Origin of the sequence: Bacillus sp. AY3-1 (genome assembly GCF_008368785.1) — a bacterium.
Taxonomy (GTDB): Bacteria; Bacillota; Bacilli; order Bacillales; family Bacillaceae_G; genus Bacillus_A; species Bacillus_A wiedmannii.
This window is the reverse complement of the sequence record NZ_QORZ01000016.1, coordinates 115344-172216: the sequence shown is the minus strand read 5'-3', so window position 1 is coordinate 172216 and position 56873 is coordinate 115344. Positions and strand designations below refer to the sequence as shown.

General features: G+C 33.8%; 66 protein-coding genes, 7 pseudogenes and 2 riboswitches (1 of these 75 only partly in view). Of the genes and pseudogenes, 9 read left to right on the top strand and 64 right to left on the bottom strand.

The window, feature by feature from the left end:
• Positions 1 to 49 precede the first annotated feature (49 nt).
• Together DN389_RS12070 and DN389_RS12065 are read right to left on the bottom strand one after the other, a co-directional pair.
• Complete coding sequence (locus DN389_RS12070; protein ID WP_098190655.1) at positions 50 to 325, bottom strand: hypothetical protein; 276 nt, start codon at positions 323 to 325, stop codon at positions 50 to 52.
• A gap of 238 nt (positions 326 to 563) precedes the next feature.
• Positions 564 to 2327 (bottom strand): VaFE repeat-containing surface-anchored protein, encoded by a 1764-nt coding sequence (locus DN389_RS12065; protein WP_149237177.1) that lies wholly within the window; start codon positions 2325 to 2327, stop codon positions 564 to 566.
• Between the two features lie 469 nt (positions 2328 to 2796).
• Between DN389_RS12065 and DN389_RS12060 the strand changes: the two genes are divergently transcribed.
• Complete coding sequence (locus DN389_RS12060; RefSeq protein WP_097915039.1) at positions 2797 to 3948, top strand: PD-(D/E)XK nuclease family protein; 1152 nt, start codon at positions 2797 to 2799, stop codon at positions 3946 to 3948.
• A gap of 176 nt (positions 3949 to 4124) precedes the next feature.
• Here the strand turns inward: DN389_RS12060 and DN389_RS12055 are convergent, their stop codons facing one another.
• From DN389_RS12055 to DN389_RS11990, 15 genes and pseudogenes are all read right to left on the bottom strand, one after another.
• Positions 4125 to 4664 carry a T6SS immunity protein Tdi1 domain-containing protein gene (locus DN389_RS12055; RefSeq protein ID WP_098190658.1) on the bottom strand — a complete coding sequence of 180 codons (540 nt, stop codon included), beginning with the start codon at positions 4662 to 4664 and terminating at the stop codon, positions 4125 to 4127.
• Between the two features lie 12 nt (positions 4665 to 4676).
• A complete protein-coding gene (locus DN389_RS12050) occupies positions 4677 to 5144 on the bottom strand; it encodes an Imm30 family immunity protein (RefSeq protein ID WP_098190659.1) in 468 nt (155 codons plus the stop codon).
• 87 nt (positions 5145 to 5231) lie between these two features.
• Positions 5232 to 5753, bottom strand: coding sequence for a hypothetical protein (locus DN389_RS12045; RefSeq protein ID WP_098190660.1), 522 nt, complete (start codon positions 5751 to 5753; stop codon positions 5232 to 5234).
• Positions 5754 to 5809: 56 nt separating this feature from the next.
• Positions 5810 to 6265: an immunity protein YezG family protein gene (locus DN389_RS12040; protein ID WP_098190661.1), complete on the bottom strand. Its 456-nt coding sequence runs from the start codon at positions 6263 to 6265 to the stop codon at positions 5810 to 5812.
• Between the two features lie 28 nt (positions 6266 to 6293).
• Positions 6294 to 6761 carry a DUF2004 domain-containing protein gene (locus DN389_RS12035; RefSeq protein ID WP_144574967.1) on the bottom strand — a complete coding sequence of 156 codons (468 nt, stop codon included), beginning with the start codon at positions 6759 to 6761 and terminating at the stop codon, positions 6294 to 6296.
• 72 nt (positions 6762 to 6833) lie between these two features.
• On the bottom strand, positions 6834 to 7487 hold the full coding sequence (locus tag DN389_RS12030; protein WP_098190663.1) for an SMI1/KNR4 family protein: 654 nt from the start codon (positions 7485 to 7487) through the stop codon (positions 6834 to 6836).
• 113 nt (positions 7488 to 7600) lie between these two features.
• Positions 7601 to 7711 (bottom strand): annotated as a pseudogene (locus DN389_RS29160) (cytoplasmic protein); the annotation flags it as partial.
• Between the two features lie 215 nt (positions 7712 to 7926).
• The gene (locus DN389_RS12025; protein ID WP_098190664.1) at positions 7927 to 8463 is read right to left on the bottom strand and encodes a SecY-interacting protein Syd; all 537 of its coding nucleotides are present in this window, start codon (positions 8461 to 8463) and stop codon (positions 7927 to 7929) included.
• Between the two features lie 26 nt (positions 8464 to 8489).
• A complete protein-coding gene (locus tag DN389_RS12020) occupies positions 8490 to 8807 on the bottom strand; it encodes a DUF6572 domain-containing protein (protein WP_098802422.1) in 318 nt (105 codons plus the stop codon).
• A 415-nt stretch (positions 8808 to 9222) separates the two neighbouring features.
• Positions 9223 to 9740: pseudogene (locus DN389_RS12015) on the bottom strand (SecY-interacting protein Syd).
• A 454-nt stretch (positions 9741 to 10194) separates the two neighbouring features.
• Positions 10195 to 10335: a hypothetical protein gene (locus tag DN389_RS28415; protein ID WP_170956729.1), complete on the bottom strand. Its 141-nt coding sequence runs from the start codon at positions 10333 to 10335 to the stop codon at positions 10195 to 10197.
• 13 nt (positions 10336 to 10348) lie between these two features.
• Positions 10349 to 11356 (bottom strand): DUF7018 domain-containing (lipo)protein, encoded by a 1008-nt coding sequence (locus tag DN389_RS12005; protein WP_098098115.1) that lies wholly within the window; start codon positions 11354 to 11356, stop codon positions 10349 to 10351.
• Positions 11357 to 11926: 570 nt separating this feature from the next.
• On the bottom strand, positions 11927 to 12139 hold the full coding sequence (locus tag DN389_RS12000) for a polymorphic toxin type 15 domain-containing protein (RefSeq protein ID WP_098802421.1): 213 nt from the start codon (positions 12137 to 12139) through the stop codon (positions 11927 to 11929).
• A gap of 118 nt (positions 12140 to 12257) precedes the next feature.
• Entirely contained in the window at positions 12258 to 12989 is a 732-nt protein-coding gene (locus DN389_RS11995; RefSeq protein ID WP_149237176.1) for a PoNe immunity protein domain-containing protein, read from the bottom strand.
• Between the two features lie 270 nt (positions 12990 to 13259).
• The gene (locus tag DN389_RS11990; RefSeq protein ID WP_149237175.1) at positions 13260 to 13751 is read right to left on the bottom strand and encodes an SMI1/KNR4 family protein; all 492 of its coding nucleotides are present in this window, start codon (positions 13749 to 13751) and stop codon (positions 13260 to 13262) included.
• Between the two features lie 356 nt (positions 13752 to 14107).
• Between DN389_RS11990 and DN389_RS11985 the strand changes: the two genes are divergently transcribed.
• Positions 14108 to 14314 carry a hypothetical protein gene (locus tag DN389_RS11985; protein ID WP_149237174.1) on the top strand — a complete coding sequence of 69 codons (207 nt, stop codon included), beginning with the start codon at positions 14108 to 14110 and terminating at the stop codon, positions 14312 to 14314.
• Positions 14315 to 14438: 124 nt separating this feature from the next.
• Here the strand turns inward: DN389_RS11985 and DN389_RS11980 are convergent, their stop codons facing one another.
• The 20 genes and pseudogenes from DN389_RS11980 to phaZ form a co-directional block, all read right to left on the bottom strand.
• Positions 14439 to 14783: a DUF2185 domain-containing protein gene (locus tag DN389_RS11980; protein WP_149237173.1), complete on the bottom strand. Its 345-nt coding sequence runs from the start codon at positions 14781 to 14783 to the stop codon at positions 14439 to 14441.
• A gap of 317 nt (positions 14784 to 15100) precedes the next feature.
• Positions 15101 to 15556, bottom strand: coding sequence for an SMI1/KNR4 family protein (locus tag DN389_RS11970; protein WP_080349639.1), 456 nt, complete (start codon positions 15554 to 15556; stop codon positions 15101 to 15103).
• A gap of 465 nt (positions 15557 to 16021) precedes the next feature.
• On the bottom strand, positions 16022 to 16426 hold the full coding sequence (locus DN389_RS11965; RefSeq protein WP_097994342.1) for an immunity 22 family protein: 405 nt from the start codon (positions 16424 to 16426) through the stop codon (positions 16022 to 16024).
• Between the two features lie 295 nt (positions 16427 to 16721).
• A pseudogene (locus tag DN389_RS11955) lies at positions 16722 to 16922 on the bottom strand (PoNe immunity protein domain-containing protein); the annotation flags it as partial.
• 130 nt (positions 16923 to 17052) lie between these two features.
• Positions 17053 to 17454, bottom strand: coding sequence for an Imm48 family immunity protein (gene imm48, locus DN389_RS11950; RefSeq protein WP_098296146.1), 402 nt, complete (start codon positions 17452 to 17454; stop codon positions 17053 to 17055).
• Between the two features lie 16 nt (positions 17455 to 17470).
• Positions 17471 to 17947 (bottom strand): hypothetical protein, encoded by a 477-nt coding sequence (locus DN389_RS11945; RefSeq protein WP_016134982.1) that lies wholly within the window; start codon positions 17945 to 17947, stop codon positions 17471 to 17473.
• Positions 17948 to 17960: 13 nt separating this feature from the next.
• The gene (locus tag DN389_RS28645) at positions 17961 to 18638 is read right to left on the bottom strand and encodes a type IV secretion protein Rhs (protein WP_149237172.1); all 678 of its coding nucleotides are present in this window, start codon (positions 18636 to 18638) and stop codon (positions 17961 to 17963) included.
• Positions 18639 to 18710: 72 nt separating this feature from the next.
• Entirely contained in the window at positions 18711 to 18902 is a 192-nt protein-coding gene (locus DN389_RS28755; RefSeq protein WP_079998551.1) for a hypothetical protein, read from the bottom strand.
• A gap of 137 nt (positions 18903 to 19039) precedes the next feature.
• A complete protein-coding gene (locus DN389_RS11930) occupies positions 19040 to 19549 on the bottom strand; it encodes an ankyrin repeat domain-containing protein (protein WP_098190669.1) in 510 nt (169 codons plus the stop codon).
• A gap of 22 nt (positions 19550 to 19571) precedes the next feature.
• On the bottom strand, positions 19572 to 20285 hold the full coding sequence (locus tag DN389_RS28750) for an AHH domain-containing protein (protein WP_149237171.1): 714 nt from the start codon (positions 20283 to 20285) through the stop codon (positions 19572 to 19574).
• Between the two features lie 238 nt (positions 20286 to 20523).
• On the bottom strand, positions 20524 to 21228 hold the full coding sequence (locus DN389_RS11920) for an SMI1/KNR4 family protein (protein ID WP_098096483.1): 705 nt from the start codon (positions 21226 to 21228) through the stop codon (positions 20524 to 20526).
• A 3-nt stretch (positions 21229 to 21231) separates the two neighbouring features.
• Positions 21232 to 22941, bottom strand: coding sequence for a hypothetical protein (locus DN389_RS11915; protein WP_098190671.1), 1710 nt, complete (start codon positions 22939 to 22941; stop codon positions 21232 to 21234).
• Between the two features lie 32 nt (positions 22942 to 22973).
• Positions 22974 to 23300: a hypothetical protein gene (locus DN389_RS11910; protein ID WP_060487704.1), complete on the bottom strand. Its 327-nt coding sequence runs from the start codon at positions 23298 to 23300 to the stop codon at positions 22974 to 22976.
• Positions 23300 to 24019 carry a DUF5081 family protein gene (locus tag DN389_RS11905; RefSeq protein ID WP_060487705.1) on the bottom strand — a complete coding sequence of 240 codons (720 nt, stop codon included), beginning with the start codon at positions 24017 to 24019 and terminating at the stop codon, positions 23300 to 23302. The genes DN389_RS11910 and DN389_RS11905 overlap by 1 nt, the downstream gene beginning before the upstream one ends.
• A gap of 22 nt (positions 24020 to 24041) precedes the next feature.
• A complete protein-coding gene (locus DN389_RS11900; protein ID WP_000014540.1) occupies positions 24042 to 24347 on the bottom strand; it encodes a WXG100 family type VII secretion target in 306 nt (101 codons plus the stop codon).
• 26 nt (positions 24348 to 24373) lie between these two features.
• Positions 24374 to 24796, bottom strand: coding sequence for a hypothetical protein (locus tag DN389_RS11895; RefSeq protein WP_048544630.1), 423 nt, complete (start codon positions 24794 to 24796; stop codon positions 24374 to 24376).
• 307 nt (positions 24797 to 25103) lie between these two features.
• Positions 25104 to 25304 carry an NETI motif-containing protein gene (locus DN389_RS11890; protein WP_000166302.1) on the bottom strand — a complete coding sequence of 67 codons (201 nt, stop codon included), beginning with the start codon at positions 25302 to 25304 and terminating at the stop codon, positions 25104 to 25106.
• A complete protein-coding gene (locus tag DN389_RS11885; RefSeq protein WP_149237170.1) occupies positions 25288 to 26484 on the bottom strand; it encodes an MFS transporter in 1197 nt (398 codons plus the stop codon). The genes DN389_RS11890 and DN389_RS11885 overlap by 17 nt, the downstream gene beginning before the upstream one ends.
• A gap of 113 nt (positions 26485 to 26597) precedes the next feature.
• Positions 26598 to 26831, bottom strand: coding sequence for a hypothetical protein (locus DN389_RS11880; RefSeq protein WP_097858610.1), 234 nt, complete (start codon positions 26829 to 26831; stop codon positions 26598 to 26600).
• A gap of 66 nt (positions 26832 to 26897) precedes the next feature.
• Positions 26898 to 27809 (bottom strand): intracellular short-chain-length polyhydroxyalkanoate depolymerase, encoded by a 912-nt coding sequence (gene phaZ / locus DN389_RS11875; RefSeq protein WP_142343606.1) that lies wholly within the window; start codon positions 27807 to 27809, stop codon positions 26898 to 26900.
• Between the two features lie 174 nt (positions 27810 to 27983).
• Between phaZ and DN389_RS11870 the strand changes: the two genes are divergently transcribed.
• The 3 genes from DN389_RS11870 to DN389_RS11860 all read left to right on the top strand — a co-directional run bounded on the left by DN389_RS11870 (position 27984) and on the right by DN389_RS11860 (position 30976).
• Entirely contained in the window at positions 27984 to 28400 is a 417-nt protein-coding gene (locus DN389_RS11870; protein ID WP_142343605.1) for a MarR family winged helix-turn-helix transcriptional regulator, read from the top strand.
• Positions 28401 to 28415: 15 nt separating this feature from the next.
• Entirely contained in the window at positions 28416 to 29615 is a 1200-nt protein-coding gene (locus tag DN389_RS11865) for an MFS transporter (protein WP_046957969.1), read from the top strand.
• A 101-nt stretch (positions 29616 to 29716) separates the two neighbouring features.
• The gene (locus DN389_RS11860; RefSeq protein WP_098190675.1) at positions 29717 to 30976 is read left to right on the top strand and encodes a serine hydrolase domain-containing protein; all 1260 of its coding nucleotides are present in this window, start codon (positions 29717 to 29719) and stop codon (positions 30974 to 30976) included.
• A 54-nt stretch (positions 30977 to 31030) separates the two neighbouring features.
• On the opposite strand, the gene DN389_RS11855 is transcribed toward DN389_RS11860, so the two are convergent.
• Genes DN389_RS11855 through DN389_RS11845 form a run of 3 tightly spaced genes read right to left on the bottom strand, consistent with a single transcriptional unit; the run spans position 31031 to position 32957 of the window.
• Positions 31031 to 31819 (bottom strand): ABC transporter permease subunit, encoded by a 789-nt coding sequence (locus tag DN389_RS11855; RefSeq protein ID WP_149237169.1) that lies wholly within the window; start codon positions 31817 to 31819, stop codon positions 31031 to 31033.
• On the bottom strand, positions 31816 to 32721 hold the full coding sequence (locus DN389_RS11850) for an ABC transporter ATP-binding protein (RefSeq protein ID WP_088081957.1): 906 nt from the start codon (positions 32719 to 32721) through the stop codon (positions 31816 to 31818). The genes DN389_RS11855 and DN389_RS11850 overlap by 4 nt, the downstream gene beginning before the upstream one ends.
• Positions 32718 to 32957, bottom strand: a complete 240-nt coding sequence (locus DN389_RS11845; protein WP_060487713.1) for a PLD nuclease N-terminal domain-containing protein — start codon at positions 32955 to 32957, stop codon at positions 32718 to 32720. Before DN389_RS11845 ends, DN389_RS11850 begins: the two co-directional genes overlap by 4 nt.
• A 122-nt stretch (positions 32958 to 33079) precedes the next feature.
• Between DN389_RS11845 and DN389_RS11840 the strand changes: the two genes are divergently transcribed.
• Entirely contained in the window at positions 33080 to 33625 is a 546-nt protein-coding gene (locus DN389_RS11840) for a transcriptional regulator (RefSeq protein ID WP_088081956.1), read from the top strand.
• Between the two features lie 154 nt (positions 33626 to 33779).
• Here the strand turns inward: DN389_RS11840 and DN389_RS11835 are convergent, their stop codons facing one another.
• The 6 genes and pseudogenes from DN389_RS11835 to DN389_RS28745 all read right to left on the bottom strand — a co-directional run.
• Entirely contained in the window at positions 33780 to 34208 is a 429-nt protein-coding gene (locus DN389_RS11835; RefSeq protein WP_098190677.1) for a YvaD family protein, read from the bottom strand.
• Complete coding sequence (locus DN389_RS11830; protein ID WP_088081954.1) at positions 34205 to 34567, bottom strand: DMT family transporter; 363 nt, start codon at positions 34565 to 34567, stop codon at positions 34205 to 34207. Before DN389_RS11830 ends, DN389_RS11835 begins: the two co-directional genes overlap by 4 nt.
• A 14-nt stretch (positions 34568 to 34581) precedes the next feature.
• A complete protein-coding gene (locus tag DN389_RS11825) occupies positions 34582 to 35139 on the bottom strand; it encodes a TetR/AcrR family transcriptional regulator (RefSeq protein WP_098190678.1) in 558 nt (185 codons plus the stop codon).
• 437 nt (positions 35140 to 35576) lie between these two features.
• Positions 35577 to 36332 (bottom strand): annotated as a pseudogene (locus DN389_RS11820) (DUF7225 domain-containing protein).
• An 891-nt stretch (positions 36333 to 37223) separates the two neighbouring features.
• Positions 37224 to 38591 (bottom strand): short-chain fatty acid transporter, encoded by a 1368-nt coding sequence (locus DN389_RS11815; protein WP_088081951.1) that lies wholly within the window; start codon positions 38589 to 38591, stop codon positions 37224 to 37226.
• A 105-nt stretch (positions 38592 to 38696) separates the two neighbouring features.
• Positions 38697 to 38816: pseudogene (locus DN389_RS28745) on the bottom strand (acyltransferase family protein); the annotation flags it as partial.
• Between the two features lie 249 nt (positions 38817 to 39065).
• On the opposite strand from DN389_RS28745, the pseudogene DN389_RS11800 reads away from it, so the two are divergent.
• Positions 39066 to 39341 (top strand): annotated as a pseudogene (locus tag DN389_RS11800) (TIGR00366 family protein); the annotation flags it as partial.
• A gap of 40 nt (positions 39342 to 39381) precedes the next feature.
• Here the strand turns inward: DN389_RS11800 and DN389_RS11795 are convergent.
• The 4 genes from DN389_RS11795 to DN389_RS11780 form a co-directional block, all read right to left on the bottom strand.
• Positions 39382 to 39735, bottom strand: coding sequence for a group-specific protein (locus DN389_RS11795; RefSeq protein WP_060487717.1), 354 nt, complete (start codon positions 39733 to 39735; stop codon positions 39382 to 39384).
• Positions 39732 to 40307 (bottom strand): NAD(P)H-dependent oxidoreductase, encoded by a 576-nt coding sequence (locus DN389_RS11790; protein ID WP_060487718.1) that lies wholly within the window; start codon positions 40305 to 40307, stop codon positions 39732 to 39734. Before DN389_RS11790 ends, DN389_RS11795 begins: the two co-directional genes overlap by 4 nt.
• 23 nt (positions 40308 to 40330) lie before the next feature.
• A complete protein-coding gene (locus DN389_RS11785; RefSeq protein WP_149237168.1) occupies positions 40331 to 40768 on the bottom strand; it encodes an SWIM zinc finger family protein in 438 nt (145 codons plus the stop codon).
• A gap of 205 nt (positions 40769 to 40973) precedes the next feature.
• Positions 40974 to 41291, bottom strand: a complete 318-nt coding sequence (locus tag DN389_RS11780; RefSeq protein WP_149237167.1) for a hypothetical protein — start codon at positions 41289 to 41291, stop codon at positions 40974 to 40976.
• Between the two features lie 40 nt (positions 41292 to 41331).
• Positions 41332 to 41430: riboswitch (SAM riboswitch) on the bottom strand.
• A gap of 122 nt (positions 41431 to 41552) precedes the next feature.
• Here DN389_RS11780 and DN389_RS11775 point away from each other — a divergent pair.
• Positions 41553 to 41744 (top strand): hypothetical protein, encoded by a 192-nt coding sequence (locus DN389_RS11775; RefSeq protein WP_000545003.1) that lies wholly within the window; start codon positions 41553 to 41555, stop codon positions 41742 to 41744.
• 32 nt (positions 41745 to 41776) lie between these two features.
• Here the strand turns inward: DN389_RS11775 and DN389_RS11770 are convergent, their stop codons facing one another.
• The 7 genes from DN389_RS11770 to rraA form a co-directional block, all read right to left on the bottom strand.
• The gene (locus tag DN389_RS11770) at positions 41777 to 42499 is read right to left on the bottom strand and encodes a YwiC-like family protein (RefSeq protein ID WP_149237166.1); all 723 of its coding nucleotides are present in this window, start codon (positions 42497 to 42499) and stop codon (positions 41777 to 41779) included.
• A 184-nt stretch (positions 42500 to 42683) separates the two neighbouring features.
• Positions 42684 to 43385 (bottom strand): ECF transporter S component, encoded by a 702-nt coding sequence (locus DN389_RS11765; RefSeq protein WP_060487721.1) that lies wholly within the window; start codon positions 43383 to 43385, stop codon positions 42684 to 42686.
• Entirely contained in the window at positions 43358 to 45019 is a 1662-nt protein-coding gene (locus tag DN389_RS11760; protein ID WP_098190682.1) for an ABC transporter ATP-binding protein, read from the bottom strand. Before DN389_RS11760 ends, DN389_RS11765 begins: the two co-directional genes overlap by 28 nt.
• Complete coding sequence (locus DN389_RS11755; protein ID WP_098190683.1) at positions 44992 to 45870, bottom strand: energy-coupling factor transporter transmembrane component T; 879 nt, start codon at positions 45868 to 45870, stop codon at positions 44992 to 44994. Before DN389_RS11755 ends, DN389_RS11760 begins: the two co-directional genes overlap by 28 nt.
• Before the next feature lie 22 nt (positions 45871 to 45892).
• Entirely contained in the window at positions 45893 to 46726 is an 834-nt protein-coding gene (locus DN389_RS11750; RefSeq protein WP_149237165.1) for a DUF4430 domain-containing protein, read from the bottom strand.
• Positions 46727 to 46782: 56 nt separating this feature from the next.
• Positions 46783 to 48507 (bottom strand): DUF4430 domain-containing protein, encoded by a 1725-nt coding sequence (locus DN389_RS11745; RefSeq protein ID WP_149237164.1) that lies wholly within the window; start codon positions 48505 to 48507, stop codon positions 46783 to 46785.
• Positions 48508 to 48845: 338 nt separating this feature from the next.
• Complete coding sequence (gene rraA, locus DN389_RS11740) at positions 48846 to 49325, bottom strand: ribonuclease E activity regulator RraA (RefSeq protein WP_088081942.1); 480 nt, start codon at positions 49323 to 49325, stop codon at positions 48846 to 48848.
• Positions 49326 to 49525: 200 nt separating this feature from the next.
• Between rraA and DN389_RS11735 the strand changes: the two genes are divergently transcribed.
• Entirely contained in the window at positions 49526 to 50956 is a 1431-nt protein-coding gene (locus DN389_RS11735; protein WP_149237163.1) for a YfcC family protein, read from the top strand.
• A 142-nt stretch (positions 50957 to 51098) separates the two neighbouring features.
• Here the strand turns inward: DN389_RS11735 and DN389_RS11730 are convergent, their stop codons facing one another.
• The 7 genes and pseudogenes from DN389_RS11730 to DN389_RS11700 form a co-directional block, all read right to left on the bottom strand.
• Entirely contained in the window at positions 51099 to 51926 is an 828-nt protein-coding gene (locus DN389_RS11730) for an endonuclease I family protein (RefSeq protein WP_149237162.1), read from the bottom strand.
• Between the two features lie 471 nt (positions 51927 to 52397).
• Positions 52398 to 53276 carry a 5'-methylthioadenosine/S-adenosylhomocysteine nucleosidase gene (locus tag DN389_RS11725; RefSeq protein ID WP_149237161.1) on the bottom strand — a complete coding sequence of 293 codons (879 nt, stop codon included), beginning with the start codon at positions 53274 to 53276 and terminating at the stop codon, positions 52398 to 52400.
• A gap of 163 nt (positions 53277 to 53439) precedes the next feature.
• Positions 53440 to 53543, bottom strand: a riboswitch (purine riboswitch).
• A 244-nt stretch (positions 53544 to 53787) separates the two neighbouring features.
• Positions 53788 to 53904: pseudogene (locus DN389_RS11720) on the bottom strand (helix-turn-helix domain-containing protein); the annotation flags it as partial.
• A 369-nt stretch (positions 53905 to 54273) separates the two neighbouring features.
• Entirely contained in the window at positions 54274 to 54732 is a 459-nt protein-coding gene (locus tag DN389_RS11715) for a DUF2262 domain-containing protein (RefSeq protein WP_097858601.1), read from the bottom strand.
• Between the two features lie 197 nt (positions 54733 to 54929).
• Positions 54930 to 55100 (bottom strand): DUF4083 family protein, encoded by a 171-nt coding sequence (locus tag DN389_RS11710; protein ID WP_000052060.1) that lies wholly within the window; start codon positions 55098 to 55100, stop codon positions 54930 to 54932.
• Between the two features lie 163 nt (positions 55101 to 55263).
• Positions 55264 to 56238: an alpha/beta hydrolase family protein gene (locus DN389_RS11705; RefSeq protein WP_149237160.1), complete on the bottom strand. Its 975-nt coding sequence runs from the start codon at positions 56236 to 56238 to the stop codon at positions 55264 to 55266.
• A 16-nt stretch (positions 56239 to 56254) separates the two neighbouring features.
• A protein-coding gene (locus DN389_RS11700; protein ID WP_149237159.1) for a helix-turn-helix domain-containing protein crosses the window boundary here: on the bottom strand, positions 56255 to 56873 show its 3' portion. The gene runs 506 nt beyond the window's last position; 619 of the gene's 1125 nt are visible here — the last part of the coding sequence; its start codon lies off the right edge, out of view; the stop codon is at positions 56255 to 56257.

Below are 56873 nucleotides of genomic sequence, written 5' to 3'. Positions count from 1 at the left end.
TTTATAAAACTTCTCCCTTATTTTATCACTTCTTGTTTTTCCTCTATCACTATCTGTTAGTTAATTCTTTGGCGATTGTTTCAGCTTTATGTAATTCTTCTAATAATATATGTGGATAATCATTGTGACTGTCCATATATGCACGTACGCCACCCACAATGGTTATTCCCTTAATATCCTCGTTATTCTCTAATATTTCTAACGCTTTCTTATATCTTTTATATATTAATTGTAAAATACCACTATTAATATCTTTCACATAGTCTTTCTCCAACTTATGTATCACGACTTTTACTTGTTGAATTAACTGCCTTTTCTTGTTCACTATGTCCTCCTATTTAATTATCATAAATTTTATTTCTATTTTTCACCACTCCAACAATGGCCTTTCCTCAACTATTACTTGTATCTAGTTCTATACATATATTCCTTAGTCACATTTCGTTTACCAACCAGCATATTACTAAGAAAAGACCCTCTTTTGAAAAAACGAATCAAAAGAGAGCCCTTCTTTATGACTATATTTCCTATCCATACCTTCTGTCTAAAAGACTAATTAATTATTATGCATTTCTACGTTTCATAAATAATATTGCTCCAAGAGTTAATAACAAAAGACCGGCTCCGACTGAGAACCACATAAAGGACGTATTTCCACCTGTAGCTGGTAATGTTCCAGATTTTGACGTTTTCCCTGTTTTAGGTTGATCTAATTGCGGCTTTTCCTGCTGCGGTTTTCCTAATTTTTCCACTTTAAACTTCACTGTATGGTCCGCATCTTCAATGTCAACATTGATTGCTACTAAAATATCATCTTGATATAGTTTTTCAAATACTACTACTTCTTTACCTTGTAGTTTAGAAGCATTAAATGTGAAATCAAGTGTGATAGAACCATTCTTCTCTTTTGCCGTAAACTTAGATTCTACTGCTACTTCTTTACCATCAACTAGTAAAGGTTTCTTTGTTGCTTTATCCATTAGTTTACCTTTTGCTACATATTCTTTTCCTACGATTAAGTCTTTGTATTCCACTTTATCTTGGATCGTGACAGATTCGTTTGCATACATCTCTTTTCCACCATCTGCTTTGTTTGTTGCTGTTGTTTTTATTGTTGGTTCTACGAATCGAACTGTTTGCCCTACATCGTTAATATCAGATTGAATTGCCACTAAAACGCCATCTTGATATACCTCTTCAAACACTACTACTTCTCTTCCTTTTTGTTCTGCACCTACGAAAGGAAAGTCTAATGTTACAAAACCATTCTTTTCTTTTGCTGTAAACTTAGTCTCAGCTGTTACTCCCTTTCCATCTATTAATAATGGTTTGTTCATTACTTTGTTCATTAATTTACCTTTTACAACATATTCTTTACCTACAATAAAATCTTTATATTCCACTTTATTTTGGATCGTGATGGAATCTTTTGCATGCATCTCTTTTCCACCGTCTGCTTTGTTTGTCGCTGTTGTTTTGATTGTTGGTTCTACAAATCGAACCGTTTGCCCCACATCGTTAATGTCAGATTGAATTGCCACTAAAACACCGTCTTGATATACCTCTTCAAATACTACCACTTCTCTTCCTTGCTGCTCTGCACCAACGAAAGGAAAGTCTAATGTTACAAAACCGTTCTTTTCTTTTGCTGTAAACTTAGTCTCAGCTGTTACTTCCTTTCCATCAATTAATAATGGTTTGTTCGTAACTTTGTTCATTAGTTTACCTTTTACAACATATTCTTTCCCTACGATTAAATCTTTGTATTCTACTTTATCTTGAATCGTGATGGAATCTTTTGCATGCATCTCTTTTCCACCATCTGCTTTGTTTGTTGCTGTTGTTTTTATTGTCGGTTCTACAAATCGAACTGTTTGCCCTACATCATTAATGTCAGCATGGGTTGCCACTAAAACACCATTTTCATATAGTTCTTCAAACACTACCACTTCTCTTCCTTGTTGTTCTGCACCAACGAAAGGAAAGTCTAATGTTACAAAACCATTCGTTTCTTTTGCTGTAAACTTAGTCTCAGCTGTTACTTCTTTTCCATCAATTAATAATGGCTTGTTAATAACTTTGTTCATTAGTTTACCTTTTACAGTGTACTCTTTACCAACAACTAAGTTAGTGTACTCTACTTTGTCTTGGATCGTGATAGACTCCTTTGCATGCATCTTTTTTCCGCCATCAGCTTTGTTTGTAGCTGTTGTTTTCAATGATGGAATCTTTTCAATTTCTGCGCTAGCCTTTGGTAACATTAAGTTAAAGAAAAGAGATATGATAGAGAGTAAAGCTAGAATCCTAATTACATATTTCCTCCCCATATTTACACCCTCCTGTTTGATTTACATTACAAACATTTAAAATATTCTTACCAAACCACAATTCCATTATAAAACAAATAATTACATACTTTAACATTTTATTTAATTTTTTTAAATTTTGATTATAAGGTTTTACCAATAATTCGTTGTGACATAAAGCGATCAACCACTTGATGATTGTAGGTTTAAAATAAAGTAAAACTTTAGTTAGTAAGTTTTTGTTCATTCCACACCAATTATTAGCCTTTACTTACTAATCGAGTTTTTACGAGCAGCCTGACTCTCACCTCACTTCTTTGCACTAGCTGAATTTTGAGATGGAGTTTTACTACCTACAAATAGCAGGGTAAATATTGATTATACACTTGGAGTAAAGTTTCGTATTTTTTATTATTTTTATAAAAAATTTAATTATTACAGTAACTTTAGTTTACGATATTTATATCTACTAAGATTTGGAGGTTAAAAGATGATAAGAAATGAAAAAGAGTTGAAAACCCAATTGAATAAGTTAATTAGCGATCCTGATTTCTTGCGCTTACAAGAATCTTTTGAAAAAGAAAGCTTGTTTCAATTATTGGGTTTTGGACACCGCGAAACGATGCATAGTTCTTTTATCAGTTGGTTACTTTCGCCAATGTCTTCATTGAATTTAGGTACTTTCCCACTGAAGCGTTTTCTCTACTATATTAGTGAGGAAAATATATCAAGTAAGAAAACCGGTTTTAATTTTGCTTTAATCGAATCGGATCCATCACTTAAACTAGAGGAATTAGAAGTGGCAACTGAGGTAGCCGAGTCTGTAGTTATTCCAGAAACAAACCAGGAATTGCGGGCTCGATTTGATTTATATATGACAAATGATTCGATGAGAATCATTGTGGAAAATAAGGTATTGGCAAGAGAAAACAAAGACCAGACTGAAACCTATACGAAAATCTTAAAACAGATGGAGGAATCGTATCAGTATGAACTAAAGGTCTTTTTGTCTCCAGATGCCACGATAAAACCTAAATGTCCCGAATTTATTCAAATTGATTATCAGGGGCTATATGATTTTGTTATATTGCCTTGTGTGAATCACCCAAAAATTACAACAGCAAATAAAAATATTTTAGAGGAATATATCCATAATCTTCGCATGGTCTATAAAGGAGTGAATAAACCGATGGCAAGAGTAAACGATGAGTTGTGTGTAGCTATATATGATAAATATAAGGACGTATTAGATGAGATATTCGATGCAGTGAAAAATGAGACACCTGAAGAAAGAAAGGTCAAAACGTCTTCTCCGATTCGTAAATCAAACATTTCTTGGAAAGAGGTATATTCACGACTAAACGAAGACGAAAAATACCTAGAGGCTACTTATGGAGGTTCCATAACAAAAGCAGAAATCGACTTAACAAGTGGCAAAATCCTTTTTGAAGGGAAAGAATATAGTAGTCCTTCAGCTGCTGCCATTGCGGCAGTAAATTATGTTAAAGGTGATGAAAATTACACAGATCGTTACAATGGATATGCTTTATGGAGTATTGTGTATCCAAATGGAGAAAAGAAGAAGCTGTCTGTTGTACGTGATGATATCTCTTTATCATTAGCCCAAGAGGAAGAAGATTAGAATCTTTCCTAACTATCGAAGTATTACCCAAAATTGTAAAAATGCAATAAAGTTATTTAATCTTATAACCTAAAACGAGCATAACACCTTGCTAAACTTAGGGCGTGGCTATGCTTGTTTTATTTTCAATATAAAACGCGTCACTGTATTCATAAATATAACAATACGTACCATCATTATTCTATTGGGCCCATAAATTGATTAATTAAATAAACATGCTCGATAAGTTTAACCTTTTGTAAGTTTTCTACTTTTTCTAATCCACCTAATTGAAGTAACGGTGTGTAACCAAAACATTCATCAATTTCAAGACTTCCGTACCTGTGTATTGCCTGCTTGTAAGGCATCCAATCCAATACTTTCTCTAGAAAATAGTCATCTTTCATATTTTTAAAGAAAAACTTAAATTTTCCACCTGCTACATCTACCGTACCTTTTCGATACTTAAGTAATAATAAATAGTTATTTTCCCACACAAGAATATCTCCCATACCTGTTGTAAAAACCGGGATAGCCTCTTCATAACGGATATAACTTTCCTTTAATATATCTAAATATTCTTCTGGGTTTATGAACCTTAAATATCCGTTTAATATACTTCCAAATCCATATTGTTTCCATAAATCTATTATTTGTTCAGGAACTTTACCTGTATACTTTTCAACAATCTCTTGCGACGGCTTTTCGAAACATATAAAATCACTTATCTTTTCCATAGTATCCCCTTATCACAATTTCTCTAAGATTGAATTTACTTTTTCTAAATATAAATCTGGGTCGTCCTCTTTTATCTCAAGAAGAATCCCTTTAATTATTTGCTTTGTTGAACTATTTATATTTTCTAAAACATTCATATACGATACGACTAAATCTTTTGAATGTAAAAGTGTCCGATGAATTCTTTCCGCCCAGAATTCTGCATGAGGTAACATTTTAGGAATACTAATAGCTAATTTGTATAGCCCTTCCTCTCGCCCGGAATGTTCAGCAATATAAAAAATCGTTTCAATAAGGTAGTCACCCGCTGATGGCTCAGCAATATCATCATCAAAAATTATACAAAGATCAGGAATTATATCATTTGTCCCTTTATTCGCTAATTCATTGAGAATACTCTCAAAAACTTCAATATCATCCCCTTCATTCTCTAGAAAACGCATTTTATATAAAGTTGATATTCCCTCATTAAAATCCATTGACTTCTCCACCTTTTTATAACATCATTATTATAATTTTCCACATATTTTCACATCATTATGTTCATAATACGTTCAATTAATCTATCATAATAAACCATTACTTTCTAATAACTGATACCAATCATCCTCTTTGCTTCCTACGGTTTCACTAATTCCTCCAAATTGAACAAACTTATTACCTAATTCACAATATCTTTTTCCTACATAATAATGTTGTAAGAAATTATTAAAATCACCATATGACTCAATAATAAAATTTTGATTAATTAAATCTCCATACAAACAAGAAACTTCTCCATTCATCTTATTAATAAACAATGGATATCTTTGAATTTTCCCTATACAAATCCACTTATCAGCACCACCTGGCATGTCCTCCGTATAAAATTGAATACTTTCGCGTTTTAGATGACCATATATAGTAATTACTCCACCGTTCAACATTTCATATTTTTTTATAATAAAATTATAATCTTTCAAAGGGCCTTCTTCTAATTTTTCATCCGTTTTTTCTACCTCTATAATTTCACCAATAAGCAAACAAAATGGATCATTACCTAAAATATCCTTAATTAATTCTATTTTTTCTAATACTGATTTCTCCATTTTCTACTCCCACTCATTATCTATTTAACTAAGATATAACTATTACTGTACCCCTTTTAAAGGTTATTATTTTTCACTTCCTCAAACCATTCATCAGCAATATGGCTAGCTGTTTTAACTTCATCATTCGTATATACTAAATCATACTTATATTGAGCTTTAAACTTGCCACTATGAACATCATATATTAATTTCATCTCAGTTGGCATGTCACGCTCATACCCTTTGCATAATTCTTCAATTTTCTCAATATCTTCACATATAATGCGCAATACTATAGACTGTCTTTTGATAGACACATCATATCTTCCGTCTCCATCTTCCAATGCATCATTTACTTTGTGACATTTTACATATTTATTGTTAATGCAATAAAAGAAACTTCCCGAAATAATGCCTTCCTCACGCGAAGCATAAACGTACACTTTATCCGCTCTATCTTCAACATATTCCAAACATATAGATATCATATCAGCTTGCAATTCACTAAACCTTTCCTCAAATTCTTTCATATTACTTTTTCACTCCTTAGATTAAAATTCAAATAGCAACGTCTTGATACCCCACTTCAGTTACTTTTTCATTTAGTAAACGTATTCCTAATCCATTCTCTGTATCCCACGTACAATCGAAAGTTATCCCAATATCTCGCTCTTCATGAATATCTCCATATGGGACTACAATTCCAACTAATGTGATCCTCCTAAGTAATTGGTCAATTGTTTCGATATACGGATAATTTTCATTAAATCCAATATCATACCCTAATTGTTGACGCTCTTGCTTGTAATAGTCTAAAATCACTTGTAAAAAAACTTGCTGCAATTGTTCCCAATTTTGCAATAATGAATTATAAGCAGTATATTGTCCTTCATCAAACTTACCGTCTTCTTCACCTTTCACTATCAATGCTATTTCAACTTCTTTTCCACAAAATTCAACGTTAATGTCCTTAACCCATCCATATGTATACTCAATCTCACCAAAAACTGCATCATTTATAATCATTTTTAACTCTCCCTATTTACTCCCTTGGATTCATATCGATTTCTCTATTCGTATGAAAGTTACCCTCTGATATTAACTGTTTTTTCCAGTCGTTTCTATACTCAGTATAGTACTATCAATTGCTAATTTTTCAATGAGTTTTTTCGCCTTACCGTATGGAAATCTCTCTACTATTATATAAGGAAGATTTTTTGAACCCTTTAGCAAATCAATTGCGGAAATCTCAAGCTCTAATACGTTCTTTATTCTTATTAAATCTTTCAAACCTTCACTAGGAGTTTTCACTAACACTATATTACATATATCAGACGACTTATTTATCGTTTTCTGTTCTATTTCACTTACACAACCACTATTCACCCATTTTTTAAAATCAGCGGTAATTACAGTAGCATGGCTTGGATTCATGTCCCCAGAATCAATTACTACCACCTCTTTTTCCTCTGCATGTTGAGCCATTAAAAATACATTACCCCCACCGTCATCACCAATTGAGACATACCCCCTCGCATACTCATCTACTTCCCAAACCTCGTTCCTTTCTGCAATATGCTCCGTACCATAAATAAGTAACCCACCACCTATTGAAAAGCCATTTGTACATCTCAATAATTCCTTATATACATTAGGTAATGTAACATTCATGCGATTTTCTACTGCTTGAATTTCAATATCACTCGCTGCCGACTTTTCTATCAAATCTGGAATATTAGATAGATTAATCATTTAATAATCCCTCCTGAACTATCAAGATATTTAAACGTATTGCCTGTCATCTCTCTATAATCGTTTCACAATAGAGTTCATTAAATTTATAAAGTATGTCGGTATGTAAGCCTTCATTTTTCATTTGGTAAGTAGACAATCATTTTCCCTTCGGGGTACTCACCTTTCCATCCACAGGGCCATCCTCCCATTTTATACACCTCAAATACCTTTTCATAAAGTGAAACTTTAATCAGTGGGGATGAACAAAACCCCCAGTTTCACTTTATTCAATACCTTCATTAAGAACATAAATACTAAATCTCCCCAGCAACTTGATCTAAATTATGTAAGACTGTTTGAGTTTTCATTCGCTTCTTTAGGTGTTAACCCTTGTTCAAATAGCTTATCAATTTTATCTCTTAACGCTCTTTTTCTTGCTGTCTGTTGGTATGCATTTCTATTTTTTATACCTAAATTTCAATTGTGAAATGAGGTTTTCTAAGCTATTAGTTATTTTTTTATACTCATTTAATTCAAAATCCTCAACTAAAATTTCACCTGTATTGTTGTCTAACACTATTAACATCCCATTTGATTCATAACCAGTTGGGATATACTTAAAAATATCATTTTTAGATTCTGCATAGTCTTTGACAAGTGAAATAAAATAATCTGGTTCAATCCCTGGAATAACCGGATGCAAATTAATATTATAAGAAGAAATCCATCCTGTTAGTTCTAAAAACCAATACGAAGTGAAATACTGCTTCAATGAATCATGTAACTGAACGTTATATTGACTTTCAATTTCATCGAAGGAAAATTCCACTCCCTTCTCCATTGGTTTCCAACAAATATATCCATATTCATCTTCTTCACCCAAATATATAAATTCATCTACATCTTCATTCCATGCTATTTGCGGTAATGAGTTGTTGTACTCCATCCATTTATCTATAAATCTTCCGAAATAGTCTTTCATAACCTCTTTCATATTAGAAATCACTCCTCAATAAAGAATTATTCTTCTGGTAAGTGAATATCGATGAAAATGTCAGTATTACTTAGCTGACTGGAAACTACATCCAGAAATTTCAATCCATTTTCCGAAACACTATGTTGGAAATGTATATCAATTATTTTTTTCTCAAAGTTGTCTCCGTAATCTTTAAAGTACTGCTTATCTTCAATATATATTAAGTAATGATTAATTTTTTCTTGTAGTACGTCTAGATGCATGTCTTCATATTCCCAGTCTAGATAGTCTATTATTAACAACTTTAGGTTTTTACCTTCTACTCCAATTGCATCTATCTGATCCAAATCTATAACTGCCATATTTTCTCCTATCCTATATATGTCTATTGCAATAATCCACAATGTACTCATATATATTTTTTTCTTCATTAGGATCATAAGGATCTGTCTGTTGAGATTAGGTAGTTTCTACATTTTCAAATCCTGCTATGATGTTATCTATCGTTTCTATTCATTGAATTGAATTTAAATTATTTATATAGTCTAAATAATCCCCTAATAAAATTATAACATGCCTATGTATAAAAAATGCACTTGTTGCCTTTCGTAGACAATCAAGTGCATTAATTTCATATGTTTTTTAAATAGCATAAATTTTGTAGGTCTTAGCTTGATCTTAATCACATCTTTCTATAAAATACTGCAGTCCAATTGTATCTAACACTCGGTCTACACTTCATATCAGACATTTTTTCATATAAATGTTCTTAGTATATTATTTTTGTAACTTTAAATTAGAAATTAACTCATCTAGACTATCCGAAATCACTTTAAACGAACCTCGTTCAAAATTCTCCAATTCAACCTTACCACTTACATTATCTAACACAACTATCAAACCGTTCCCCTCTACACCTATTGGAGTCTTATCAACCTTATTATGATTATTTTTATACCCTTCTAAATTACTTTCGAAGGAATCCAATTCAATATTTGGTAATACAGGTTCTAGCCTAATATAATGATTACCAATAAATCCATCTAAATCAGCAAACCAATAAGAATTAAAATAATCATCAATTGAAGTGTGCAATTTAATTCCAAATTTTTCCTCAATCGTCGTTAAATCATTCTTATTATTTTTTTCAATAGGTTTCCATGAAATTTCTTCTTCATCATCCATTTCACCCTTATATATATAAATGAAGCCACTTCTTCGTTATATGGCGTTTTAAATAAAAAATCTAACCCTTTATCAAAATATTCTTTTCTTAAATTAAAATATTTGCTCATAGCATCCTTCATTACCAAAATAATCACCCTTACTTTTCTAATAGTTCAGCATATTTTTGGTCATTTCCCAAAACTCCTGCGCTTTTCTCAGCATTATGAATCCATCCTAACCCTGGATGTAGCTTTGAGGGTACAGCCATAACCTGACCTCCACCAGGTAGAATCGGATTATAGTTCCATATGTGAGTCACTTTACCACTACTTGGATCAGTATAATAAATTTCACTATTCTTCCCCAAAGTCTTGGTTGAGGAGGAATCCCATTTAAATCGGGTTTATCACTTGATATTATCACAACAGGGCTGCCGTTTTTCGAAACAATCGTTCGTTTCTAGTACCAACCAAAAACATACTTGGGGCGTTACCATAAGGTGGCATGAATGCTAGAGCGTCAAACTTCCTAGCGATAGACGAAAAGACCTAGCGTCCTAACTCAAGCCCCCACTGAAATGTTTCATCTCAGTGGGGGTAGTTGATAATCTACAGCTACTTGCAAACTATCAGTCTTCTTTTCTTCTGCAATGTCTTTGCTAGAACAAGCTATTCCTGACAATGACATGATTGGAACAACTAAAGATAACAATTTACGTTTCATTTACATATTCCCTTTATTGTTTTGATTTATCTGCAATACCCTTTGTTGCTTCATCAAATATCTTTGCACCTATATGTGTCTTACCCATTGACTCATGAAGTTTAGCTTGGTCTTCTTGCTCTATTGCATCAAATAGAAGTTGGAAAGCATCTTCATAATATTGCATGGATTGTTTTATCTCGTTTTGTTCTCCCTCAAATCCTGAAGGGGCTTTTAAGTTCTTTAGTTTCTTAGCATTTGCTTTTGCTCCACCTACACTTAGTTGGATTTCACTTTTCTTCTGTACATAAGCCTTGATGTCTGAACCTGCTATTCCTTCAATTAAGTGCATTGTATCTGCAATTGCATTCGAACTGTCTATAATGTCTTGCTTATACTTCGTAACTTCTTCTAAATTAGATACATCGTTTGACTTAGGAGCATCATCTGTTCTTTTTATCGTGTCAGAGTCTGTATCCCCCAATGCACTCTGCTTATCCTTTACAGCTTTATTTGCATTCACAGCGCCTACTCTAGATGTTTCGTCTTGGACAGGTTGGAATCCTGATATCCAATACTTATTACCTCGTTCGATTAACTCTGTGATTTCCTGTTTCTTATCAGGGTCTATATCCTTCTCATTTGCTTTAAAATACTTAGCTTGTTTTGAGTAAGCTTTACTATAACAATCAACTGCTTTTAGTAAATCTTTATGTGATTTTGCATACTCTTTTGGTGGTTCAATCTTATCAAATTTAGCAATGATTGTTTGTAACTCAGATTCTTGTTTTAGGACTTCTTTCTTTAAAGTTTTCTCATCCTTTTCTTTATTCATTGCTACTTCTACTATATTCGTGATTTTTCCCATTAACTCAGATGATAAGCTAGTCATACGTACTGGATAAATGTCTTTCGATAACTTCTCTTTTGTTTCTGCTTTAGACTCTACTTTATCCTTCGCTTTTGAGTCTACTTTATCTGTCCCACAACCTACTAATAACATAACTGGAATTGCTAACATTACGAGTTTCTTTGCTTTCATTATGTATACTCCTATTTAAAAGTTTTTTAATTGACTACCATATGGAACTGTAACATAAAATAAATAAACAAATATAAGCTCATTTTTGCTCTTAAAGGAAATTTTAGGGATTTTAATAATATGATAACATGTATTACGGTTGTAGAGAATCCCCCTTTGTATACCTTTATTCCAAATTTATCCTTATTCATCCCGAAACAAAAATATATGTGATTTTTAGAATGGGTTGTTATAAAAATCTTAAGTCGATGGGCTTGGACTTAGACTTCCAAATATTGTGCGTTCTCATCAAATAACAAACATAAAAAGGATAAATCCTCTCCAAACTTCTCGCCATTATTCATAACGTATTCTTCATTTAATATTTTATCTTCCAAATTTAGAAACCTCCGATATCATTTCAAATTCCTTCAATTGCTCTTCATTCACGCTCGAAGATATTTTTCAAATTTGTTCATCTAGAACATTTATTCAATCCTCCATTGAGAACATAAATACTAAATCTCCCCAGCGACTTGACCTGGATTATATAAGACCGCTTGAGTTTTCATTCATTCACTTCTTTAAGTGTTAATCCTTATTCAATTTATCTCTTAATGCTCTTTCTCCTGCTGCTTGTTGTGCTACATTTCCTCCTATTGCTCTACCTTCATCAATAAATCGCTTCCGATTTTGCTGGTACTCATATACATTTAATGCATTCATACCTTTTTCTTGATCCTTTAACTGTCTTGCAAATTCTTCTGAATCTAATTTAGTTTTATAATTACAGTTTACTTCCATTTCATCAATTCGCGGAACGTTATGTAGGTCCTTTACTTCACACGTACCCTTAGTAGGTACTTAAACAAAAATTTAAAAAATCCACAGTATAAAAGTTTATCACTGTGGATTCTAACATTTATTTTTCTTGGCAATGCAGCATATCATAAGGGTAATATGAACTATCTTTCAAGGTTGAGTCATCTAATTTTAAAATTTTAGCGATTGCTCCACTTTCAAAACTCCAGTAACCACTATAAATGTCATGTTTATTTTCATGTGCATCGTACCATGCTTCTTCTGAATGTCCCTTATACCAATATTCCTTTATATATTCCCCTAAATTTTTTATAGAATTCTCTTGTGAAATTTTATTACTCTCAATTACTTCTTTTAATTTTAAATATGGATATTTTACATAAAACTCACTCTGATCATAAAAATCTGATGGCTCACTATTTCTAAAAGCAATAAAATAATTAATCAAATAATCATTTAATCCTTCTTTCCTTACCATCGCTATTAGTCTATTAAATTCCTTATCTTCAACATTGAGCATTACTGCTATAGATATCATCCATAACATACGTATATATCCACTTTCTTTATTCCACACTTTTTCCATTATATTTATTACTTCAGGTAAAAAATCACGAATAGTTTGAATAGAACAACCTGCCGAGTACATTGCCCTTAATTTATTAAAATGATACCCTTGTAACGCTATATATCCATTCTTTACACCTTTATCATCTTTGCCTCTTTCCTCAATAACCTTTTCAACCAATATTAAAAACTTTTCTATTCTCTTTTCCTCATAATCGATAAATTCGTTAAAATATATATCATTTTTGATTTTATCCCTTAGCATAATTTCTCTTCCACCTTTTATATGTGGTAACAACTACTACGTTAAAACTTACGAGTTTGTACGAGTTCGTTAGTTTCATATACATTCCATGTGTTTATATTCAGCCCCCAATAAAATGTCATCTCGCCAAAGCTCGTACCTCTTTTTCTATTCTATCATTACACATAATACTCCATGATGGTACAACCATCATGGAGTATATAGTTCAAATATCCTATTATTTTTTTATCCACTTCACATAAACTTTATTTTTCATTCATCATTATATTTTTAATCATGTAATTCACTTAAAAAATCAGTAAATGTATCTGCAATGTAAAATATATTTTCTCTTGCTAGTTCTTCTACTTGTGCTTCTGTTAAACCTTCTTGATGCATTAACATTTCTTTCTCGCCAGCATTCTCATGTTCCCAAAAAACTACAATTGGGTTTTCTGTATTATTTTTATAATCTAAACAAATTAAATTTCCAGCTGGATCAATTGCAATAGGGAATACATTTTGCGGAAGCGTAAGCTTGTATATTTCATACTTTTTAACAATGTACTCACTACTTTCCTCATCAAAACTAAATAAACTGCCAAAGCAACGCTCTACATTGCCTACATTAAATTCTTCTGGTAATACACTCGCACCTCCATTTATTTTTACACACTCAATATAATCTTGAGGTAACTGGAAGCCTAATTGTAATCCAATTTCTTTAATCTTAGTTTCTGATACTTCTGCATCAGCATATTCCCACTCTAAATCTTTTCTCATCTCATACCCTCTCCCCATCATTTATTTCCACCAATATGGTTAACTGCCCCATGAATATCTTCTAATACTAATTACATCTTTCCAGGAACCTGATGATGGCGCCAAGTAACCTCCTTTATTCTAGCTCTTCCCTTTTCAATCTGATCAAGCTATTGTGGAGTAAAAAGTTCTCTTTGCACTTTACCTTTTTCAATTTCCTCTTTTCATATCCTTGTACACTTTTTAAACTGTATATCATCTGGCTTAATATATAAACTTTTATCTAGTCTCATTGTAATCTTAGAATATTAAGCGGACAAACTATAATATCAATGGTATTGCCGATGAAATTAATATTATTGAGGATTTACGAGCGAATGTCGGTTTTTGTTGAAAAAATACGATTGAAAAAGGCGAGCTTTTTATTTAGATTGATTCGAGTGCATGTTGGAAGTGGTAATGAATACTTTAGAGCATTTACAGAACTTCTTTACAAGCAACGAATCGAACGAGACATGAGAAAAGCTATCCTTGAAGTTCGTAAAAACAAAGAAACCATTAACTTAAACGAAGATGATAAATAAATCTTGTCATGAAATGACACTATAAAAAAAAGTCAACAGACCATTTCGTTCTCCTAACGTCGCTGTTGACTTTTCTTATTGGAAATGTATTTTTGTTAGTGATCAAGGAACTCACAAAATAGCATCAATTTCCTTTTACAATTTGACCAATATCTTTCTCATCTTCACTTATCAAATCATAAAACCCTACATGAACACCTTCTTTATACAACCAACATAGGTCTGTTCCATAGGGAGCATCAAAAATTTCTAACATAACTGGGGCTATTTCTAATACAGAGTTTGCTCCTAAAACTTGAAAATTACTAGAATCACTTACATATTCATCATTATCTTCTGAAGAGTAAATAGTCCACCCATTTAATTGAGGAACTTCTGATTTTTCTCTAAATGTATAACGTATTGGTTTTCCGGCTACAACATTCTTAGAAACAATAAAACCTCCATAGTCAGAATTATTAACTTTCATATTCACACTCCTCCATAAGAGTTAATAAATCATTTCTCAAAGAATACTCTTTGGTATAATCCACACCTTTTGCTCTTCTAATTTCAATTATATAATATTAACAATTTATTTTCTTTTATTAATATATACCGCGCATTATTCATTAAGTTTAAATACATTTATGAAAAAAGCACTTGTTGTCCAAAATAACAATTAAGTGCTTTAATTTCATATGTTTTATAAGTAACATCAATCCATCACTATTCTTTTTTTTCAATAGTCCAACTAAAGCTAGTTAATTTGGATATTTTACATATTTACTCGCTAATAATGCAATTCTATTTTTCAGAAAGTTCATTAACAAATTCTGTGAAACTAGAAGCTATTTTTCTAATAAATTTTGGTTCTAATTCTCCTTCATCATCTATATGGTATGTATGGCAGTGATAAACACTACCTATATCGCTACCATGGATTGATATGCATATAATGTTATCAGCCGGGTCTTTCCCTATCGGAATAAATTTAGAGGGTAATTTATTCCCCTTGATATAATAATTTAAAGAATTTTGCAGATTATTTTCTGTTTCCTCTGATAGTGGAAAGAATATCATAATTGATGACGTAACCACATCATCTTTCGTACTAAATCTCCTTCTATTAGATTTACCACCATTATCCTTTAATAAAAAACTCTTATAATCATCTGGTAATTTTAATCCATTATTTTTTTCAAAACTCTCTATATCTTCTATTTTAATTTGTTTAAAAGTATATTCAAAACTAAGATTCATAATTCATCAACCTCCAACTCATTCATTTTCATATATAGTCGGTATAAATGCCTCATTCCATGGTACCTTAAATGAGTTATTAAATCCATGCCATACTTCTATAGATTGTTCAAAATATTTTAACATCTCTTCCTTCATCTTAGTTCACTTTTATAAAATAACCTGCCATAAATCTATTATTTTTTTAGGGACTATATTTTTATACTTTTCAATGAGTTCACTCGGAACTTTATTATGTAATTTAAAATATTTTAAATATTGCTCCATTTAAACTCCCTATTTAATGTGTTAACTTTACTTTAAGGAAATCTTTATTTTCTTCCAAAAAACTTCACTCCTTATCATATAACTTTTATATTTCCTTTAGGATATTCTCTAGTCCATCCACATGGAATATAACCATAAATATCATATAAAATTTGACCTTTCATATTTTATAAAAGTTGTCCTTCACTAAATCACAAACTATTCATCCCATTCCTCATATACAACTGACCCCATATAAATTAAATTTCCACTTTTAAATTTAACTTCATCTATATCTCCATCGTACTCAAAATCATATAATCTAATAACAGAATCATAGATTTCTGGCAATTCTTCCCCGTAATGTTCCACAAATTGTGATAAAATTTCCGTTTCGTAAGAGGAACCACTTAAAAGGGTAGTCAACGATGTAGTGGAGTCCTCTATCAAGGTGCTCTCTAATAAATCTTGGTTATAATCAATAAAATCAAGATTAAAGTCTCTCATGAATTTAGATTGAGTTCTATCCCCAACTTCATCAAACTTAATCTCAACATATTCTTTTAGGCTTTGCTTAGTTCTAAAATTACCTATCCATAAAGACATTACGCCTGGATTTTCCATAATGAATCCCCCTATATACAAATTATAGTAACATCAATTATCTTAAGCCTTCAGGTAATGAATTTATTCCATCTTCCAATCTATAATGTGCTCAATTTTTTAATCTTCTTTTAAATGTACTATAATCTAGAGAACTATCAATAATTTTTAACAACTCATTATGTGCTGTAGTAGAACCTATATCACCATGTTTACCTATTGGATTAACAAAATGAACTTTTTTCACCCTTAATAAAACGATTAAATGGACAAAAAAATCCACAGTGTAAAAGTTTATCACTGCGGATTCTTACATTTATTTTTCTTGGTAATGCACCATATCATAAGGGTAGTACGAAGTATCTTTCAAAGTTGAGTCATCTAATTTTAAAATTTTTACGATTGCTCCACTTTCAAAACTCCAGTAACCACTATAAATGTCATTTTTATTTTCATGTGCATCGTACCCTGTTTCCGAATAAGTTCTCAAGAAACTTTCACTATAATAATTGGCTTTGAATTATCTCGACCGCTTTCTAGTTTAACATGCCCATCACTTGCTTTAGCCATTTCACTTTATTCTTTAAAAATCTTTCTCCTTCGCTCATAGAATCTAGTGAAATAGCACATACTATCTTAATTCTAATTTAAGTTGCTGTTTTAACAACTTCAATAATATCATGAAAATCTCGTGATAATTCTTCATTTCTACCATCTTTATACATGAAATATCCTTCCAATCCTCTATGAATAATAGCAAACATAGTAGGATGGAAATTTTTATCTGTGGAATTAATAAGAAACTGGCTAAATTGAACAGCAGACTCTAAAGAATAATTTAGTTTTTCGTTTAAAATCTGAATCATAGCACCTTGTATGTCAACAGGTTTAATATTTTTTTCGTGTCCTAATCCATTAAACATTCCAAAAAGGTATGCACCTAAGATTTGCTTTTCTTGTTCATCATTGATGTCTATTTTAAAAACCTTATATATGGTAGTATTTATAACATTCATACATTCATTAAGGAAATCTTTATTTTCTTCCAAAAAACTTCACTCCTTATCATATAACTTTTATATTTCCTTTAGGATATTCTCCAGTCCACCCACATGGAATATAACCATTTATATATATTTCGTATAAACAATTATAAAATTCAGACTCGCATACTAAAGAATAACTTTTATATAGTGCGATATTCATTATATCAAATAAAATTTGACTTTTCATGTTTTCTAAAAGTTGTCCTTCACTAATCAGAACAGACAATTTTTCATCAACAATAGGAATAATTTCCTTCTTTATATCCATCGCTAAATTATTCCAATTTTTATTATACATTTCTTTATAATTCTTTGATAAATGTGAAGTAACATCTCCTATTTTATCTAAACAAAGGTTCTCCCACTTTAATTGATTAATACTTTTACTAGCCAATTTTAAAGTTGGTACTATCTCAAAATCAATTTCTAATTTTCTAGTGTGTGATAAAAAATCAATTCTACATAAAGACTTCACGACTTCATTTTCTAATCTCACTTTACTTCCTCCATCAAGGTTTTGGTTTTGGTTTTGGTTTTGGTTTTGGTTTTGGTTTTGGTTTTGGTTTTGGTTTTGGTAAATTAATTCTCCCCGGTATTCTAGGTACGAAATCATCAGCCAAAAGACCAGCATTTATTTGTTGCTTGATCGCTTCTGAAACTGCTTTGTTTACTTGTGCTTCTGATAACCCTGCATTAATTAAAGAATCTCTCAATGCATTGTTATAGTCTGTTAAATTAGGCTTAAGCCCTGCTAGATCTCCATTTTTCCTGTAAATATTCCAAAAATCTTCTAAACTTTTATGAGCATTGTAATGGGGGCTATCTATATCTTTAAATATATTTCCTTCCAATTTTACAGAAAGTCCGTCATTTGTTGGAATATAGTCTCTAAAAGCAGCATCTTGATTCAAATGATGTGCTTGACCTGAAATTTCTTTATTTTTCCTCAGATTTTTGTATGAATCAATTAAGATATCATCGAATTCATTAGCCCCACTGGCTCCCTTACCAATATTACCCGTACCCTTAACCCCACCACTCTCCAAATTCGAGATCCTACTCTGAATACTCGCCTTTGAGGCATCATGGGCTTCTTGGAATTTCCCGCTATAGTTCGTTCCAGATCTAACGACACTTCCATCTGGCAGTATTTCTACACCTTTAACGAATGGGGTTACGGAGTCCACACCTTTTGCTAATGTATTTCCAATTATATAATACCAGTAATTTGGGTTAGCCTTAATTCACAAAAATAATTTTTATAAATTTATAGCATGCTTATCTATTAAAAAAGCACTCATTGCCTTTAGTCGACAATCAAGTGCTTTAAGTTCATGTATTTTTAAATAGCATAAATTTGTAAGTTTTGTAGTAACAGTTTGACACCTTTTATATGTGGTAACAACTACTACGTTAAAACTTACGAGTTTGTACGAGTTCGTTAGTTTAATATACAATCCATGTGTTTATATTCGCCACCAAGTAAAATGTCATCTTACCTAAGCTCATACTTCGTTTTCTATTCTATCATTGCACGTAATACTCTATGATGGTACAACCATCATAGAGTATTTACTTTTTTAACAGTTTATTTTTTTTCATCCATCTTCTGCTTTAAATATTCAGCAATTTCAGTTTGCCCAAATTCTCTAGCATATTCATATGCATCCAAATTCTTAATACTCTCTCCAGTATATCTAATTGAAATATCTATTCCTTTTTCAACTAGAAACTCAACTACTTCTTTATGCCCACCATAAATTGCTCCAAATAATGGATTTCTTTTCGCTAAGCTCACATCTAATTCTGCGCCGGTCTCTATTAAATACTTTACTATCTCCAAATGCCCCTCTCCTGCTGCTAAATTTAATGCAGAAGCATCAAATGTACCACCTTTAGCATCAATATCTATACCTTTATTAATTAGATACTCAACTATTTCAAGGTGTCCTTTCTTGGCAGCTACATGTAACCACGTGCCAAATGAAGTCATTGTGTTTAAAATTTCATTATCATCACCTATTAATTGTTTTACTTCATTAGTATCCCCCAATTTAATTGCATTCCTTATTACTTTGTTTACAATTTTTTTATCCAAAACATATCCTCCTTAAATTCAATTATCTTCTGCTAGCTAATTCACCTAATTCTTCAAGAGCTTCAACGATATCGTCAAGCTCACCACCCTCAAATTCAACAGCCCTTAATCGAGTTACGACATTCTCCAAAGCATCAAAACTATGTTGTCCTATTACAGCATTTGGTGCCCAAACAAGGTTTTCTTTACCAATTATTGGATCTATTCCATACCTTCTTAATATTTCTTGACCTTCTCGAACCAGTTCTTGTTGCTTCTGACGAAGGCCTTTTTTAAATAAAATATGATGTGCATGTGGTTTTATCATAGCAGCAGGTGGGTCACCTATAAGTCCTCTAAGGTACTTACCAAAATCAATTTTAATTAATGCTTCATTATATTCTTTAGTAATGCCTAAATCAGACATCTTTTTACTAATCTCAGACAGCTCATCTACACTAAAAGTATTATTTTGAATAGCATTTTTTAGTTTATTCATCTTAGCGGCATCGACATTCCCATTCACAATTATATCATCAAGATAATCACTTACGGTTTTACCCGTACCCTTAACCCCACCACTCTCCAAATTCGAGATCCTACTCTGAATACTCGCCTTTGAGGCATCATGGGCTTCTTGGAATTTCTCGCTATAGTTCGTTCCAGATCTAACGACACTTCCATCTGGTAGTATTTCTACACCTTTAACGAATGGGGTTACGGAGTCCGCAACTTTTGCTAGTTTAATTTCAATTATATAATACTAGTAATTTCTTTTTTCCCTAATTCATAAAAATAATTTTTATACATTCAAAGCATACCTATCTATAAAAAAAACACTTGTTGCCTTTAGTCGACAATCAAGTGCTTTAAGTTCATCTGTTTTATAAGTAACATTAATCCGTCACTATTCTTTTTTCAATAGTCCAATCTTTATCACCAAGATCTTTGTCGTTATCGTGGACAAATACTATAATAAAAACACCTTTACCTAGTTACGCTTCAAAGCCAATTACAATCCACTCATCTACATAACTCCAAAAACTGATATTATATTTGGGCTTTAATTTTGCAGACCAAAAGGTAGCAGTGTTATCAATACAATTATTGTAATCTATAGCTACGTAACTCCCCATACCATTAGTGAAAAAGCCAAACGATGAATCTAGGTTGATTTTTATAGGCTCTTCTAAATCATCAATAATACTCCATTCAATATCCTCGTCCCCAAGATATGTTACTGATTCAAGTGGAACTAAGCCCATTGATTCACTCGCATAGTAATAAAATCCATCATGAACATTTTCATAAAAACTTCGAATTGAAGCAGGTATTTTATCCCATGCATCCTCTAATTCTATATTTTTTTGTCCCTTTTGAGGATTACACCCTTCGTAATATAATATGTCTCCTTTGGAATTTCTTATTGTGTATAAAATCGAATAAGCCCCTTCTACATTCATAATTTCAATATTTGTTAGATGCTTATTTAGGTAAGAGATTGTATTCCGTAATTCAGTCCCTACATTTTCCCTCCATATGTTCAGAAGTAAATCAATTCTCCCTTTAATATCGTCATTATAAAACAGTTCTCTCCATTCAATTGGTATCTCATTATCATTCAGTCTACTAATTTCATCGATTGTTAATATTCGAACATTTTTATTGTACCTTTTTAAATAATTAAGTTTTTGATCCATCTACTATTCATCTCCCATTTTTCTTTGTTTATTAAAGTCGTCAATTTGTTTCTGTATCTTTCTTTCAAGTTCTTTTTCTATAACCATCATTTTTTCCCTAAACTTCGGGTTAACCTCGATTTCTCCCGGTTTCCCCTTCTTATAGTGTGTCCATTCTTCAAATGATTTAGATTGCTTTGAAGTGTTTGCAGATTTACTTAATCCTGTAAAGTTTTCTGGGTTATTTAAAACTTCAAGTTTTTGGGCTTCTGTTAAATTCCCAAAGCCATCCATCCTAGCAATTCTATCCATCGAAACAATATGATCAGCTTCCAATGCACCCTTAAATGTTTTCCCAGGAATGGCTTCATCTTGGGTTACTGATTTTTTATCGTGACCCTCATTTACTTTATCTCTCAATTTCTGTGTTGGTGTCTGACTTCTTAACATATCATATTCTTCGTCTGATATTTGCCTATCACCATATCGAGGCGGTGTTCCAATATCCCCCGTACCCTTAACCCCACCACTCTCCAAATTCGAGATCTTACTCTGAATACTCGCCTTTGAGGCATCATGGGCTTCTTGGAATTTTCCGCTATAGTTCGTTCCAGATCTAACGACACTTCCATCTGGCATTATTTCTACACCTTTAGCGAATGGGGTTACGGAGTCCACACCTTTTGCCACTAGACCTTTAATGAAGTAGTCTGCATCATTAATTTTATCTACGGTTTTCCAACCTTGTATTTTTAAATTTTTTAATAGATTATTTTCCTTAAGCGATTGTACCACATTTTTACCCAAATTTGGATTAAAACCAGGCATTCCTTCTTTGAATTTTAATAATTTCGCTAAATCAGCTAATTCACTCGTGCCTTTGAATGCTTTTACTCCTTTTCCTACTGCTCCAACAACTGGGATTGCGTCTAATCCGCCAAAAATGATGTTTCCTACCCGCTCTTCTTGGCTCAATTTCCTATGTGTTCCCCAGTCTTCTCCGTCGATACCACTTTTAATTTGTACAGCTCCGTATACTACTGCGGCAGCGGCCCCGAGTGGTGGACAAAGGATTGTTGTGATGATGATTCCTACGCCTATTCCTATGTCTCGCACCATTTCTAGTTTTTTCTGTTCATCTTCTATCGATTTGTATTCAAATCCTCGTGTCGATGGGACTACTTTCTTGTATTCTTCATAATTTAGTTTTGCATCTGGATTTTGTTTTTTTAGTTCTTTGTATTCCTCTTTAAGTACGTTATCAAATGCGGGTGAATCTTTAAAAATATCTTCTACTGTTATTTTATCTTTTTTTGTTTTTATTGTTTGCGGTACACTTCCGTATCCCGCGTGCGCATCTGGTAATACTGTCGTTGTTGTAGAGCCAATTCGGTTATTTGTTTCGAAACTAAGAATAGATGTATCTCTCATTTTTTGAGCGAATTTATCCATTTCTACTAAAAAAGGTTTATCTATATGTTCAGACACCAATCGCCCTGCTTCTCCGCAATATTTTTGTAATGTCGAATAGCTCTCGAGTAATTCCCCGATTTTTTGCGATTGATCTTTTGGGTTAAAATGTATACTACCATCTGAGTCTAAATCTCGTATTCTTCCATCAATTTTTTTTAATAATTCATTTGCGCGCCGTAATTTTATGAGTGTATCTTTTGTAATTCGATTCATACCATCTCCCATGTCTTGCCATGGTTCAGGTCTATATTTCACATCCATTTCGTTTTCATCCCCCTGCCGTATGGTGATTTCTACAACTTACTTAATATTTCACGTAATTGTTCGTCCTTTTCAAGCATTTCCACGCATACATTTCCTACAACTTTCGCCGACCTCAAATAGTGTTCAGACAATTCAAGTGTTTTGTGTAATATATCAGGGTATTTTTCAATTACTCTCATCGCTTCACCTTTTTGATAAAAATCACTGCTTAATAAACTCTCAATATTCGTTCCAATAACGTCTAAATGGATTTTATATATATCTTCTAATTTCATTACTATATCAAGTAGTTCTTGAAAATTAACTAATACTTCTTCTCCACCACCAGAACCACCATCTCCCATTGATACTTGCATTATTCAATACCTCCTAACGAGAATTGTCTCGGGTCAATTAATTTTTTATACGGCATTTTTAACACGTCATACAATTTCTTATTCACCGCATAGAGGCTCACCCAGTCATATCGATTACGTTCTACATCTATTTGAACGAAATCTTCTCCTTCAGTGAAATATAAGAAACATTCCCATTTTCCTCCTCTATTACTCCGAGGCCTCGTATACGTTTCCATCGCTATAACGTCTTTATTTGATAAATCTTTTTCCTCAAATGTTTGTTGTTCTGTTTCGGTCATTCTCTTTGAGAAAAATGTATCTTCTATTTCCCTCGGTTCTCTCAATAAGAAAGGAATGCGTGTTAATAAGGAAAAATATACGTCTGGTTTTGGTATGTAGTCGATCTCGTATTTTTTATTTGGCTCTATTTCTGTTAATACAGCCACTCGGTCTTTATCCTCTTTTAAAAAGCCAATTAATACATTATTCATTCTCGTGTATTCATGACAATTTTCATATTCTTTTAATAGCTCAATCATTTGAAAAGCTGCGGGGGTAATTCCATTTTCACTTGTAAGTAAGCCTTTTTCTTTTAAACTCGCAGTTGCTTTCGTAACACATTCTTCATCAAGTAAAATAATTACGTCACGGTTTGGCAATCCAAATATATCGGTAACCCCAGCTGCACCTGCGAGAACATATAATTCAGCAGGTGCAAAAATCATTTCTTTCCCCATTCTTTTATTCCTCATTTCTCCATCACAATTTTTTTATCGCCCTTACTTCCGATATATCGCCATACGTTTGAATACTTTTCTCTAACTCTTTCAAAGCTTTCGTATGTCCTTCAAATGCCTCTACCATTTCTGAGTTATATTGAATGATTAAATCAAGATAACTTAAAAAGGCATCTCTCGTTTTTCCATTCCATTTCGCACATGTAACGTATGCTTTTAAGTTTTTCGCTTGATTTAAAGAATCTTTCATGCCGTTCTCTATGTTTTGTGCGTAAGAAATGGCACTTGCAGTGTTACTTCCTATAATTTCAACCTCTTTGCCACTCATGTTAGTTCCCTCCATTCTTTGTATACTTAATGGATAAGTTTTTCAATTTCCTTTTTCTTTTCTTCGAAAGCTCTGGTCGCTGCAGCATATGCTGACGCTTTTTCCGCTTCTGCTTTCGCTTTATATTCCAAATACTTTGCATAAGCTGTACCTATCGCAGATCCAACATCGCTTAATGCACTTTTAAAATAGGATAATACTGTATTTAAGTCTTCATCCTTTTCATGACGTTTTTGTTCAAATTCAACTGCCGGAATTTTATTAGCTTCTAAACCATTACTTTTACTCTCATAATCTCTCTTCGCTGATTCAGCCTCTTGAATGAATCGTTTTAACTCTCTTTCTTGATCTTTTAAATAATCATGTAATGTATCATACTGATCTCGTTTCCTCGCGCTTTCTGTAAAACCCGATGCATTTAAAAAAGCATTGTACAATTCATCTAACATCTTTCTCCCCCTTTAGCACAATAACTATGTAGTTAAATTCGTATATTTAAACATGAATATTCATTACATTGAGAATTTATAAATAATTATTTTTGCATATTGCTATTTTATCAAAGGGGTTTTAACATTTCCATATTTTATAAAAAGCTTTCGCATTTTTCTTCAATTTTATGTAGTTAATTCCTATCTATACTACCTTTACAAATGAAGATCGTTTAGCCTAGTCTTTCATTAGTCAGTTAAAAAAAGCCACCCAACTCAAATGAATTGGGTGGCTCTATACTATAAAGAGAATTTGCTATTCGGATTACTTCAATTTCCCTTCAAAAACAATTTTTCTACCGCACGGTTCAACTTCTGTTTTGCCATCTTTCTTCACTTCATGAAAGATTGGCTCTTCCATACGACGAGACGGTGCGTATCCTTCTTGTTCCATGCGCGCTAAACAGTCTGTAATTGTTTCATTTTCAAGTACTTCAAATTTCTTTTTATTAGGTTGTTTTGTCATGCCCTAACCTACTTTCTATTTTTCTTGATGCGAATTGATTCTTCATGTAGATCATATATACCATTGCGAGAATTCCTATTATAATCATAACCGCAATAAAAAAGCTTGTATACTGTATTTTTTCTATAAATACGCCTCCTAATACAGGTCCCAGTATACTTCCTAAACTAAAGGCGATTCCAGATAATATATTACCTGCTGGCAATAAGTGTCTCGGTAATAAATCTGTCATAAATCCAAGCCCTAAAGAGAAGCACGATCCAATGACCATACCCGCTAACAACATGCAGGCAAAGACGATCCAGTAATATTGATCAAATACGGCTGCCAGCAAGAAAATGCCCGTACTTATGCTGAACGTCCACGTTAAAATACGGTCCCTTCCGTATTTATCACTCAATATCCCGAGCGGAATTTGTGTAATAATGCCCCCAACTGCAAATGCTGGTAATAAGAAGGATACTTCTGAAACAGACCATCCTTTACGAAGCGCGTATACTGGTAAGTTACTGTTTAACATTGCTTCCAGTACGCCATATGCAAGTGGTCCCAGTAGCGCAATCCATCCTAATCCAACAACTTGTTTATAACGAGAAAATGATGATTCGCTCTTCACTTCTCTTTCATCTTGCGCTGGGAATGCATTTTTCGTTGGAAGTAATAGGAGCCAACCTATTAAACAAAGTATAGTAGATATAATAAACGGCGTTGCAAGACCGTACTGCACAGTGCTTGCTAAATACGGACCAACAGCAAAACCAATTCCGAAGAATACACCGTATATCGATACTTGTCTACCTATTTTACTCGGGTCTGATGTTGTCGTAATCCATGTTTGTGTTCCCACATGAAGCATATGATCTCCGACTCCAACTAGAAATCTAAGTACGAACCATACCCAAAATGAAAAAGTTTTTGTAAAAAAGAATAAAGAAATAATAACGAGAAACCCACCAATAACGATAATTGGCTTCATTCCAAACTTTTGCATCGGTTTTTCAAGAAACGGTGAAATAACTAATATCCCAATGTATAATGCCGTCGCATGAATCCCATTAACACTTGAACTAACCCCTTCTTGTTCAAAAATCATTGCAATGGCAGGTAAGAGCATCCCTTGTGATAAACCCGAGATTGCTACAATTCCAACCATAATCCAAAAAGTAAAACGCATCGACATCCTTTTCCCTCTCCTTCTCACGCTTTCCACTTTTCATTATAAACTGTTTCTCCAAATGCGTGTACGAATATTATGAATAAAAAAGAAGCTAAAAGAATGAACCTTTTAGCTTCTTATCCTTCCCATACTTGCGCTTTCACATTGTTATGGAATTGCTTGAAATACGGATGTTTATAAAAAGCAGTTTCATACACGTATTGCTGTGCATGAGCAATTGGTGGCTGCGGGTATTGCATTTGTAAAGGAACTACAGCTGGTGAAACTTGCATATACATCGGAGCTATCATTATTTTTGTATATAAGTGATGATTATATGGCGAATGCGTAATTAAGAACGGATGATGCATGGATAATCTCCCCTTTTACCTACAATGTTATAGTATATGCAATACATCTCATTTCGGGGATTATTTCTATTCTAACCAGTCCTCTACATGTTTTATAAATACATCTAAGCAGTCTATAAACGGTGAGTGTCCGCAATCTTCTAATATCTTCAACTCTGCATTCGGTAAATGTTTTGCTAATTCCTCACCGACTACTTGCGGTACGACATAATCTCTGTCACCTTGTATGACGAGTGTTGGAGCTTTAATATGATGCATTTGCTTATTTCCCTCTACAACCCCGTTATGTTCATCCGAAATGTTAAATGTAATGAGCGCATAATTTACATCTACGAAATTACGCTGTGTTAACATATCATCTAAATACTTTTCGTAACGATCCGGTTCAGGTTGATTATGTGTATATATTAATAAATTCCATATTGTACGGTAATATAATTTATTCATATTTTTTATCGCGTCTAGTACTGGAGCAATTTGTACGGGATCTTGTGCGATCTCTTCTTTCGTCTTTACTAAACTTGATACGATCGGCTGCCCGTTAATATCTTTTTTAAAAATTGGATATCCCTTCATGCCCACTGATTCTACTAAAATTAACTTTTCGACAAACGTTGGATGATTCGCTGTAAATTGCATCGCAACACCACCGCCCATTGACCAGCCCATTAATGAAAATTTTTCTAGTTTTAATTGATCAATAAATAGTTTTACATCTCTTGCAAAGTCTTGTAATGAATCTATCGATTGATTATACGTTGATTGGCCAAATCCTCTTAAATCAAGAGCGTAAATATGGTATTGATCTTGCAGCTTTTCAATTACTAAATCCCAATGTTGTGACGATGTCATGTTTCCGTGAATGAGTACAAGAATTTCTGCATTTTGCCTTCCAACTTCCTGATACGCAATCGTTTCTCCATTCGATAATGAAACAAACTCCATTGTTGCAGGCTTAATCATCACAAGTTCCCCCATTCTATTTAATAGAAAGAAAATTCTTTACTTACTTAAAGAATAGCATGCAGAATATATGTTCGCAACATAAAACCTATACGAATTTTTTACATAAATCAACATGTCTATTACTAGACAATTATAATGAAAAAGTATATAGTTAGCTAGGTAACTAATTTGAAAGGATCGAAATACATGGACGAAAAACAACATTTTTTTCACATTGTCAGCCAGACTTCTCGAAAATTCACAAAGAAATTTAATGAACGCGTATCTCCAACTGGGTTATTTAGTGCACAATGGGCTGTTATTTTCCGCATCAATCAAACTGGTTCTTGTACGCAAACAGAATTATGTCAGTATTTAAATGTTGAATCACCAACGATGACTCGTACGTTAACACGTATGGAAACGATGGGATGGATTATTCGTACAGAAGGAAAAGATCGCCGTGAAAAGCTTATTTCTTTATCAGAAACAGCGATAAAAATGATTCCGGTATGGCAAGAAGAAGTTGATACTTTTGAAGAAAAGACGCTAGAAGATATTAACGAAGATGAGTTACATCAAGCATTTGAAGTGTTACAACAAATTATTAAAAATTTAGATTAAATTGGGGGGATGACGATGCAAAGTGAGAAACTTTGGACGAAGGATTTCCTCGGAACTTGTTTTAGTAGTCTATTTCTCTTCTTAACATTTTATATGCTTATGACTACTTTGCCTGTCTACGTTATAGACAACCTAAAAGGAAAACCTGAGGAAATCGGTTTAGTTGCAACTGTATTTCTTATTTCATCTGTTTTATGTCGACCATTTACAGGAAAATGGCTCGATGATTTAGGAAGAAAGAAAATATTATTTATTTCACTTTCATTATTTTTAGCCGCTACTGTTATGTATTTCGGTGCGCAAAGTTTATTTTTATTACTTTCCCTTCGCTTCTTACATGGTATTGGGTTCGGTATGGCAACAACTGCAACAGGTACGATTGTCACAGATGTTGCGCCAGCTCATAGACGCGGCGAAGCACTTGCCTATTTCGGCGTATTCATGAGTCTGCCGATGGTAATTGGTCCTTTTTTAGGTTTAACAATTATTTCTCATTTTTCATTTACTGTATTATTTATCGTTTGTTCCGTATTTTCATTACTTGCATTTTTATTAGGACTACTTGTAAATATTCCGCATGAAGCACCAATAAAGAAACAAAGACAAGAAAAAATGAAATGGAAAGACTTACTTGAACCATCTTCTATTCCGATCGCTCTTACAGGATTTGTTTTAGCCTTTTCTTATAGTGGCATTTTATCCTTTATTCCTATTTATGCAAAAGAGCTCGGTTTAGCTGACATTGCAAGTTACTTCTTTATTTTATACGCACTTGTTGTTGTAATTTCTCGTCCATTTACAGGTAAGATTTTTGATCGCTTCGGTGAAAATGTACTTGTTTACCCTGCTATCATTATTTTCACAATTGGGATGTTCATTTTAAGCCAAGCACAAACTTCATTTTGGTTCCTTGGTGCAGGTATGTTAATCGGTTTAGGCTATGGAACATTAATTCCTAGTTTCCAAACGATTGCGATTTCTGCCGCTCCAAATCACCGACGTGGTTCTGCGACAGCTACTTACTTCTCATTCTTTGATAGTGGTATTGGCTTTGGTTCTTTCATTTTAGGTATCGTCGCAGCGAAATCCAGTTACCATAATATGTATTTTATCGCAGCTATTATCGTTGCCTTCACTTTACTTCTATATTATGGATTACACGGACGAAAACAAAAATTCAAGAAACAGCATACAGATGGAAAAGTTTCCGCTTAACATGAATAAGGAAAGTAAACTTCCCCGTTTACTTTCCTTATTTTGTATTTCTTTTAATAGAAGCGTATACTTATAATAGAAATAAAAAAGGAGGGACCGATATGAAACTTAAAAAATCTCCCCTACTCTTACTCATAATCACATTCATATTTGTAATTACAGGGCTCGGTTTTACATACTTCAAACATAATAAAACAATCCCATCGAAAAATAACGTGACGAAGAAAAATTGGTTAGATGATCCTTACTTACGTTGGTCGTACACACATATGAAAGAATTCACTTTAATTAACGAGGTAAATAATAACCCGGATCACGTTTCCCACTTCTCTACCGCATCACAAAACTTAGACGATTTTGCTGTGGAGCGTAGATTTGGACATACAACTCCTCTAAAAAAACTTTTAGACGATAATAAAACGGATGCCTTTGTCGTTGTACATAATGGACAACTTGTTTATGAACGATATTTCAATGGATATAACGAGAGTGAACCTCATGGCATGGCATCATTAGCAAAGGTTTTTACCGGTGCAATTATACAATCTCTCGCTAAAGAAAATCGTATTGACTTAGAAAAAACAGCTGACGCATATATAAAAGAATTAAAAAATACACCGTTCGGTAATGCCTCGCTTCAGCAATTATTGGATATGCAAGTTTCTGTAGAATACCCTACTCACGGATACGAACATCCAGCGTTAGAAAATCAAGATGCACAACTATATTTAGCGAGCAATATTTTACCTAGAGGTAAAAACTACGACGGTCCGCTGAAAATTTATGATATGTTACGAGAAGCAGAAGAAACTGCACCGCCTGGTTCCGATTTTTCTTACGATAACGGCTCAGCCGAAACACTCGCTTGGGTGATTCGAAAGATCACTGGTAAATCATTAGCTGAAAATGTTAGCGAGCGCATATGGTCTCAAATTGGTATGGAAGAAAATGCTTATTATGTCACCGATGAAACAAAAGTTGAACAAGCTAGCGCTGGTTTAAATGCAACTGCTAGAGATATGGCTAGATTCGGGCAATTGCTATTAAACAACGGGGAATATAACGGAAAACAAATTCTCCCTTCTACTATTACTGAAGGTATAAAAAATGTCCAAGAAGGTGAACTTGCAGTTGGCCCTGGAGCTTCCATTTCTTATCATAATCAATGGTGGATTCCGCACAATGAACAAGGTGCTTTCGAAGTGTTAGGCAGTTATGGACAAACACTTTACATCGATCCGAAAGCAAATATGGTCATTGTCCACTTCTCTTCTAACGCTACGCCAAGTAATGAAATACATTCAGTCTACTCAAATATGTATATTGATATTGCACATCATATAGAGAAGCTTCCACAGTAGTGGAAGCTTTTTCTTATTAGGGTGTTTTATTTGAAGCCACTATCCTCATCAAAGTTATTCATCATTAAACTTTTTATTAGCAATCCAATAATTTGTTACGAAGAGTGTCAATAAAATCCAAACTATAGTTAGTAATCCATTAATTATTGCGTTTGAATTTACTCCCCCCGTGACTAACGTTTCCATTGCGTGTTTACTCATACTGGCTGGATTAACCTGATCTATTATTGGATTCAAACCGACGATTATTCTACAAGCTAAAAGAAAAACAATTGAAATTAGCGCAATAATACCTTGACTGTGAAAAATAGCACTTATCATAGTTGTGAAAGATACGATAAAAAGAACCCAAATTAAATACAATAGTAATCCAGTAATCATGTACGAAAACGGAACAACAGTAAAAAGATAGTTTGTATATAGATAAGAGGTAAAGTATCCAATCATTACACTAAGCGCTACGATTACATAATTTGATACTATTTTCCCAGCTACATATGAAGTAACCGTAACAGGTCTCGTTAAAATAAAGGCTAACATACCGTTAGCTTTGTCTGTTTGAATGGCACCCATCATAGAGATTACTAAAATCATAAGGCCGAGCTGATCAAACTGAGAACCCAAAGTACTCGCCAGTACTTCACCTCCTTTTTGTGCTGTCATACTCGGATCGATGGTAATTCCCTGTCCTCCACCTAATGCTTCTAGAATTGATGGTAAGTAATGCGTTACTATTGGCTGTGTTGCCCCTAAAAATATAAAAACAATTGGTAGCCAAATCACCTTAAAATCACGTAACATTTGAACACATTCTTTTTTTATCAATACCAGTAAGTTACTCATTTTTGCACCACCAATTTCAAGAAAATTTCTTCTAAAGTATCGTTGCTTATTTCAAATTTAACGATGTTCACTTTATGTTCGAGTGCATTTTGCAGTAACATATTTTTGTTTATTTCGATACTTTCAACCTTCACTTTGATTTTAAGCCCAATTACTTCTACGTCCTTCACATAGGGCAACTTTTTTACAACATCAATCCACTCTCGATCTTTAGCTGTGATTTCAATGATTAATTTATTTTCGCCATTGCGGTGCAAAAGCTCAGTAATTGTTGTATCTTCTATCTTTGTTCCATCTTTAATCATGACAAATCGTTCACAGATTTCTTCTGCATCACTTAATATATGGGTTGATAATAAAATGGTCGTATCTTTTTTTATTTCTTCAATGAGATTTAATACTTCCCTTCTCCCGATTGGATCTAATGCGGATACTGGTTCATCCATGACAATAAGCGCCGGTTTATGCAATAATGCTTGTGCAATACCAAGCCGTTGTTTCATTCCACCAGAAAATGTACTAACCTTTGCATTTTCTTCGCCCTTTAGTCCAACTTTCTCCAACATTTTTGGAATGGACTTTGACAATTCTTCTTTTTTCAATCCCGAAAGTTGGCCCATAAACGTAAGCGTTTCTCTCGCTGTCATCCAATGAAAAAAATTAGGATATTGAGGTAGATAACCAATTTCTCTTTTCATTTTTGATATTTTTATCCCATTCAATAAAACTTCACCAGCAGTTGGATTAGTAATATCCGAAATTACTTTTATTAATGTGGATTTCCCTGCTCCGTTTGGTCCAATTAATCCGACGCATTCCCCCGCTTGCAGTTCCATCGAGAAATTATTGACAGCAGTTTTTCCTTTAAATGATTTTGTTACATTTTTAATCTCTAATTTCATAATTTCTCACTGTCCTTTCTTCCTATAACAAAGTACAAAATAGGTCCCAATATATTAACGAAAAGGATAATTAACGTCCATACAAGTACATTTTTTCTTGTTTTCCTATGACGATATAAATCAATGAATGCAATTAAAACTAAAAGTGCCCCCACTGCAATAACTGGAAATATAATGGGTAAAAAAGCCATAATATCAATGTCTTTAAGATCATTCAATCCATAATGTATTTTCATTGTCATTACTCCTTTCAAATCTCATTATCATTATTGATAATGATAAAATAAAAACGGATGGATTGCAATCATTATTCTCATTATTTATAATGAGAATAAAAAACAATACATAAGGTGATATAATGAGTAATAAAGTTGAAATCTTAATGCATCCGGTAAGAATGAAAATTTGCCAAGTGTTAATGAGAAATAAAGAAGATGGGCTAACACCATTAGAAATGGTAAAAATCATTAAAAATGTACCTCAAGCAACACTATATAGACAGCTACAAACTATGGTTGATTCTGGTATCGTCCATGTAATTAAAGAAAAAAAGGTAAAATCTGTTTCTGAAAAATATTACGCAATCAATGAAGAAGATGCAAAAATTGAAGGAAGTGAGTGGAAAGGATTATCTAATGATGAAAAGTTAAACTACATTTCTTATTACCAGTTATCACTTATGACACAATATCAAAATTACCTTAAGAAATTAGAAGAACAAAACAGTCAAGAAGATAGTGCTACTTTTTCTGTTGTGGACTTAAAGCTCGATGAAGAACACTTTATGAGCTTTCAAAATGAACTTAACGAATTAATGAATAAATACTACCATATCCAAAATAAAGGCGACGAAAAAGAGACCCCTGTTCGGACCGTCGCTATTACAATTATTCCAGAAACGTGAACTAACTCAATATACATAATACAAGCCGATGCTTCCTTAACATAGGAATCATCGGCTATCTTCATTTCGGAAATTTTTTTGACTTCTACTGTATGTCTAGCGAAAAAACTGATTTAGAAATTCGAATATGCTTAAAGACCCTGTCTTTCTTGTATTAAAGGAACTTTTTTCTTTCTTTTCTTATATTCGTCTCATACCATCCACACTCTCTCCAAACACTTTTTAAAAAGAAGCATGGGTAAACTAATAAATATAAATTAGGAATCCACCAAGAAATATCGAAATCTAAACGGATTGTCCAAAATGCTAGAGCTTGTAATCCTGAACAAAAAGTTAAAATTAATGATAAGAACGCAAAGTGGCTCCAAATATGTTTTTGTTTAGAATGTAAATACAAACTTAGAAATCCCGTTAACGAGATTAACAAATCCAAGGGTAAAAAAGACCAGTTCCATGCTACTAAAATAGGATCTTGGTAATCTTTAAACAAATATTCTTGCGGAATCATATGAAAAATTGTTATGAGCCAATATACAACAAACCCAAGATCAGTTATAAGAAAAAAATACTTTAATCGATTCAATGTATACGTTCCTCCACCATTTCTTTTTTCTTCGCTTCATGTGCCGTACTATTAAAATTTAAAATTACAACTCCAATTAAAATAAAGAGAATTGCTAGTATCTTAGTTACATTAATACTTTCTCCAAAATAAAAGAACCCAATTATTGTAATCGTTACTATTCCCATACCTGACCAAACCGCATAGGCAACAGACATTTCCATCCCCTTTAATGCGAATGACAGGAATACAAAACTTACTACATAAAATACAAAAATTAGTATGCTTGGTACAAGTTTCGTTAATCCATCAGATAGTTTCATCGCCGTCGTACCCGCTACTTCAAATAAAATTGCTAAGCATAAATAAATCCACTGCACTATTCTCCCACCTTTTACTCCGGATTAGAGATTCCATAGATCAACATGTCCATAATAGACTCAAGTATACTCCCTAATGTATAATCACTCTTTTCAATAAACATAGGATCATATATGCGATTCAGTGCTCCCAAATATAATTCAATAAAAAATGGAATTTGAATCTTTCTAATGCTTCCTTCTCTCATTCCCTCTTCTAATAAACTGATTACAGTAGACCAACCTTCACGTAAAAACTGATCTAATTTTAACCATTGATTATAATGATGTTTTTTTAGTTCTACTAATAAACGTGCATCCATGAATTGAAATTGTTGTGGAATACAAATTAAGATGAGTCTTATTTTTTCAACTGTTTGTAACGTATCATCTTCAGCTATGTTTTTTTCCTTTTCTTGAATACTTTCTATTACATGACGAATAACTTCATCTACTATTTCATCTTTTGAAGAGAAGTGCTCATAAATTGTCCTCTTACTCACAGCTAATTGCTTTGCTAAGTCACTAATTGTAAATGTAAACCCCTTCGTTTGAATTTGATGACTTGTTTCTTTTACTATTCTTTGTTTCATAATTCGCCCCCTAAACCATTGGTACCAAATTAGTTTTTCTAGTACCATTTCATTTTACAATATTTAACACAACCTAGACAACGAATATTTCGAAACTTCAAACTTCTAATCCGAAACAGGTGGATCCTACCTGCATATTCAACAATCAAGTGAATGTATAGAATAATACTGATACATGAAGCTTTAAATAAAGTTAAATGCAGCTCTTCTATAAGGATATGTTGGTACATGTTCTTTTTTAGCTTGATGGATATGAATAGAAAATATCCATCACTAAGCACTACTATTTTTTAATGAGTAACAAAAAAAGGTTACAAATTCAATTGTAACCCTTTTTCCAAGTGTCTTTTATTTCATATGATTCTTATAACAATTACAAAGCTAAATAATCATCGTTGGAGCTGCTTGCCTCTGCTAAAAAACTATAAGAAAAGACACTATGATAAGAGTATCTTTTCTACTCTCTTTAAAGAATTTATATCAACCTCATAAGTATTCCCATATGGTCTAAGCGATGGAATCTCTTCCTTTGGCCCATAAAATAATAGTTTCAAATCATCATCTTTATACTGAACTACGAAGAAGTCATCAAATTGGTCAAATGTGTTTTAATTGATCGTGATAAACCCTTTTTCTTAGGCAGTTGTTTTAACACTTATTCTTCTCCCTTCTTTGATAACATCATATCCATGCTGATTCGTCACTTTGGATAGCTCACCATTCGTGTAAAGGACACAAAAAAATTCACCTAGACGACCTATAAGATGCCTTAATTCAGTCGCCTTACAACCAAGAACATTCATTTCAAATCGTAACATTTCAAAGTATGCCTCATATAACTTTTTGATTTGTGAGATTCCTATTTTATCCTTATCCTTATAAAAAAGAAGTTTACCATTATCCCACTCACCTACAATAGATTCACAATCTGCCCCTTTAGGTTTGTGAAAAACTAATCCTGTATAAGGAAAATTTTCACCTACATATCTATAAGTTTTCTTATTTTTATATATAAACAAATTTTTATTAAATACTCTCCCTTTGTTATAATGGTTATAGCAATAATCAGCAGGATTAATACTCCCCGGTTTCGTATTAAATTTTGTTATTAATCTGTCCTTTATCTCTGCAAATGTTACAGTATCGCCTATTTTCTCTTTAAGAGCCTCTATAAATTGCTCATAAATAGTCAATGTAATCCTCACCTCATGCTTATCAATATTTTTAGCCATAGTACACCTTTACTCTATAATTTGACCCGATTGTAGAATAACGTAATCGATGTTTTTAACTTTTTATATAACCATCTATATAAATTTTACATTTAATCACTTAAATTTCATAGCCTAATAGAGTAAAATATAAATTGGAGAATTTTATTAAAGGCTCAAAATAAAGATAATACTCCATTAAGAGCTCTTTTTATTTAGGAAACGCGTCTTTTTTGTATTGGCTTTTTAAATAAGGTAAACGTGAAGAAGCATTATAAAAAACAGGACAATAATATTATCAAAGGAGTTTAAGCTTTGCATGTATGACTATTTGGTTGAGCAATCGATATGTTGTGCTGAAACGTCAATATATAAAAAAAAGGATCTCTCTTGATAAAGAGAGATCCTTTTTTTACTTCTTCTTCTTTTCTGTCGGTTGGCTTTGTTTAGCGAAATTAGATGAATCATCGAAATTAGGTTGCTTTTTACCAGCATTATTACTTCTACCTTTTCCCATATGTAATGCACCTCCTCTCATCCTTACTATTCCCTATAAAAAAATCCTCTTGCATCTAGGAGGATTTTTTTATTGTCTCTTATTAATAATACCCAACTGTTCTCGTAGTACTTCCAACCCCCCCGGTTCTTCCATACCATTTTGGATAGTTTTAAAACCATAGCGTTGATGGTGATTATCATGTTAGCTTGATAAAGAACAGCTTACGAATGAATTTGATATTGGCCATGAATTAGCCATGTATTATGTATCATCCTTTCTAAAAAACACTATCCCTTCTCATTTTTTTACAGAAAGAATAGCGTTTTTTTCATTTTAATGGTATTACTTGATATTAATGTATATTCCTATGGAAACTAATATAAAAATAGCATCAATATACTTGTAACAATCCCGACCCAAATGCAGAGAATGAAACAATAACCCATGATATCTTTAATTTTCAATCCCAGTACTCCTAAAAGAGGTAGTGCCCAGAACGGCTGAATCAAATTTGTCCATGCGTCCCCCCAGCCTACCGCCATAGCGATAGTAGCCGGATCTACACCTAACTTTAATCCTGCTGGGACTTGCAGTGGCCCTTGCAAAGCCCATTGCCCCCCGCCAGATGGTGCCAATAAGTTCACCAAACCCGCTGACCAATATGTAAATATATCAAATGTATCCTTTGACGCAATAGATGCCATCCATTCAATGATTGAGCTTCCCAAGCCTGAACTACCTAAAACAGCGATAATCCCCGCATAAAATGGAAACTGTAGGATAATTGGAGATATGGATTGCGCTGCTTCTTTGAATCCTTGTGCAAAGTTGCCAAGAGAACCATGCAGGAGCAAACCAAGTGACAAGAAAAATAAATTAATGATATTTAAATCTAAACTATGACCGTTTATGAATTCATAAACACAATACAACGTGCCGATTACGCCTAATACTATTCCTAAAACCGGTGTCCATTCCAGTTTTTCCGCAGGAGTTAAGTTTTTTTGCGGAGGTTTTACAAAAGAATTTGTATCTGTTTCGAGTGCTTTATATCTAATAATCCCACTTTTTGGAGCCATGAGTACAATAATAATTGGCATCGTGATGAATAGAGCGAAAAAAATAATTAGAGTAGAATAACTAAAGATTGTTTGTGAGGTAGGAATAATTCCAATCATATCTACAAGAAAATGATCCTTTGTGGCAATTGTCAGGCCAATAGAACTGGAGAGACCTGCGCTATATAAGGCTGTCGGAGCATAAGCAGCTGCTACAAGCAATGGAAAATGTGCATTCGGATTCTTTTTCGCCACTTCCTTTGCAATGATAGCTCCCACAACTACGGCTAGTCCCCAATTGATATAGTATGCAATTGCACTGATCAAAAATGTCATCGTATAGGCCTTTTGAGGTGTATCGGCTAACTTTGCAACAGACTGCAAGCCTCTATTAATAAACGGGACAGAAGCTAACGTCATCCCTGTAACCATTAGCAATACCATTTGCATTGTAAACGTTAAATAAGTCCAAAAACCATCCCCCCAAGATTTTACGATTTTGTACGGATTTGAGGGATTCATCAACAAAGCTATAATGAAAGTAAATAGAGTGAGCAGCACTGCAATAACAAAGGCATCTGGGACATATTTCTGAGACCATCTCGAAAATACATTTGCACATCGTGTAAGCAATGATTCTTTCTTTCCTGGTTCTGGATTTGTCTCCAACAAGGAATGTTTCATAAATATTCTCCTTTCTAAATTTTAATAAGGTAAATATAAATAACATTCCACAAAAGAAAATAAAATCCTTTTCCACTTGCTGCATACTAATCAACTAGAGTTACACTCAGATGCCGTTACTTTCACCCTCTCATTAACGATTGATCCCCATGGACGTGGTACCCTCGTATTAATAAATATCATTTTATGTTCATTTCCAATTAACTTTATAAATGAAACAAGTTGCCCAAGGGAACGAATCACTAACAGGACCAGCCAATACAAATCTACCGCTAATCCTTCTAGGAAATTCAAATTCAAGTGCTAACGGAACCAGTTCACCAACATATAAAAATTTCATCACGATATTGTATTAATTCAGCTTCTTATCTTAATAAAAAAATGTATTTCAATTTATAATTTTAATAGAAGGAATAGATTAAGTAGGAGGAGGTACTTTGAGGATAGCGCCTTTTCTTTATAAAAACTCAACATGCTGGCATCGTTAATATTTTCGTTCCATCTGGTGGTGGTCAATGGGCTGTGCAAGCACCAATTATGATTCCAGCTGGCGCTGAACTTGGTGTACCTGCTGCAAAAACTGCAATGGCCATTGCGTGGGGCGATGCTTGGACGAATTTGATTCAACCATTCTGGGCATTACCGGCATTAGCGATAGCTGGTTTAGGTGCTCGTGATATTATGGGATTTTGCGTTGTTAACTTACTATATGCAGGATTTATCATTAGTCTATGTTTCTTATTTATTTAAACGAAAAGCTAGTTTTATACTAGCTTTTTTATATAATAAATCACTTATTTCCCACGCAATTTATCACGGTCTTCCACTCTATATCCGTAAGCTGTAATGCCTCAAATGCAAAAAAATCTTCACATACTTTTTCAATCAGATGTGGATTTTCCCTCAAGAAATTCCACTGTAACGCTTTAGGAAGAAAATACGTTTCATACTCTTTACTTCCTCTTACTACCTCATCCACTTCTCTTTCACAAATTCCTCTTATTAAATAATCATTTCTTAATTGAATCTGTATTTGTTGAAACGTTTCACTACATTTCTTCAAGTGGATTAAGCAATTAATATATGTACGAAAAAGTTCATTATCATACTGACAACACTTTATAATACGTTCCATTTCATTCATAACGTACGAGCCTTTTCTTCTATTTGTAATAACCACTTTTCCCGCTTCTCTCGTTTACTCGTTTTCACAGATTGAAAAAAAGATCGTTTTACATCGCGAATGCCGCAAAAACGTAAAACACCTCTCTTCATCATAATCCAATCTGCTGATCGATATAGTAGTGCGACGTACCATAACGGTGAGTCTAACGTATTAATTACCCATGCCTTCTTACCTTTCAATAAGCCTTTCGGCAGGGCACCTTCATATTTATAAGCAAAACCAGCTACGAAAATGCGATCAATAAACCCTTTTAAAATAGCTGGCATCCCCCACCACCATATTGGATAAATGAAGAGAAGAGTATCCGCTTCTTCCACTAACGTTCTGTACCGAGCTGTCTCTTCTTCATTTACTAAATCACGTCTTTTCTTCTCCTCATTAAATACAAGGACGGGATCAAATTGTTCTTTATATAAATCAAGTACCGTAACCGAATGATTTGTTTCTTGTAATCCTTTTTGCACATGCTTTAATATCCCCGCATTAAAACTGGAAGGACTAGGATGAGCGTATACAATTAGTACATTCACTGCCAAACAACTCCCTCTTTAAGTTAAAGTTTCCCCTTCTTTAACATCTTCTCTACAATTTGCACGTTTTTCGAACTTTGTAATAAACGGTTTAATAATGTAAGTAACTCTTCCTTGTCTAAAGCTTTCAATTTCTCTTTCACCGTACTCTCACCAGCACCTTGAATATCATAAACAACTGCGGCCATATGCTTGCAAAGATTCTCATAAGGACACTCGCAGCTACTTTCTGTAAAATCTTCAAGATCAATAATCACTTCATAGTTTCCTGCATTTCCAGTAACGAAAGCAAATATTTTCTTGTCTTGTATTTCAACATCTTCTACATGTCCCTCTTCATAATATTCATACCCTTTATCCAAAATGTACTTAGGAATCCATTTCGTTATATCATTTAGTAAGTAAGCGTACATAACAACACCTCTTCCTTTAATTCCCTTTTGACTTCCAAAACCCTGCATGTTATTCTAATAACTGTCAAATAGCAAGTCTATATGACAAAACGACTGACACCTATTCGGCGGAGGTGTCTCTTTTCATTTGCAGCCGATATGAAGTGCCTCTTTCAGGCACATTCAATCTTTGACACTACACACTCAACACCATTCCCTTGTATCAGGCTGCTTAAGCAGTCTTTTACGCTACATACTCCCAAAAAAAGAGAGCTTAGCTCCCTTTTCCCGCCTTATAAAATACCCCTTTTTCAGTATAGAGATATTCATCAGCTAATGTAATTTTCCCATCCAGTTTCAGTTCATCTAATAGTCTTGATAAATAAAATTGATGTAACATCTTTTTCGTGAATTTTTCTTCATGATGCGAAACGATATGTTCTTGAATATCTAACAATGATATTGGCTTATCTTGCTCTATCATATATTCATAAACTGTACTACGCAGTTTTACGTATTTTTCGAGTGTCACAGTACTTCGCAACCCCTTTCTTCTTACTATAAATTTTCGTAATCGGTTTTTTTGCAACAAAAAAACCTCTCCGATAAGAAGAAGTTACGTATATATCTTCGTCTTATCTCCCAGAACAAATATGTTCTGCTGGAATTAGCACCTGCATCGCGGTTGCTGGGTTTCATCGGGCCAGTCCCTCCACCTCTCTGGATAAGAAAATATTCACTTAATTCTTACTATACGTAATTTCATTCTAATTGTCAAACAAATATAACAAATTATATTTTGTTCCTTACTGTTCATACTATACATATATGAATATGCAAGGAGGATTATGAAATGCACGAAAATGCTCGCGGATATGTCCAAAATTCTTTTCAATCATTACAAGAAGCAAAACATTGTTTAGAAGAAGCGCTACAGACTGTTGAAAAAGATTTTAATCGCGCTCGTATTGAACAATCCCTTTATGCGATCGAACAAGCTATTCAACGCTGCGATTACACGGTTCATATTTTAGAACAAGATTGAAAAAACTTCCCATCATAAGGTGGGAAGCTTTTTCAAATGGCATACTTCATAATTATTGCCGTTATAATTAAAAAATATACAGAATTAACAATTTCTAAAACCCCTACTTTTATAATAGAAATTTTTTTGCCATACAATATAATTGCTCGAATGACACTCGGTATAAAAATAAGAGAACACAACGGATTGATAGCAAAGACAATGACTGTTAATACAATATGATACCCCCATGATATAAGACGATACTTCGGGTTATTTTTCTCGCGAATCATCGTTTTTACATAAAACGTACTTCCTAAAAAATATAAAAATGAAATAAGCGCAATAAATAGTGCTGTTTTATCTATCAGTTTCATTGAAAAATAATAACTAACTAAACCACCAATACAGAAAACAATAATTGCACTAATGTCATTTAGTAACGCTCTTTCATTCTTTTGACGGGCGTAATACATATTTACTATAAATAATGGAATCATTACTGCTATGAATAAAAGAATGCGCCATTCATATAATAGAGAAATCATCCCAAATACGAACGCGATGATAAAATATACAATTGCAGCATGTAAAAACTCTTTTTTTCGTTTTTGCTTTATGTACGTAAGAAATGGATACGTAGCTAAATAGATAAAGAACCAAGCTAAAAACAATGGAATATGATACATAGTAGGTTTCCCAAGTATGACACTTAATAGACATGGTATAACGAGCATGGCCCATGCACCATGTTGCTTCGGAACAACTAACTTCATTAACTATACACCTCCCTTTTGAAAATAGTTCTCACCTACTATTATACAAATAAATTTATATAATAACGGATATATATTGAATCTATTTTTTGACAATAAAAAATGCTCCTTACAATATGTAAGAAGCATGAAAGAGGCAAACGAATATGTAAGTCGCGACCCTACCTTATATGAGTATGCTTTTCTATGCCATGTTATGCTTATCTAATATGCCATATTTCTTTTTAAATCTTGTAAGAATCGTAATCCAGGACGTACTAAATAATAGTAAGAAAACAACATTCGAAATCGCATGGCTCAAATCGAAATAAAAACTTGCGATATAATACGAAATGACAGCTTCCCACGTTGCCTCACGTATAAAACCGAGAAGCCCCCATAAGTTCATAATCCAGCCAAATAAAAATCCAACAAACAATCCGTATAGAAGTCTTCCCCATAGCTTTCGCATTAAAAATGTATTACGTAATAATCCAGCTATAAAACCAATCATACCCCATGAAAACATTTGCCACGGCGTCCACGGACCTTGTCCTAAAAAGATGTTAGATACGATAGCCGCTGTTGCACCGATCATAAAACCAGTTTCACTCCCAAACACAATTGCAGAAACGATAATGACAAATGAAGTCGGTTGTACACTTGGCAATATCGAAAATGGTACGCGGCTAACTGCTGCAATTGCCGCTAACACAGCAACGAGCACAATTTCACGTGAAACAAAAGCCTTTCTTTCAAAGCGGATATAAAACGGTAACATAATAACAACTAATAAAAACAAACTACTTAACATGTAATAACCGTCCATGATAAGTGTAGTAAAGAGTAATGTGCCTATTATTACTGCAAAAATACATATTATGAATGCAACATATCGTTTGGACACGCTTCGTACACATCCTCCCACGTTAATGCATATGGCAACTCTTTTCGAATGAATCGATTGATAGATGTTGTATAAAAGAAGTTTCCACTAAAAAATTCTTTCGGTGCATCATTCATAATAACTGCTCCGTCAAATAACATCATACATTGATCAACGTATTTCGCTGCAAACTCAATATCATGCGTTGCCATTACAATTGTTGTACCTTCTTTTTGTAGCTTTCTAAATAGCTCTCCTACTCTTTCTTTTTTCCACGGATCTAATCCCTTTGTCGGTTCATCAAGTAACAATAAAGTCGGCTTTGATAATAACGTTGTACATAACGCAAGTAGTTGTTGCTCTCCCCCGCTACAATCATGCGGATGGCGTTCTTTAAGCGAGTACAACCAAAACTTCTTCAACATATCTTCTGCTATTTCTTTTCCTTGTTCTCCGTATAACTCACGTGCACGTTCATACACTTCTTCCCACACTGTATCAAATGTAAAATGATAATACGGATGCTGTGATACATACCCGATCCTTTTAAATCGTTCTTTCGAATCAATTTTATGTATCACTTTCCCATTCCACTTTACTTTCCCTCTTCTCGCTTTTTGCAATCCCGCTAAAATCGTCAAAAGCGTGGACTTCCCGGTACCATTTTTTCCAACGAGAGCTACCCATTTTCCTTTTTCAATCGATACGGTTAAGTCTCGTAAAATAAGTGGACTATTTTTTTCATATTGAAACGAAATATGCTCTGCATTTAAAATAACTTCTTGTTTTTCACTTTTTGCTACTGGCTCATTCACATATGATATCTCTGAAAAGTTATTCAGTTTCATCTGCGCTTCTCGCACTGTAAATGGTATATCTTCTACATTCCACTCTAAAAACAATCTTGGAATTTGCGGAATAAATGGACGAAAGTTTTCTACTTCCCACATGTTCGCTATAACCGTTTTAGGACTGCCATCATAAACGATGCGGCCGTTATCCATACAAATAACGCGTGTTGCAAGTGGTATCACTTCATCTAAACGATGTTCACTTAAAACAATCGTAATGCCAAGTTCTTCGTTAATACGTTTTAACAATCCTAAAAACTCTTTCGCAGCAATTGGATCTAACTGCGCCGTCGGTTCATCTAATAATAATAATTTAGGCTGCATAACTAATACCGCAGCTAAATTGACGAGCTGCTTTTGCCCGCCAGATAGCGTATGAACAGATTGATGCAATAAATCTTGAAATCCTAAGAAGCTAATAAGCTCTGCTATTCGTTTTTGAATAATCTGTGATGGTAACCCGATATTTTCTAAAGAAAATGCTAATTCTTGAATGACCGTATCCATTACGAGCTGATTTTCTGGATTTTGAAATACCATACCAATTTCTTGTGCAGATAATAAATCAGGTACTTCCTCTAATAAAACGTCATCATAAAAAATTTCTCCTGAACGTGTACCGATTGGAAGTAATTCCTTTTTAAAATGTTTCAATAAAGTCGTCTTTCCAGAGCCTGACCCTCCAGCAAGTGCAATAAACTCTCCTTTTTGAATAGAAAGAGAAATATGCTGTAACGCATATTCGTTCTCATCAGCATATACAAATGATAAATTGTTTATTTCTGCATGCGCCACCATATCCATTCCCTTCCTTCCATTATAATTGGTAAACTAATAAACATCATAAATACTCCGAACATCACTCCATCGTATTGCTGAAATAGAATAGATTCGACTTTCGGATAAATGATTAGCTTTCCTCCGCCATACGTACTACATATAATAGCAATGATAAGTAGAATACTTAAATAACTGAGCGTGTACCAATCGCGTCTTTCCATTCTATACCGAATATATGTCGTACGCTTCGTTACACCAAACCCACGAGCTTGCATAGAATCTGCTGTTTGCAGCGCATCTTCTAAAGAACAAATTAATAATACTTGCAGCAATTGCATACCATTTTTCACCCGTTCAACAATTGAACCTGCATCTACTTGTACACCTTTTGTCTTTTGGACGAGTGTTATTTTCTGTAATCGCCTCATAAACAAAGGAACAAACCTCACTGTAATCATCGTTAACAATGCTACTTTCGGTGAAATTCTAGAAAACAAATATAAAAATTTATGACTTGAAATAATATCATTATACGAAGCAAACGTAAACATAATCGCAACTAATAATAACCCCATTACTAGTCCGAACATAATCGCCTCAAGCTTAATACGGCTATCACCTAACCAAAATAATGTAGTTCGGCCTCTATGTGTTAATAGCGAATTAAATAAAATGACCATAAAAAAGAAAACAATTGTGCTCGGTAACATCTTTCTTATCTTTTCGCTATTCCCTTGCATCATATTGATTATGACGATTAATAGAATTGCTCCAATTAAAAAAAGAGGATGAAGACACATCATACATAGTATCATCACCCCGATATAATAGAAAAAATTCACAAAAGGATGTAAAGAAGAAAAACTTATTTTCATAGTCCTTTACCGAATGCCTTTCTTATTTTAATACATACACCCACTCGATTGTATCTCCTGGTTTAACTGTTACTACACCTGCACTATGGTTTGGAAACGCACCGTTCACACGATATTTCCATCCACTAGTAGCTGTAATATCTTTTTCATATAAATCATTAATACCTTTTACATAAATATCACCTTTAGAACCCATTGCATCCACATCTAAACCTGTACGTTGCAATACTTTATACACTGTATCGCCTTCTTGTACGTCCATTTTTCTCGCACCTAATAAGTAGCCTTTATCACCTTTTACTGAGATAGTGACTTGTTTTGGTTTTGGTATTACTGGATCTGGCACTGGCGGTACTGGATCTGGTACCGGTGTTGGTGGCGTTGGTACAGTTGCTTGTTGCTCTTTATTCGGATCAACCTTCTGCTCCTGCTTCGGTGTTTCTTTCGGCTGATTCACAACCTTCGCTTCTTCTTTTACTTCTTGCGCTTTCGGTTGTTGTTGTTGCTTCTCTTCTTGTGCTTTTTGTTGTTCTGGTTGCTTAGCAGCGGCAGGCTGTTCCTGAGGTTTTTCTTCTTTCTTTACTTCCGGTTGTGCCTGTGGCTTTTCTTCTTTCGGCTTCTCTTCTACTTTTTGTTCTTGTTTCTCTTTCTGTTCGTCTTGCTTATTTTGCTCTTGTTCAGCTTGTTTTTCCTCCGGCTTTTCTTCCGGTTTCGCTTCATCTTTTTTCTCTTCTTGTTTTGCTACCTCTTCTTGCTTTGGTTCTACTTTCTTCTCAGGCTTTACAGCTGCCTCTTCACATCCAGCAAGTAGCCCAAGTGAAAGCATTAAAGAAATAAACCATTTCATCTTACTCATATTGCCTCTCACCTTTCATAATAAAATTAGGAGCAAATGATTGCTCCTAATTTTTGTTAAGCTGCTTTACGTCTCCATAATACATATGCAGAAGCAATACATAATACACCCATACCTACTTCTGTAGCTGCACTATGAGAAGATGCTCCTGTTTTTGGTAACGTACTACCGTTTCCTGACTTTTTGCTTTTAACCGGTTCGTTATCAACAACAACTTTTAAATTATCATCTTTTGTTTCTTGTTGTACTTGTTTTTGTTCTTCTGGTTGCTCAGTAACTTCTTTTTCTACTACAACATTTTCTGAATCCACATTTGGTTTCTTATCGATTTCAGGAACAGATACATTTGACCAGTCATAAATCGATTTTTCAAGATTTTTAAACTGAAGTAGTGCTAATAACGCTTGCTCTGTAGCCATTCCGCTACCGTTTTGATCACTTGGTAACCATTTGAATTCACCATTTGGAAGTTGATATGACAGTAGATTTTGCACTGCCTTATGTAGACGGTTTTGATCTACATCTTTCACAAGTGATAGTCCAATAATTGCTTGCGCAACACTATTAGAGTTTTCTTGTCCATCAGCAGAAAAACCACCATTTTCTAGTTGCTCTTTATATAAATAGGCAACAGCTTTTTCTACAGCTGTCTTCACATCTGGTCGATCTTGATATGGAGCTAATGCTGATAAAACCATACCTGTTACATCAACGCTACTAGCACTGTCTTTACTACTTGCGCTATCGTAAGTCCAGCCGCCATCTGTATGTTGCGCGTTTAAAAGCGCATCTACTAAAGCAACTCGATTCCATTTTGAATTCACTGGCACTTCATATTTCTTCGTATCAAATGCAAGTAAAGCAAATGTATAACCTGTAACAGAATTTACTTTATCTGATTCATACAATTTTTGAACTAAATTATGTTCGCCAACCTTTGTAGGGTCTGCTTGCATTGCATTCATCATAATAATCGTTCTAGCTAAATCTGTCGCTGAAAAACGGTTAATGCGCTTTTCTACTTTTTCAGTTACTGACTTAACATAATTTAATTTTGCCTCAATTGGAACATTCTTTCCAGAAAGAGAAAGGCCTAAAGCTACCCAATCACTTTCAATTCCATCTTGTAACATCTTTTCAGATGTCTTAGAGATCGCGTCATTTACTTTCGCTGCTGGAACTTGAATGTTCTCTTGCTTTGGTTGTTCTATCTTTTCATCATTTGTTTTTGGTTCTTCTGGTTTTGGATCATCTGTCTTTGGTTCTTCTGGTTTTTCTTGTTTTGAATCATCTGTTTTTGGGTTATCTGTCTTTGGATCTTCTACAGTTTTACAAGTACCAAATTTATCTAATGTTTGCTGTAATGTTTCCTGGCTCATATTGCTCCAGTCTGCAACAAAACGAAAGACAACAACATCTCCAGACTTTAATTTATAACTATCTGCTCCAACTTCTGCAGATTTATCATTTACATCATACAACCAGCCGCTTGTGTCCCCAGCCATTAAGCCGTCAATGCCTTTAACATACGTTCCAAACGACATCGTCTCTGCTGTTACTTTGTCCCCCATGACCTTTTGCAGCAAACTTAAAGCTGTTTCCCCATCTTTAATTTGCTCTTCTTCCGGACATAACATAATGCCCTTTTGTGATTCCCCAATAATTGCAAGTTTTGCTGTATTTCCTTCAGCAAACGTAATATGTACTGTATTCGCAAAAGAAACAAATACGAGTGTAACTGCCATTAACGACGTAAGCAGCCATTTTTTCCACATTGCCATCCCAAAATTTCCTCCCTTACTACTATTTACACAAAAAAAGGCCCTTCAAGGGCGTGCAATTGACACTCTTTTTTTGTAAGTGTCGAACAAACTGTGCAACACCTCCTACCCGCATCATGCGCGGCTATATTTGTATAGGAAAAATAATTTTGTTTATGAACGTATCATTGTGATAACATTCACTTTTCTAGGCACTACTTACTTCCATTTCAGTTATCGTAAAACGATAAACCTATACATTCTGTTAATTATAAATTTCTGTATTATTTTACTATTGACAAAGAATTTTGTCCATGCTTTATCGGATTTATTTTCTAAGAATAGTAGTTTACTATCCTTTAACGATGCAAACTCTTTTCACTAATAATGACGCCATCTTCATCCGCATACACATATTCATTCGGCTTCCATTCTACTTGTCCAAATTGCAATGAAATATCACGCTCTCCTTTTCCCTCTTTTACACTTCTATTTGGCATCGTCCCTAACGCTAAAATACCAATATCAATATTCTTTAGTTCACTAGAATCACGAACATATCCATTTACAATAATCCCTGCTAGCTTTCTTTCCTCCGCAATAGCTGCCAAATTATCACCAAGTAACGCACAATTCGTAGATGCTCCGCCATCAACAACTAATACCGTTCCTTCTGGTAGTCTTTGCAATCCTTCCTTCACTAGTACATTATCATCCTTCACTTTTACCGTTGCAATTTTCCCGTAAAACTGTTCTTTCTTCCCAAAAGATCGAAAAGACTTGCGACATATTTGTAATTCCTTTTCAAACTCATCACATAAATCCGTAGTTTTCCACATCTTTTTCCCTCTTTTCCCTATTCTTTCTATATAACATATTCTTTGATTATTTTCGTTTCCCTGTCTAACGTTGCAAGAATTTGTATGTACAGGAAAAGCATAGAAAAACTATTGCCTTAAGAAGCCACCTTTATTATAATCTATTTCACAGATAAATTTCAGAATATTAAAAATTAACCAAGTGAAAAAGGAGGGTTTTTATGCAATTCCATACCGAGGTAAAAAAGCAGCCGAGTAAACGAAAGTTTAAAATGCCTGACGCGTACGTACTACTATTTTTTATTGCCTTACTTTGTGCCATTGCTACATACTTCGTTCCTGCTGGAGAATTTAAAAGAGTTACAAACGGTACTGTTACAACGACAATACCAGGAAGCTATTATTCTGTTCCACAATCGCCGGTAGGGTTTGTTTCTTTTTTTACCGCTATTGAAAAAGGGATGACACTTGCTGCTCCTATCATCTTTTTAATTTTATTTACAGGTGGAGCTATTGCAATTCTTGAAAAAACAGGCGCTCTTGACGGTTTAATCTATCATGTGATTAACAAATTTCGTAATCAGCAATTACTTTTCATTTGCATTGTCGCCGCACTCTTTTCTATTCTCGGAACGACTGGTATTATCGTTAACTCAGTTATTGGCTTTATCCCCATCGGCATCATTGTTGCACGTACATTAAAATGGGACGCTATCGTCGGCGTAGCAATTATTTATTTAGGCACTTATGCCGGTTTTAATGCTACTATTCTATCTCCCTCACCTTTAGGCATTTCACAAAAGATCGCAGAACTTCCGATGTTTTCAGGGATTGGTTTACGTACCGCAATCTATATCTCTTTTTTAATTGCTACCATTTTATATATTAATTGGTACGTAAAACGTTTGAAGAAATCGAATAAAGGAAGCATTCTCGGTGACAACTGGTTTCCAAGTAACGCTCTTTCAAGTGAGAAAGAAACTGAGAAAACAGAAGTTCCTTGGACAATACGTCATAAATTAATTTTACTCGTTTCAGCTTTATCATTAATTGTATTTTTAATCGGCGCTTTTCGTCTACATTGGACAGACGCCGAAATGACCGCTACTTTTATTTTCATAGCAATTACAGCGGGAATAATAGGCGGCATGAAAGCAAACAATATCGCTTCTACTTTTCTAGCAGGCTGCCAAAATCTCATATACGGTGCTTTGATCGTCGGAATGGCTCGTTGTATTTCAGTCATTTTAGAACAAGGCAAATTGCTTGATACAATCGTTAACCAACTCGCACAGTCTCTCGAAGGACAAAGCCCTGTATTTGGCGTTATCGGTATGTATGTAAGTAGTGCCGCATTACATTTTCTCATTTCATCAGGGACAGGTGAATCCGTTATTTTCATTCCGATATTAGCTCCATTAGCTGATTTTATGCACATTACACGTCAAGTTACAGTACAAGCTGTTATGCTCGGCGAAGGTGTAGTGAACTGCCTCAACCCAACTTCCGGTGTTTTAATGGGCGTTCTCGCAGCGAGCGGCATTTCTTACGGAAAATGGATTCGCTTCATGGCTCCACTTGCATTCATTTGGTTTATCATTGGACTTATTTTTCTTATTGTTGGTGTGAATATTGAATGGGGACCGTATTAAAAGACTCATATTATACTTTACTTAATAAAATATCGATTCTATTCTCCAATCCTATAAAAATCACTTATTCTAGTATAGATATAAACAGGGATTGATCATAGTGATCAATCCCTTCTCTCAAAGTAAAATACCTTTAAGTATGTTACTTCCAAATTTTATTTACCCATTCCGGATGATCAATAAAAGGATTACGATTATGTTGATATTTCGTAAAAATCACTTCATTACGCTTTCGCTCTAAATCATCTACAGGGTCTTGTTCATTCCATTTTAGTAAAACGGATAGTTTGCCCATGTATGGATCTTTATTGTTATTCACCTTTTCATTTAATTCTAAGTCTATTTCGCCGTTGTCTCCTTCATAACGAACAGCCATGTAAAATAGCATTCTAGCGATATCTCCTTTTACACTATCACGAGGTTCCCAAGAATCACTATCATATTTACATTCTGTCGCTTCCGAATGATTCACACCACCATTATCAAAATCCAGATTTCCACGTGAGCTATTTACAGATACATCCGTCGCTCTTAAATGATGCAAATCTGTTCCAGCTCCTGCAGTCGTTCCAAAATCACCGTGAGATTTTGCCCAAACATGCTCTCGGTTCCAATTATCAACTCCTGAACCATTCGTAAGTTTCCCTTGCGAACGCCCAGTATATAAGAGTATCACATTATTTTTATTATTTGGATCTTCATCAGTATCTCTTAGTGCTTCCCAAACCGCACTGTATGATAACTTTGTATGATCATCAATAATATTATGAAGTTCCTTCTTTAATTCTAAACCCGTTTTTCCTATTGCATTATTATAATATGTATCATCATAGCTTTTTACAGTAATCTCTTGTGGTGATGCAGAAGCTACTTCACCGTGTATGATATTTGTGAATGAAAGAGATGCAGTACTTAAAATAAAAAATGAAGATAGTGTAACCATAGCAAGCTTTGTATTTCGAAACTTCATATGCCCATTTCCCCTTTAACATATAATTTGAAGCTATTAACTAAAAATGCTTTCTAACCCCCAAAAACTTTTAGAAAGCCATACCCATCCTTTTCTTTTTATTTAATACAAAACTCTATTGAGTCTGTATTATTTCCACACTTTTGGTTTATCTACTTCTCAAGGAATATCCTTCTCTAGTAAAGATTATTAAAATATTCTTTACAATTAAAAAGTAGTTTAATGTTAACTTAAAAATTTCAATTTTTTCATGCAATTATGCATATTTGATAAATCGTTCGACTTTTCCTTTTTCTATAATTGTCTTTATTTTTTGGTGTAAAACCCTTCTTCCTCTGAAGAATAAGTACAAAAATAGATTGGATACCATGTAGGCACCAACCTATTTTAATTAAAGAAACTGTGTCAATTCTGAGTTCACAACACGTTGTGCAGTAATGATAACATTTTTATATCGGGCCAGAACTACTACTATTTATTTGGCAACGTATCAATATACTTTTTAACTACTTCATATACATATTCTTGATTTGCAGCCGCTGTATTTGGATTATATTTTCCGCCGTTTGTTTTATTGTTAGATAATACTCGAATCCCTAAAAACGGTACGTCATACGCTTTTGCGATTTGCGCTGCTGCAGCGCCTTCCATTTCTTCAACAGATGTACCGTATTTTGTATGGAACCATTTAATTCTATCAACTTCATTATTCCAAACATCTGCTGAACCTATAGTCCCTTCAACCACTTTACCTTTTGTATATTTATCTTTTACCGCATTAGCTGCTGCAAGTAAACCCTTATCTCCCTCGTAGTATCGGACTTTCTCAGCATTTGGATCTTCTCCTGCACTTCCTTCAGAAGCCATTAAGTCCATTGAAATCCATTTTGTCGGTTCAATCCCTTGATTCTCATCCATATTTGTTGTTTTTAATGAACCTATGTTTACTACTTGTTTTCCTAAAACAATATCAAATACGTTTAAATTTGGATCGTGTCCACCTGATGTTCCTTGGTTAATAATCGCCTTAGGCTTATATTTTTCAATAGCCACTGCTGTAGCAGCTGCTGTATTTTCCATTCCTTTACCTGTTTTCGCTACGATTACAGGATAATTGTCGACAGTGCCTTTATAAAATACGAAAGTTCCAGACTTTTCTTCTTTCACATTTTTTAATCTTTTTGCAAACTTCTCAGCCTCTATCGGCATTGGCCCTTGAATTAAAATAGGTTGTTGATTACTTTTTGCCTCAACTTGTTTTGGACTCGCATTACATCCCGCAAGTATTGAGAATGACAATGCAACAGTAGTTACTAGGGCAGCACATTTTTTCAACGTATTCTTCTTCATAAATAATCTCCTCTTTCTCTTGTTGTTTTCTATACTCGATGCTTTTGGTCCAAACAAAAAAGTTCTAGAAATTGTAGAAGAATCTCTACTTTCTAGAACTACGGTAGTCAAAGTTAATTAAGCACATGCAAAATTATAAATCGGTAGCGTACATTACATAGCACGGCCGAATACTTTAACCCGTAGTCCAGTTCTTTCATTGGGAACTAGGTAGAAACGCTCGGACCATATTACCGAGTATATACGAGTGATGATGTGTAAAATTATTATATTGGTAATATATCAAACTTTTAGTGTGCACGCAATCTAAAAGTGAACATTTTAATTAAAAATGTTTTTAATGTTCGTTTTTAAAAGACGAATTATTTTTTTCGTCCATTTCGAAGTGAAAAATACCGTCAAAAAATTATATTCTGAATACTAAACTAAATCCACCTACAACATTGGATTTCTCATCTTCGCTAGTCGCGTACAATTCAGCCATTGCGAAGTCTAACCCAACAACTGTTTCTACTTCTTTTCGTTCAGCCAGCATTTTATTATAAACAAAGCGTACACATCCGAACGTTTTACGTATGAGATGTGCTTGTTCTTCTGTTGGATACAAACGGAATTTGTACGCCTTATTATGGCTTTATCATATCCGTTCACCTCATTTTCCGCTTCATTTCCCATAAGCTATGACTGTGATCACACAACCTGAACATTACAAAATTATTATCTACTTTCATTGTTATACCAAACTTTACCTCTTATAAGAATGATTATATCAAGGGCGAAATAAATAGGAAAACCCAATGTTTGGCTACACCAAACCGAAATTCATCTCCCACCTACCTCTAGACTATCGCCTTTCACACGCCCCAGGAAGGAGATTTCTTTCGGATAATACGTTAAAACTATGCAACTCTCTACCTAGTATTTCATCGTTATTTTATAATAATGACAAAAAGGATTGATTATAGTAATCAATCCTTTTCATTTTCATCTCTCAAAACTAAATCTCTGCATCTAATAAATTGTACTCATTGTCAAAAGAAGCATGGATTCTATGTCCACCAAATACATCTCCACCATTATATTCGCAATATATATCATTTTCTCTAATTACAATGTCCATAAGAGTAATAGATTGCTCAAATGTTTCTTTCGTCATATCATATTCTCCTGCATCTACAGCATCCCAATCTAAATGTTCATCATTCTCATCATATTCAGGCCAAAAATCATTTTTATATTCTATTAATTCTTCCGCTATAGCGACCTTAGCTTTTTTATCAAATTCCTCTAAACATACATAAAGCTTTTCTGCTCTTTTCATCATTTCATGTACATGTACAAGCTCTTTTCCAATATCCAATCCCCAATGTACTTTTCCTTCGTTTTGTTCATATGTATGAAAAGTTTCATTAAAGATAAACATTCCAATCAATTCACTTTTTATTGATTTTTCCATAATCTCAATTCCTTTCTATGCGAAAAAAAGAAACGATTATATTATAAGTAGTTATAGCCGTTGACTTTCATATTATATAAAACCTGCATTATAGAGAAAGTAAAACTTTAGTTGGATTGAAGTAAAGTGAATTAAGTATCCTATATTTCCCGCCTCTGCCAATAAAAACAACAAGCCCCTCCCGTTTGAAGAGAGGGTCAATCTTTATTTTGTTCTTCTAACAATTGAATAATCCTATCTAACTTTTGCTCAACTGGATCTTGCTTTTTACGATTACTAGTATGCCGAATTATGCGTATAATCCCGCCAATCAATACACCGATAATCAATGCAGTAATGGCATAATAAATACTGGTTCCTAAAGACATTATTCAGAACTCCTTTTTCCTTATTATACCATCAAAAAAAAGTCATATGTTGCGTAATTTCGGTTGTATATGTTATTCATGTTAATACATTTCCACGCCTATTATTAACCCACAACGATCAATCGCTCTCCCTACTACATTCCTCTTATTCATCAAATTTTGCTTAGAGAGTCTTACTTCCTGCATATTGCGAGATAAAACGTGCATCCATCCAATTCACAATTATTCCTTCCAACTCTGGATGAAGCGGCTTATCTGCACCTTCCGTATAAATCTTTTTAAATTCTAACGCTTTAAAATCACCTTCAAAATATTTTAAGGTATGATCCATATTTTTTACTACATATATTTCAGAATCACCTTGTACATAATCACCAATTCTCTTCGCTTTTTCAGGATTCGCCTGAAAGTCTTTATCCCCAGCAATAGCTAGTACTGGACATGTTACTTGTTGTAAGTCTTTATAGATGTCATGCTGAAAATGCTCTCTAAACCACTTTGCATTCATCGGTTTAAAACCAACTTTAATCGTATCTTTTTCTGTGTTCATCATTTTCTCTTTTATTTTTTCAATCTGCTTCTCTCCACGTTTCTCCACATTGAGAAGGCGCATTAGTTTTCCTTTTATCCCTTTCTGCTCTTTTAGTTCTTTATAAGCAATCTCTCTTTGTCTTTTCGTAGCCTCTTCTAATGATTCCGCAGCTCCTGTAAGAAGGATGAGTCCATTAACTGGTGTTCTTGCGTTTACTACAGTTGCTAACATACACCCTTCACTATGACCAGCTAAAATGATATTTTCCGAATCAACAAATGGCTGTTCTTTTAAATACGCAACCATAGCCTCTATATCGCTAACTAAATCCCACATTCCAGTCTTCTGAAATTCCCCATCACTCTTTCCTACCCCACGTTTATCAAAGCGGAGCGTCACTACTCCAAGCTGCGCCAATACATGCGCTAAATCTTTATATATGTTCGACTCAAGCTTTAGCGGTAATATCGTTCCATTACGATCAATCTCTCCAGATCCAGCAATAATGACAACAGCCGCATATTTCCCATCAACTTTCGGTTTAGTAATTGTACCTTGCAAAGTAAATTCACTCTTGATCGCTACTTCATATTCGTCGAAGGTCATTATATTAGTCCTCCTTCTATTCTTTTATACCCAATTTAAATTTCAAACTCGCTATTATATTTTTATACTCTAGTAAATCTTTCATCTGAGCGAAAACTGGATTCTCTGCAATACTTTGTAGCATACTTCGCTTTATAATCTCTTCATTTCTAACCGTTTTAGCCCCGAGTGGAAATTCTGCAAACCATCCATCAATCGCATCAAAATAGGAATCACCGTGTAAATGCAGACTATTTACTGTGAAGCTTGCCGCACAAACCGTTACATATTTACGTAACATTTCTAATGCCTTTTCAAAATTCCCTTGCATACAATATACTTGTGCAGCAGCATAGTATACTTTTAAAGTCATATTGGGATGTAATGTTTCTATTTCATATATATTTATTAACATGAAAGCTCTATTTAAAATTGCCTCTACCTTTTCAGCGTTTGAAGCATTTACTACTACATAATTCGGTATTGTCGCAACAAGTTGTATTAAATGTTGATACATACTAATTTGCATTATTTCATTTGCCTTTTCAGCATTTCCAAGCATTTGATATGCTTGGGCAATTAAATCCTCTTCTGGAACGTTAGGACGTATCGTTCCGCCAAGCAATTGTAATACTTCATTCGGTTTATTGAGTATA

What these genes read in the sequence shown, in the direction of transcription:
- DN389_RS12065 (WP_149237177.1), bottom strand. Translation starts at nt 2,327, where the DNA reads ATGGGGAGGAAATATGTAATTAGGATTCTAGCTTTACTCTCTATCATA.
- DN389_RS12060 (WP_097915039.1), top strand. Translation starts at nt 2,797, where the DNA reads ATGATAAGAAATGAAAAAGAGTTGAAAACCCAATTGAATAAGTTAATT.
- DN389_RS12055 (WP_098190658.1), bottom strand. Translation starts at nt 4,664, where the DNA reads ATGGAAAAGATAAGTGATTTTATATGTTTCGAAAAGCCGTCGCAAGAG.
- DN389_RS12050 (WP_098190659.1), bottom strand. Translation starts at nt 5,144, where the DNA reads ATGGATTTTAATGAGGGAATATCAACTTTATATAAAATGCGTTTTCTA.
- DN389_RS12045 (WP_098190660.1), bottom strand. Translation starts at nt 5,753, where the DNA reads ATGGAGAAATCAGTATTAGAAAAAATAGAATTAATTAAGGATATTTTA.
- DN389_RS12040 (WP_098190661.1), bottom strand. Translation starts at nt 6,265, where the DNA reads ATGAAAGAATTTGAGGAAAGGTTTAGTGAATTGCAAGCTGATATGATA.
- DN389_RS12035 (WP_144574967.1), bottom strand. Translation starts at nt 6,761, where the DNA reads ATGATTATAAATGATGCAGTTTTTGGTGAGATTGAGTATACATATGGA.
- DN389_RS12030 (WP_098190663.1), bottom strand. Translation starts at nt 7,487, where the DNA reads ATGATTAATCTATCTAATATTCCAGATTTGATAGAAAAGTCGGCAGCG.
- DN389_RS12025 (WP_098190664.1), bottom strand. Translation starts at nt 8,463, where the DNA reads ATGAAAGAGGTTATGAAAGACTATTTCGGAAGATTTATAGATAAATGG.
- DN389_RS12020 (WP_098802422.1), bottom strand. Translation starts at nt 8,807, where the DNA reads ATGGCAGTTATAGATTTGGATCAGATAGATGCAATTGGAGTAGAAGGT.
- DN389_RS28415 (WP_170956729.1), bottom strand. Translation starts at nt 10,335, where the DNA reads ATGAAACGTAAATTGTTATCTTTAGTTGTTCCAATCATGTCATTGTCA.
- DN389_RS12005 (WP_098098115.1), bottom strand. Translation starts at nt 11,356, where the DNA reads ATGAAAGCAAAGAAACTCGTAATGTTAGCAATTCCAGTTATGTTATTA.
- DN389_RS12000 (WP_098802421.1), bottom strand. Translation starts at nt 12,139, where the DNA reads ATGGAAGTAAACTGTAATTATAAAACTAAATTAGATTCAGAAGAATTT.
- DN389_RS11995 (WP_149237176.1), bottom strand. Translation starts at nt 12,989, where the DNA reads ATGCTAAGGGATAAAATCAAAAATGATATATATTTTAACGAATTTATC.
- DN389_RS11990 (WP_149237175.1), bottom strand. Translation starts at nt 13,751, where the DNA reads ATGAGAAAAGATTTAGAGTGGGAATATGCTGATGCAGAAGTATCAGAA.
- DN389_RS11985 (WP_149237174.1), top strand. Translation starts at nt 14,108, where the DNA reads ATGTCGGTTTTTGTTGAAAAAATACGATTGAAAAAGGCGAGCTTTTTA.
- DN389_RS11980 (WP_149237173.1), bottom strand. Translation starts at nt 14,783, where the DNA reads ATGAAAGTTAATAATTCTGACTATGGAGGTTTTATTGTTTCTAAGAAT.
- DN389_RS11970 (WP_080349639.1), bottom strand. Translation starts at nt 15,556, where the DNA reads ATGAATCTTAGTTTTGAATATACTTTTAAACAAATTAAAATAGAAGAT.
- DN389_RS11965 (WP_097994342.1), bottom strand. Translation starts at nt 16,426, where the DNA reads ATGGAAAATCCAGGCGTAATGTCTTTATGGATAGGTAATTTTAGAACT.
- DN389_RS11920 (WP_098096483.1), bottom strand. Translation starts at nt 21,228, where the DNA reads ATGGATCAAAAACTTAATTATTTAAAAAGGTACAATAAAAATGTTCGA.
- DN389_RS11915 (WP_098190671.1), bottom strand. Translation starts at nt 22,941, where the DNA reads ATGGATGTGAAATATAGACCTGAACCATGGCAAGACATGGGAGATGGT.
- DN389_RS11910 (WP_060487704.1), bottom strand. Translation starts at nt 23,300, where the DNA reads ATGCAAGTATCAATGGGAGATGGTGGTTCTGGTGGTGGAGAAGAAGTA.
- DN389_RS11905 (WP_060487705.1), bottom strand. Translation starts at nt 24,019, where the DNA reads ATGGGGAAAGAAATGATTTTTGCACCTGCTGAATTATATGTTCTCGCA.
- DN389_RS11900 (WP_000014540.1), bottom strand. Translation starts at nt 24,347, where the DNA reads ATGAGTGGCAAAGAGGTTGAAATTATAGGAAGTAACACTGCAAGTGCC.
- DN389_RS11895 (WP_048544630.1), bottom strand. Translation starts at nt 24,796, where the DNA reads ATGTTAGATGAATTGTACAATGCTTTTTTAAATGCATCGGGTTTTACA.
- DN389_RS11890 (WP_000166302.1), bottom strand. Translation starts at nt 25,304, where the DNA reads ATGACAAAACAACCTAATAAAAAGAAATTTGAAGTACTTGAAAATGAA.
- DN389_RS11885 (WP_149237170.1), bottom strand. Translation starts at nt 26,484, where the DNA reads ATGTCGATGCGTTTTACTTTTTGGATTATGGTTGGAATTGTAGCAATC.
- DN389_RS11880 (WP_097858610.1), bottom strand. Translation starts at nt 26,831, where the DNA reads ATGCATCATCCGTTCTTAATTACGCATTCGCCATATAATCATCACTTA.
- phaZ (WP_142343606.1), bottom strand. Translation starts at nt 27,809, where the DNA reads ATGGGGGAACTTGTGATGATTAAGCCTGCAACAATGGAGTTTGTTTCA.
- DN389_RS11870 (WP_142343605.1), top strand. Translation starts at nt 27,984, where the DNA reads ATGGACGAAAAACAACATTTTTTTCACATTGTCAGCCAGACTTCTCGA.
- DN389_RS11865 (WP_046957969.1), top strand. Translation starts at nt 28,416, where the DNA reads ATGCAAAGTGAGAAACTTTGGACGAAGGATTTCCTCGGAACTTGTTTT.
- DN389_RS11860 (WP_098190675.1), top strand. Translation starts at nt 29,717, where the DNA reads ATGAAACTTAAAAAATCTCCCCTACTCTTACTCATAATCACATTCATA.
- DN389_RS11855 (WP_149237169.1), bottom strand. Translation starts at nt 31,819, where the DNA reads ATGAGTAACTTACTGGTATTGATAAAAAAAGAATGTGTTCAAATGTTA.
- DN389_RS11850 (WP_088081957.1), bottom strand. Translation starts at nt 32,721, where the DNA reads ATGAAATTAGAGATTAAAAATGTAACAAAATCATTTAAAGGAAAAACT.
- DN389_RS11845 (WP_060487713.1), bottom strand. Translation starts at nt 32,957, where the DNA reads ATGAAAATACATTATGGATTGAATGATCTTAAAGACATTGATATTATG.
- DN389_RS11840 (WP_088081956.1), top strand. Translation starts at nt 33,080, where the DNA reads ATGAGTAATAAAGTTGAAATCTTAATGCATCCGGTAAGAATGAAAATT.
- DN389_RS11825 (WP_098190678.1), bottom strand. Translation starts at nt 35,139, where the DNA reads ATGAAACAAAGAATAGTAAAAGAAACAAGTCATCAAATTCAAACGAAG.
- DN389_RS11815 (WP_088081951.1), bottom strand. Translation starts at nt 38,591, where the DNA reads ATGAAACATTCCTTGTTGGAGACAAATCCAGAACCAGGAAAGAAAGAA.
- DN389_RS11795 (WP_060487717.1), bottom strand. Translation starts at nt 39,735, where the DNA reads ATGAATGAAATGGAACGTATTATAAAGTGTTGTCAGTATGATAATGAA.
- DN389_RS11785 (WP_149237168.1), bottom strand. Translation starts at nt 40,768, where the DNA reads ATGCAGGGTTTTGGAAGTCAAAAGGGAATTAAAGGAAGAGGTGTTGTT.
- DN389_RS11775 (WP_000545003.1), top strand. Translation starts at nt 41,553, where the DNA reads ATGCACGAAAATGCTCGCGGATATGTCCAAAATTCTTTTCAATCATTA.
- DN389_RS11770 (WP_149237166.1), bottom strand. Translation starts at nt 42,499, where the DNA reads ATGAAGTTAGTTGTTCCGAAGCAACATGGTGCATGGGCCATGCTCGTT.
- DN389_RS11760 (WP_098190682.1), bottom strand. Translation starts at nt 45,019, where the DNA reads ATGGATATGGTGGCGCATGCAGAAATAAACAATTTATCATTTGTATAT.
- DN389_RS11755 (WP_098190683.1), bottom strand. Translation starts at nt 45,870, where the DNA reads ATGAAAATAAGTTTTTCTTCTTTACATCCTTTTGTGAATTTTTTCTAT.
- DN389_RS11750 (WP_149237165.1), bottom strand. Translation starts at nt 46,726, where the DNA reads ATGAGTAAGATGAAATGGTTTATTTCTTTAATGCTTTCACTTGGGCTA.
- DN389_RS11745 (WP_149237164.1), bottom strand. Translation starts at nt 48,507, where the DNA reads ATGGCAATGTGGAAAAAATGGCTGCTTACGTCGTTAATGGCAGTTACA.
- rraA (WP_088081942.1), bottom strand. Translation starts at nt 49,325, where the DNA reads ATGTGGAAAACTACGGATTTATGTGATGAGTTTGAAAAGGAATTACAA.
- DN389_RS11735 (WP_149237163.1), top strand. Translation starts at nt 49,526, where the DNA reads ATGCAATTCCATACCGAGGTAAAAAAGCAGCCGAGTAAACGAAAGTTT.
- DN389_RS11730 (WP_149237162.1), bottom strand. Translation starts at nt 51,926, where the DNA reads ATGAAGTTTCGAAATACAAAGCTTGCTATGGTTACACTATCTTCATTT.
- DN389_RS11725 (WP_149237161.1), bottom strand. Translation starts at nt 53,276, where the DNA reads ATGAAGAAGAATACGTTGAAAAAATGTGCTGCCCTAGTAACTACTGTT.
- DN389_RS11715 (WP_097858601.1), bottom strand. Translation starts at nt 54,732, where the DNA reads ATGGAAAAATCAATAAAAAGTGAATTGATTGGAATGTTTATCTTTAAT.
- DN389_RS11710 (WP_000052060.1), bottom strand. Translation starts at nt 55,100, where the DNA reads ATGTCTTTAGGAACCAGTATTTATTATGCCATTACTGCATTGATTATC.
- DN389_RS11705 (WP_149237160.1), bottom strand. Translation starts at nt 56,238, where the DNA reads ATGACCTTCGACGAATATGAAGTAGCGATCAAGAGTGAATTTACTTTG.